This window comes from Rhodospirillaceae bacterium, from assembly GCA_040219235.1.
In the GTDB taxonomy this organism is placed as follows: Bacteria; Pseudomonadota; Alphaproteobacteria; order Rhodospirillales; family Rhodospirillaceae; genus WLXB01.
In genome coordinates, this window is the sequence record JAVJSV010000012.1 from 346,029 (window position 1) to 402,622 (window position 56,594).

At 53.9% G+C, this 56,594-nt stretch carries 55 protein-coding genes, 1 tRNA gene and 1 other RNA gene (2 of these 57 cut by a window edge); 30 read left to right on the forward strand and 27 right to left on the reverse strand.

What is annotated here, in order from left to right:
- From RIC29_11830 to RIC29_11840, 3 genes are all read left to right on the forward strand, one after another.
- A protein-coding gene (locus tag RIC29_11830) for a LytTR family DNA-binding domain-containing protein (GenBank protein MEQ8735606.1) crosses the window boundary here: on the forward strand, positions 1-788 show its 3' portion. Its footprint begins 61 nt before the window's first position; the window shows 788 of its 849 coding nt (coding positions 62-849); the start codon falls outside the window, past its left edge; its stop codon occupies positions 786-788.
- Between the two features lie 293 nt (positions 789-1,081).
- Complete coding sequence (locus RIC29_11835; GenBank protein ID MEQ8735607.1) at positions 1,082-1,882, forward strand: rhomboid family intramembrane serine protease; 801 nt, start codon at positions 1,082-1,084, stop codon at positions 1,880-1,882.
- Positions 1,883-1,919: 37 nt separating this feature from the next.
- Entirely contained in the window at positions 1,920-2,324 is a 405-nt protein-coding gene (locus tag RIC29_11840; protein MEQ8735608.1) for a hypothetical protein, read from the forward strand.
- A 7-nt stretch (positions 2,325-2,331) separates the two neighbouring features.
- On the opposite strand, the gene RIC29_11845 is transcribed toward RIC29_11840, so the two are convergent.
- From RIC29_11845 to fsa, 3 genes are read right to left on the reverse strand one after another with little or no spacing between them, the layout of a single operon-like run.
- Entirely contained in the window at positions 2,332-3,303 is a 972-nt protein-coding gene (locus tag RIC29_11845; GenBank protein MEQ8735609.1) for a tyrosine recombinase XerC, read from the reverse strand.
- Entirely contained in the window at positions 3,285-4,010 is a 726-nt protein-coding gene (locus RIC29_11850) for a DUF484 family protein (GenBank protein MEQ8735610.1), read from the reverse strand. The genes RIC29_11845 and RIC29_11850 overlap by 19 nt, the downstream gene beginning before the upstream one ends.
- A 3-nt stretch (positions 4,011-4,013) precedes the next feature.
- On the reverse strand, positions 4,014-4,673 hold the full coding sequence (gene fsa / locus RIC29_11855; GenBank protein ID MEQ8735611.1) for a fructose-6-phosphate aldolase: 660 nt from the start codon (positions 4,671-4,673) through the stop codon (positions 4,014-4,016).
- 63 nt (positions 4,674-4,736) lie between these two features.
- Here fsa and RIC29_11860 point away from each other — a divergent pair, with 63 nt between their 5' ends.
- The 7 genes from RIC29_11860 to RIC29_11890 all read left to right on the forward strand — a co-directional run bounded on the left by RIC29_11860 (position 4,737) and on the right by RIC29_11890 (position 13,049).
- Positions 4,737-6,992: a primosomal protein N' gene (locus RIC29_11860; protein ID MEQ8735612.1), complete on the forward strand. Its 2,256-nt coding sequence runs from the start codon at positions 4,737-4,739 to the stop codon at positions 6,990-6,992.
- Positions 6,993-7,208: 216 nt separating this feature from the next.
- Positions 7,209-7,769 carry a F0F1 ATP synthase subunit delta gene (locus RIC29_11865; protein ID MEQ8735613.1) on the forward strand — a complete coding sequence of 187 codons (561 nt, stop codon included), beginning with the start codon at positions 7,209-7,211 and terminating at the stop codon, positions 7,767-7,769.
- Entirely contained in the window at positions 7,770-9,302 is a 1,533-nt protein-coding gene (gene atpA / locus RIC29_11870; GenBank protein ID MEQ8735614.1) for a F0F1 ATP synthase subunit alpha, read from the forward strand. It begins immediately after the preceding gene.
- Between the two features lie 38 nt (positions 9,303-9,340).
- Positions 9,341-10,228: a F0F1 ATP synthase subunit gamma gene (locus RIC29_11875; GenBank protein ID MEQ8735615.1), complete on the forward strand. Its 888-nt coding sequence runs from the start codon at positions 9,341-9,343 to the stop codon at positions 10,226-10,228.
- 50 nt (positions 10,229-10,278) lie between these two features.
- Positions 10,279-11,697 carry a F0F1 ATP synthase subunit beta gene (gene atpD, locus RIC29_11880; GenBank protein MEQ8735616.1) on the forward strand — a complete coding sequence of 473 codons (1,419 nt, stop codon included), beginning with the start codon at positions 10,279-10,281 and terminating at the stop codon, positions 11,695-11,697.
- A 30-nt stretch (positions 11,698-11,727) separates the two neighbouring features.
- Positions 11,728-12,144, forward strand: coding sequence for an ATP synthase F1 subunit epsilon (gene atpC / locus RIC29_11885; GenBank protein ID MEQ8735617.1), 417 nt, complete (start codon positions 11,728-11,730; stop codon positions 12,142-12,144).
- Positions 12,145-12,224: 80 nt separating this feature from the next.
- Positions 12,225-13,049: a ferritin-like domain-containing protein gene (locus RIC29_11890; protein MEQ8735618.1), complete on the forward strand. Its 825-nt coding sequence runs from the start codon at positions 12,225-12,227 to the stop codon at positions 13,047-13,049.
- Here RIC29_11890 and RIC29_11895 read toward each other — a convergent pair.
- The 5 genes from RIC29_11895 to gpmI form a co-directional block, all read right to left on the reverse strand.
- Positions 13,046-13,525 (reverse strand): RNA pyrophosphohydrolase, encoded by a 480-nt coding sequence (locus RIC29_11895; protein ID MEQ8735619.1) that lies wholly within the window; start codon positions 13,523-13,525, stop codon positions 13,046-13,048. The genes RIC29_11890 and RIC29_11895 overlap by 4 nt on opposite strands.
- 10 nt (positions 13,526-13,535) lie before the next feature.
- Positions 13,536-15,125, reverse strand: a complete 1,590-nt coding sequence (locus RIC29_11900) for a divergent polysaccharide deacetylase family protein (GenBank protein ID MEQ8735620.1) — start codon at positions 15,123-15,125, stop codon at positions 13,536-13,538.
- Between the two features lie 110 nt (positions 15,126-15,235).
- Complete coding sequence (locus tag RIC29_11905; GenBank protein MEQ8735621.1) at positions 15,236-16,528, reverse strand: S41 family peptidase; 1,293 nt, start codon at positions 16,526-16,528, stop codon at positions 15,236-15,238.
- Positions 16,525-17,856, reverse strand: a complete 1,332-nt coding sequence (locus RIC29_11910; GenBank protein MEQ8735622.1) for a peptidoglycan DD-metalloendopeptidase family protein — start codon at positions 17,854-17,856, stop codon at positions 16,525-16,527. Before RIC29_11910 ends, RIC29_11905 begins: the two co-directional genes overlap by 4 nt.
- The gene (gene gpmI / locus RIC29_11915) at positions 17,843-19,429 is read right to left on the reverse strand and encodes a 2,3-bisphosphoglycerate-independent phosphoglycerate mutase (GenBank protein ID MEQ8735623.1); all 1,587 of its coding nucleotides are present in this window, start codon (positions 19,427-19,429) and stop codon (positions 17,843-17,845) included. Before gpmI ends, RIC29_11910 begins: the two co-directional genes overlap by 14 nt.
- Positions 19,430-19,566: 137 nt before the next feature.
- On the opposite strand from gpmI, the gene ffs reads away from it, so the two are divergent.
- From ffs to RIC29_11940, 5 genes are all read left to right on the forward strand, one after another.
- An RNA gene (gene ffs / locus RIC29_11920) (signal recognition particle sRNA small type) lies at positions 19,567-19,665 on the forward strand.
- Positions 19,666-19,703: 38 nt separating this feature from the next.
- Positions 19,704-21,527 carry a DNA polymerase III subunit gamma/tau gene (locus tag RIC29_11925; protein MEQ8735624.1) on the forward strand — a complete coding sequence of 608 codons (1,824 nt, stop codon included), beginning with the start codon at positions 19,704-19,706 and terminating at the stop codon, positions 21,525-21,527.
- 38 nt (positions 21,528-21,565) lie between these two features.
- Entirely contained in the window at positions 21,566-21,889 is a 324-nt protein-coding gene (locus RIC29_11930; GenBank protein MEQ8735625.1) for a YbaB/EbfC family nucleoid-associated protein, read from the forward strand.
- A gap of 15 nt (positions 21,890-21,904) precedes the next feature.
- Positions 21,905-22,498, forward strand: coding sequence for a recombination mediator RecR (gene recR / locus RIC29_11935; protein MEQ8735626.1), 594 nt, complete (start codon positions 21,905-21,907; stop codon positions 22,496-22,498).
- Positions 22,499-22,706: 208 nt separating this feature from the next.
- On the forward strand, positions 22,707-23,387 hold the full coding sequence (locus tag RIC29_11940; protein ID MEQ8735627.1) for a DUF4136 domain-containing protein: 681 nt from the start codon (positions 22,707-22,709) through the stop codon (positions 23,385-23,387).
- Between the two features lie 37 nt (positions 23,388-23,424).
- On the opposite strand, the gene RIC29_11945 is transcribed toward RIC29_11940, so the two are convergent.
- From RIC29_11945 to rmuC, 3 genes are all read right to left on the reverse strand, one after another.
- Positions 23,425-23,880 (reverse strand): NfeD family protein, encoded by a 456-nt coding sequence (locus RIC29_11945; GenBank protein MEQ8735628.1) that lies wholly within the window; start codon positions 23,878-23,880, stop codon positions 23,425-23,427.
- A 5-nt stretch (positions 23,881-23,885) separates the two neighbouring features.
- The gene (locus RIC29_11950) at positions 23,886-24,854 is read right to left on the reverse strand and encodes an SPFH domain-containing protein (protein ID MEQ8735629.1); all 969 of its coding nucleotides are present in this window, start codon (positions 24,852-24,854) and stop codon (positions 23,886-23,888) included.
- 143 nt (positions 24,855-24,997) lie between these two features.
- Positions 24,998-26,200 carry a DNA recombination protein RmuC gene (gene rmuC, locus RIC29_11955; protein MEQ8735630.1) on the reverse strand — a complete coding sequence of 401 codons (1,203 nt, stop codon included), beginning with the start codon at positions 26,198-26,200 and terminating at the stop codon, positions 24,998-25,000.
- 100 nt (positions 26,201-26,300) lie between these two features.
- Here rmuC and RIC29_11960 point away from each other — a divergent pair, with 100 nt between their 5' ends.
- From RIC29_11960 to truA, 6 genes are all read left to right on the forward strand, one after another.
- On the forward strand, positions 26,301-27,713 hold the full coding sequence (locus tag RIC29_11960) for a DUF4139 domain-containing protein (protein MEQ8735631.1): 1,413 nt from the start codon (positions 26,301-26,303) through the stop codon (positions 27,711-27,713).
- Positions 27,714-27,754: 41 nt separating this feature from the next.
- Positions 27,755-28,147, forward strand: a complete 393-nt coding sequence (locus tag RIC29_11965; protein MEQ8735632.1) for a hypothetical protein — start codon at positions 27,755-27,757, stop codon at positions 28,145-28,147.
- An 80-nt stretch (positions 28,148-28,227) separates the two neighbouring features.
- Positions 28,228-28,752 carry a peptide deformylase gene (gene def, locus RIC29_11970; GenBank protein MEQ8735633.1) on the forward strand — a complete coding sequence of 175 codons (525 nt, stop codon included), beginning with the start codon at positions 28,228-28,230 and terminating at the stop codon, positions 28,750-28,752.
- 3 nt (positions 28,753-28,755) lie between these two features.
- Positions 28,756-29,679 carry a methionyl-tRNA formyltransferase gene (fmt, locus tag RIC29_11975; protein MEQ8735634.1) on the forward strand — a complete coding sequence of 308 codons (924 nt, stop codon included), beginning with the start codon at positions 28,756-28,758 and terminating at the stop codon, positions 29,677-29,679.
- A gap of 42 nt (positions 29,680-29,721) precedes the next feature.
- Complete coding sequence (locus tag RIC29_11980; protein ID MEQ8735635.1) at positions 29,722-30,282, forward strand: GNAT family protein; 561 nt, start codon at positions 29,722-29,724, stop codon at positions 30,280-30,282.
- 1 nt (position 30,283) lies between these two features.
- Positions 30,284-31,027 (forward strand): tRNA pseudouridine(38-40) synthase TruA, encoded by a 744-nt coding sequence (truA, locus tag RIC29_11985; GenBank protein MEQ8735636.1) that lies wholly within the window; start codon positions 30,284-30,286, stop codon positions 31,025-31,027.
- Here the strand turns inward: truA and RIC29_11990 are convergent.
- Genes RIC29_11990 through dapD form a run of 3 tightly spaced genes read right to left on the reverse strand, consistent with a single transcriptional unit; the run spans position 31,020 to position 33,619 of the window.
- Positions 31,020-31,592, reverse strand: coding sequence for a hypothetical protein (locus tag RIC29_11990; GenBank protein MEQ8735637.1), 573 nt, complete (start codon positions 31,590-31,592; stop codon positions 31,020-31,022). The two genes, truA and RIC29_11990, sit on opposite strands and share 8 nt — an antisense overlap.
- A 9-nt stretch (positions 31,593-31,601) precedes the next feature.
- A complete protein-coding gene (gene dapE, locus RIC29_11995) occupies positions 31,602-32,780 on the reverse strand; it encodes a succinyl-diaminopimelate desuccinylase (protein ID MEQ8735638.1) in 1,179 nt (392 codons plus the stop codon).
- Positions 32,777-33,619, reverse strand: coding sequence for a 2,3,4,5-tetrahydropyridine-2,6-dicarboxylate N-succinyltransferase (dapD, locus tag RIC29_12000; GenBank protein MEQ8735639.1), 843 nt, complete (start codon positions 33,617-33,619; stop codon positions 32,777-32,779). The genes dapE and dapD overlap by 4 nt, the downstream gene beginning before the upstream one ends.
- 255 nt (positions 33,620-33,874) lie before the next feature.
- Here dapD and RIC29_12005 point away from each other — a divergent pair, with 255 nt between their 5' ends.
- Both RIC29_12005 and RIC29_12010 read left to right on the forward strand, forming a co-directional pair.
- The gene (locus tag RIC29_12005) at positions 33,875-35,581 is read left to right on the forward strand and encodes a diguanylate cyclase (GenBank protein MEQ8735640.1); all 1,707 of its coding nucleotides are present in this window, start codon (positions 33,875-33,877) and stop codon (positions 35,579-35,581) included.
- On the forward strand, positions 35,578-36,894 hold the full coding sequence (locus RIC29_12010; GenBank protein MEQ8735641.1) for a DUF2336 domain-containing protein: 1,317 nt from the start codon (positions 35,578-35,580) through the stop codon (positions 36,892-36,894). The genes RIC29_12005 and RIC29_12010 overlap by 4 nt, the downstream gene beginning before the upstream one ends.
- Positions 36,895-36,899: 5 nt before the next feature.
- Here the strand turns inward: RIC29_12010 and RIC29_12015 are convergent, their stop codons facing one another.
- Genes RIC29_12015 through rpmH form a run of 7 tightly spaced genes read right to left on the reverse strand, consistent with a single transcriptional unit; the run spans position 36,900 to position 41,760 of the window.
- Positions 36,900-37,589, reverse strand: a complete 690-nt coding sequence (locus RIC29_12015; GenBank protein MEQ8735642.1) for a pyrimidine 5'-nucleotidase — start codon at positions 37,587-37,589, stop codon at positions 36,900-36,902.
- Between the two features lie 7 nt (positions 37,590-37,596).
- Complete coding sequence (gene argB, locus RIC29_12020; GenBank protein MEQ8735643.1) at positions 37,597-38,493, reverse strand: acetylglutamate kinase; 897 nt, start codon at positions 38,491-38,493, stop codon at positions 37,597-37,599.
- 39 nt (positions 38,494-38,532) lie between these two features.
- A complete protein-coding gene (gene yihA / locus RIC29_12025; protein ID MEQ8735644.1) occupies positions 38,533-39,204 on the reverse strand; it encodes a ribosome biogenesis GTP-binding protein YihA/YsxC in 672 nt (223 codons plus the stop codon).
- Between the two features lie 18 nt (positions 39,205-39,222).
- On the reverse strand, positions 39,223-40,944 hold the full coding sequence (yidC, locus tag RIC29_12030) for a membrane protein insertase YidC (protein ID MEQ8735645.1): 1,722 nt from the start codon (positions 40,942-40,944) through the stop codon (positions 39,223-39,225).
- Positions 40,941-41,234, reverse strand: a complete 294-nt coding sequence (gene yidD, locus RIC29_12035; GenBank protein MEQ8735646.1) for a membrane protein insertion efficiency factor YidD — start codon at positions 41,232-41,234, stop codon at positions 40,941-40,943. Before yidD ends, yidC begins: the two co-directional genes overlap by 4 nt.
- A gap of 2 nt (positions 41,235-41,236) precedes the next feature.
- Positions 41,237-41,596 (reverse strand): ribonuclease P protein component, encoded by a 360-nt coding sequence (gene rnpA, locus RIC29_12040; GenBank protein MEQ8735647.1) that lies wholly within the window; start codon positions 41,594-41,596, stop codon positions 41,237-41,239.
- A gap of 29 nt (positions 41,597-41,625) precedes the next feature.
- Entirely contained in the window at positions 41,626-41,760 is a 135-nt protein-coding gene (gene rpmH / locus RIC29_12045) for a 50S ribosomal protein L34 (GenBank protein ID MEQ8735648.1), read from the reverse strand.
- Between the two features lie 315 nt (positions 41,761-42,075).
- Between rpmH and RIC29_12050 the strand changes: the two genes are divergently transcribed.
- The 5 genes from RIC29_12050 (at position 42,076) to panC (ending at position 47,508) form a co-directional block, all read left to right on the forward strand.
- Positions 42,076-42,843, forward strand: coding sequence for a TVP38/TMEM64 family protein (locus RIC29_12050; GenBank protein MEQ8735649.1), 768 nt, complete (start codon positions 42,076-42,078; stop codon positions 42,841-42,843).
- Positions 42,840-44,267 (forward strand): FAD-dependent oxidoreductase, encoded by a 1,428-nt coding sequence (locus RIC29_12055; GenBank protein MEQ8735650.1) that lies wholly within the window; start codon positions 42,840-42,842, stop codon positions 44,265-44,267. Before RIC29_12050 ends, RIC29_12055 begins: the two co-directional genes overlap by 4 nt.
- Before the next feature lie 3 nt (positions 44,268-44,270).
- Entirely contained in the window at positions 44,271-45,674 is a 1,404-nt protein-coding gene (locus RIC29_12060) for a HAMP domain-containing sensor histidine kinase (protein MEQ8735651.1), read from the forward strand.
- 138 nt (positions 45,675-45,812) lie between these two features.
- A complete protein-coding gene (gene panB, locus RIC29_12065) occupies positions 45,813-46,643 on the forward strand; it encodes a 3-methyl-2-oxobutanoate hydroxymethyltransferase (GenBank protein ID MEQ8735652.1) in 831 nt (276 codons plus the stop codon).
- A gap of 7 nt (positions 46,644-46,650) precedes the next feature.
- Positions 46,651-47,508, forward strand: a complete 858-nt coding sequence (gene panC / locus RIC29_12070) for a pantoate--beta-alanine ligase (GenBank protein ID MEQ8735653.1) — start codon at positions 46,651-46,653, stop codon at positions 47,506-47,508.
- A gap of 48 nt (positions 47,509-47,556) precedes the next feature.
- Here panC and RIC29_12075 read toward each other — a convergent pair whose 3' ends face one another.
- Positions 47,557-48,642, reverse strand: coding sequence for a hypothetical protein (locus RIC29_12075; GenBank protein ID MEQ8735654.1), 1,086 nt, complete (start codon positions 48,640-48,642; stop codon positions 47,557-47,559).
- A gap of 331 nt (positions 48,643-48,973) precedes the next feature.
- Between RIC29_12075 and RIC29_12080 the strand changes: the two genes are divergently transcribed.
- Positions 48,974-49,050: transfer RNA gene (locus RIC29_12080), tRNA-Arg, on the forward strand.
- Between the two features lie 259 nt (positions 49,051-49,309).
- Here RIC29_12080 and RIC29_12085 read toward each other — a convergent pair.
- Positions 49,310-50,575, reverse strand: coding sequence for a hypothetical protein (locus RIC29_12085; GenBank protein ID MEQ8735655.1), 1,266 nt, complete (start codon positions 50,573-50,575; stop codon positions 49,310-49,312).
- Between the two features lie 179 nt (positions 50,576-50,754).
- Positions 50,755-54,612 (reverse strand): N-6 DNA methylase, encoded by a 3,858-nt coding sequence (locus RIC29_12090; protein MEQ8735656.1) that lies wholly within the window; start codon positions 54,610-54,612, stop codon positions 50,755-50,757.
- Positions 54,613-54,900: 288 nt separating this feature from the next.
- Between RIC29_12090 and RIC29_12095 the strand changes: the two genes are divergently transcribed.
- Entirely contained in the window at positions 54,901-55,239 is a 339-nt protein-coding gene (locus tag RIC29_12095) for a hypothetical protein (protein ID MEQ8735657.1), read from the forward strand.
- A gap of 44 nt (positions 55,240-55,283) precedes the next feature.
- Here RIC29_12095 and RIC29_12100 read toward each other — a convergent pair whose 3' ends face one another.
- The 3 genes in view from RIC29_12100 to RIC29_12110 are tightly spaced (each overlapping or abutting the next) and all read right to left on the reverse strand, a layout consistent with a single transcriptional unit that may run on beyond the window.
- Positions 55,284-55,628: a hypothetical protein gene (locus RIC29_12100; protein MEQ8735658.1), complete on the reverse strand. Its 345-nt coding sequence runs from the start codon at positions 55,626-55,628 to the stop codon at positions 55,284-55,286.
- Positions 55,625-56,023: a hypothetical protein gene (locus tag RIC29_12105; protein ID MEQ8735659.1), complete on the reverse strand. Its 399-nt coding sequence runs from the start codon at positions 56,021-56,023 to the stop codon at positions 55,625-55,627. Before RIC29_12105 ends, RIC29_12100 begins: the two co-directional genes overlap by 4 nt.
- Positions 55,971-56,594 carry the 3' portion of a helicase RepA family protein gene (locus RIC29_12110; protein MEQ8735660.1) on the reverse strand. Its footprint extends 540 nt past the window's final position, so 624 of the gene's 1,164 nt are visible here — the last part of the coding sequence; the start codon falls outside the window, past its right edge — the gene reads right to left on this strand; the stop codon is at positions 55,971-55,973. The genes RIC29_12105 and RIC29_12110 overlap by 53 nt, the downstream gene beginning before the upstream one ends.

Here is a 56,594-nt window from a genome sequence, read left to right on the forward strand (position 1 = left end):
ACCTGGCTTTAGGCTTTGTGTATTGGCTGATTTTTCTTCTGGCGCTTGAGCCGGGCAACGTCTTGCGTGCAATTGCTATGCAGAGAGATTTGCTGGTGGACCTGGAGATCGTGCGCATTCTTGGAGCCAGCGTGCTCGGCGCATCAGCGACACCGGTGGTGTTTCTCATGGTGCGGTTTTTTCCCGTGGCCGGGAGTTTAAAGCTGCGCAACGCCATCCTTCAAACTTTTGGCCTGGTGGCGATGGCCGTCCTGTTGATTGCCGCCTCCGTTGTCCTGGCGGCCCGTCTGCTGCCCCCTTCTGAATACCCGTTGTCCACCGACCTCCTGTTTCAGCTTAAATCTAATATTCTGATTCTGACGTTTTGCTTAATCGGCTTGTCAGCTATTGCCCACGCAAAGTTCTTTTCTGATCAGTCTATGGGGCCCGCAGACACTCTACCTGACCCTTTCTTGTCTCATGTCATGGTTAAAACCCGAGGCGGACTCATTCGATTGGATTTGGCAGACGTGATTTGGATCGAAAGCCAGGGCAATTATCTTGCGTTGCACGCAGGTGAGGCCGTCCATTTGATCCGAGAACCAATAACGGCATTTTGTGCCAAGCTTGATCCCTCACACTTCATAAGAGTTCATCGTGGTGTCGTCGTAGCCATCGACGCAATTCGAGATATGTCGTCGTTATCCGGCGGTGATGCCTCTCTGACTCTGCAGAACGAGACGCGCCTGCGCGTTAGCCGCACTTACAGCGCCGCAGTGCGCGCTGCACTTATGGCAAGGACGGATTAGATCGATTTCGGTCATGAGAACCGTTCGTAGAATGAGTCTAAAGATGTGTTTTTTACAACGGACTCAAGCCCCTAAATACCGTTCTTCAGGTGTTACTCGTTTGAAACCGACTTAAGGCCCTGAAATTCTTGAAAACCGGTCCAAAAAAGAGGGCGTGTATGGGGTCGTCCCACGGTTTGTCAGCAGACTAAAAAATATGAGGCCTGTTTCTGTCCGCAAAGCCCATCAGAAGTAAGGGTCTCTCGCCGTCGCATTTCCTTGTTCAATCGCGTTCCGCCCCCTAGTCTGCCGCGATGTTTTTTCCCATTCGCGATGACAACCCGCACACCAAAACCCCCATCGTCACCTGGGCGCTGATCGCAACCTGCGTCGCGGTCTTTCTCTGGCAGAAGAGTCTGACCGGCAATGCCGATGATATCGCCGTGTTTTCTTTCGGCCTGATCCCGGCCGACCTGTTTGGCACGGCTGAGATCAGTCCTATCATCTCGCCGCTGCCCGCCTGGATGACCATTTTCACATCTATGTTTCTGCATGGCGGGTGGCTGCATCTCGGCGGCAACATGCTCTACCTGTGGATCTTCGGCGATAACGTCGAAGTGTCTATGGGGCGTGGAAAATTTCTGTTGTTTTATCTGGCGTGCGGTTTGGCTGCAGCGCTCACCCAAAGCCTCGCCGCCCCCATGTCCACAGTGCCCATGGTTGGGGCGTCCGGTGCTGTGGCCGGGGTGCTCGGCGCCTATTTCATGCTGCATCCCTTTGCCAACATCCGCGTGCTGGTGTGGTTGATCATCTTCTTTTTCATGATCAACGTTCCGGCTTGGATTGTGCTGGGCTTCTGGTTCCTGGGGCAGCTGCTGAGCCAGGTGGGCACCAACCCTGGCGAGCCTGGTGTGGCGTTCCTTGCGCACATCGGCGGTTTTATAACCGGCCTCGCGCTCATCTTTAAAATGCGCAAACCCGGTGTGCGGCTGTTTGCGCGGCGGGCCTCGCGTCCCTTTGAGATGAAGTCTGGGCGACCAGTGCGGCGGCGCAGCGGCGGCAGTGTGCCGCCTTCTGGCAGGGCTTCTGGCAACCGCAAAGGGCCCTGGGGGTGATGGGGCTTAGGGCAGGCTGATGAGGTTGAGGTCGTAGATGTCTGATATCCAAACCGTTCCGCCAGACCCCCGCATGGTCAAAATGGTCTACTGGCTCTATCTGCTCAGTCTGTTTTTCGGTCCTCTGATGCTGGCGGGATTGGCCATGGCCCATGATCAGAAACGCAACAACGATCAGTGGATCAACAGCCACTACTGGTTTCAAATCCGCACCGGCTGGCTGAATATGCTGTTCGCCCTGGTCATCGCTTTACCAGCCTTTGCTGTTCTGGGGGCCGCGGCGCTGGGCATGGCAGCGCCCAGCAGTTTGGTCCTGACCCTGTGTGGTGCGGCCATCGGTGCCGTCTTGCTGTGGTGGATTATCCGCTGCGTCCGCGGCTTGATATTGGCGTTTCAAGAAACCCCAATTCGCAATCCCAAAAGCTGGCTGTTCGGCGGTTAGGCCTGATTTACTTTCGCGCCCTTGGGTGGGCGTCGTCATAAACGCTCATGAGCTTTGCTTCGTCGACGGCAGTGTAGCGTTGTGTTGTTGACAGCGACGCATGGCCCAGCAGCTCTTGAATGGTGCGCAAGTCGCCCCCCTTGGCCAGCAGATGTGTCGCGAAGCTGTGCCGAAAGGCATGGGGTGTGGCGCTGTCACTGAGGCCCAGCAGTGCCCGCACTTTGCGCACCTGGCGTTGCACCACACCGGCGTTGAGGCGCCCCCCTCGGCTGCCGACAAACAACGGGTCCTTCGCGGTAATGACATGAGGGCAACTCTCGCGGTACGCCGCAACCGCCTGGGCCACGATCGGCAGCACTGGCACGATGCGCTCTTTGTTGCCTTTGCCGATGACGCGCAAGGTGCCCTCGGTGGATGTCGCAGCGCCCAGATTGCCGCCGAGGTCGCCACCGTTCAGCCCCAGCGCTTCGCCGATGCGCAATCCACAGCCATAGAGCAGCAACATGATCGCCATATCCCGTTTGGCCAGCCAGGGTTCATCTTGCAACTCTGCCGCCATTTTGACCGCCGCCAGGGCATCGTCGGGGGTGAGGGCTTTAGGAATACTGCTCGGCGTTTTGGGGGTGCGCACCGCATCAATCGCCGGGTTATGCACCTTGCTGCTGCGATCCAAAAAGCGGAAGAAGTTGCGCAAGGTGCTCATGGACCGTGCAATTGAGGTGCGCGCCAAGCCCTCCGCCGAGCGCCGGGCGAGATAGCTGCGGAAGTCGGCCGTGCTCAGGCTCTGCAAGTCTTTCAGCGCGGGTTCGCCGCCGAGGTGATCGCGCAGAAATAAAAAGAACGTGGCCAGATCGCGGCGATAGGCATCTGTGGTGTGGGCGCTGGCACGGCGTTCACTTTCCAGCCAACGGCCCCAATCCTCGATGGCATTCGTCACGTCTTGCGCGACGGCAAAGTTGATCAGTCCTGAGCGGGCCACCAGCGTGCCACCGAGTAGCGCACGACTTCAGAGAGGAAGCCGAGCAACTCCGTTCCTTGATCCTCTGAGAAATAGCCTTCGTCACGGCTGCCGACCGCAAACAGAGCCACCGGCATCGTCCCGCGTGGGGCAAGACGCACCAGCGCATCAGACACCACCAGACCTTCCGCTTCGCCATACAACGCCGTGCCGCCGTCTGCTTTGGTGCGCAGGCGTGTGGGGGCATCAGAGCCGATTAGCATGTCGATGGTGCCCGGCGCTAAAATGCGCAAAGCCGTGCTGGCCCCGGCGGGCAACATTGCTGTGTCGTTAGGGTTAACTTCGATGCCGATGGCGGCGGCGTCAACACCCAAAAATAACGGAATATCTTCTGCCAGAAGGCGACTCAGATCGAGAAAATTTTCCGCATTGAGCACCGCCAACGCACAGTCGTGGGTTTTTTCCAGAATCGACATATTGGCACGGGTGGTGGTGATGACGTGCTTGCTCGAGGCTTTCAGCTCGTCCACCTGATTGCGCAGGCGTTGCACCACAAAGCGCTGCATATCGACCACGGTTTCCGAATCGAAACGCCGGTCGGGCACCAATTCGGCCAGCAGTTTAGGATTATCCAACAGTAGCTTCGGATGCGCCCGCAGATAGGCAATGACGTCAGCCTCGCTGAGGCCCGATGTCTTATTTGCTTTGTCCGATGTTTTGTCGGCCATGTCTCAGGTGTCCAGAATCGACTGACCGGTTTTGGCCCAGTCATCCAGAAACGCTTTCAGGCCGATGTCGGTCAGCGGATGCTTGTACAACTGCCGTAAGGTTTTCGGCGGCATGGTCGCCACATGCGCGCCCATCCGAGCGGCCTCTAAAATGTGCATGGGATGACGAATCGAAGCGACCAGGACTTCGGTTTTGAAATCGTAGTTGGCGTAAATATCGCAGATGTCGTCGATCAAACTCATGCCATCGACGGCTATATCGTCCAAGCGACCGACGAAGGGCGAGATGAAGGTGGCTCCGGCTTTTGCGGCCAGCAGCGCCTGATTGGCCGAGAAGCACAAGGTGACGTTGACCATCACGCCGTCGTCGGTCAGGGCTTTGCAACATTTGAGGCCATCGGGGGTCAACGGCACTTTGATCGTGACGTTGGAGGCGATTTTGCGCAGCACCGCCGCTTCTTTCATCATGGTGTCAAAATCTGTGGCGGTCACTTCGGCGCTCACCGGGCCATCAACAACCTCGCAGATTTCGGCAATCAAGCTGAGGAAGGATTTGCCAGATGCGGCCGCCAGTGAAGGGTTGGTGGTGACGCCATCCACCAGGCCGGTTGCGGCAAGGTCTTTAATTTCGTCGGTGTCAGCAGTGTCGATAAAAAATTTCATAACGGTTCCTGAAGCGATCCCTCTGTCCTGATCAGAGGCGGGGTATGATATGACCAGGACACTATGCAGCAATCAAGTACCCCATCTCAGAGTCTTTTTACACCCAACCCGAAGCTGGCCCCTAAATCAGTGACGTTTGGTCCGGGTAATCATGTGGCTGTGCTGCTGCCGTTGCCGGTCGAGGGGGCTTACGATTACCGGGTGCCAGAGGGGCTCACCCTGACGGTGGGCGATCTGGTTGAAGTGCCCTTAGGCCGCCGATTCGACACCGGCGTGGTCTGGGGCCCAGGGGCGGGTGATCTCGATCCCGCCAAAATCAAAGACGTGGTGCACCGGCTCGATCTGCCCCGTCTGCCTCAAGCGCTGATGACGTTCATCGACTGGGTGGCCGATTACACCGTCCAGCCCAAGGGTGTGGTCCTGCGTATGTCTATGCGCGCGGCGCGGGGGTTAAAACCCGTGGCGCTCGAGACCGAGTATCGGTCAGTTCCAACTCTGCCCGAAAAACTGCGTCTCACCGAGGCGCGTCAGAAGGTGCTGGATGTTGTCGCCAACTATCCCGTGCGCGGGGCGGCGTCTTTGGCCAAAAAAGCCGGGGTTAGCGCGTCGGTGGTCAATGGTTTGGCCGACGCTGGGGCGTTGACGGCCAAACAGGTGCCGCCAGCGCATATGTTTAAGGCGCCTGATCCCACACGGCCCGGTTTGGTCTTGGAACTGGATCAGCGCACCGCCGCCACTGAATTGGCGGCCGCTGTGGGTCAGGGGTTTTCCGTGTCGCTGCTCGAAGGGGTGACTGGCTCGGGTAAAACCGAAGTGTACTTCGAACCCATCGCCATGGCGCTCAAAGCCAACACCCAGGTTCTGGTGTTGGTGCCGGAGATTGCGCTCACGACCCAATGGCTGGAGCGGTTTCGGGCGCGGTTTGGCGTTGATCCGGCGGTCTGGCACTCGGATGTTACAGGCAAGGTGCGTCGTGAAACCTGGCGGGCGGCTGGCAATGGCGACGCCCGGGTGGTGGTCGGGGCGCGCTCGGCGCTGTTTTTGCCCTTTGTTGATCTCGGTCTCATCGTTGTTGATGAAGAGCACGACGCCGGGTTTAAACAGGAAGACGGTGTGATTTATCACGCCCGCGATATGGCGGTGGTGCGGGCGCGGGAAGGTAATATTCCCATCGTGCTGGCCTCGGCGACACCGTCGCTGGAAACCCTGCTCAATGCCCAAGCGGGCCGCTACCGGCATGTCAAACTTGAGGCTCGTGTCGGCGGTGCGACACTACCAGAGGTCACACTCATCAATATGATCAAAGACCGGCCTGAAAAGGGCCCCTGGGGCCGCTCCTGGCTGGCGCCGCCGCTGGTGACGGCCATTGATGAAGCGCTGGCCGCGGGCGAGCAGGCGCTGTTGTTCCTCAATCGGCGCGGTTATGCGCCGCTCACTCTCTGCGGCACCTGCGGGCATCGGCTGCATTGTCCCAGTTGCACCGCCTGGTTGGTCGAGCATCGTCTGGCCAAGCGGTTGCAATGTCATCATTGTGGCTTTGTGGCTCCCAAGCCTGAAACTTGTTCCAGTTGTGGCAAGGCCGACAGTTTTGTGCCCTGCGGCCCCGGCATTGAACGCGTCGCCGAAGAAGCTGCCGCGCGCTGGCCGGAGCATCGCGTGGTGGCTGTTGCCAGTGATACTTTGGAGCGTCCCTCTGCGATGGCGGCCCTGGTCGAGGCCGTTGAGCGTGGGCAGATTGATATTATCGTCGGGACCCAAGTGCTGGCCAAAGGGCATCACTTTCCAGGTTTGACTCTGGTGGGTGTGGTCGATGCGGATCTCGGCTTGTCCAGTTGGGATTTGCGTGCCGGCGAGCGCACCCATCAGTTGTTGCATCAGGTCTCCGGCCGGGCGGGCCGGGCGCAAAAACCCGGGCGCGTGTTTCTGCAAACCCACGATCCCAAGCATCCCGTCTTGCAGGCCCTAATCAGCGCGGATTCGGATCAATTCATGGAAACGGAAGCCGATGGCCGGCGGAGCCTGGGTATGCCGCCGTTTGGCCGGCTTGTGGCCCTTATTCTGTCGGGCATGAACGAGGAGGCGGTGCGCCAGGCCGGACGTGATCTGGCCCGCACGGCCCCAAAAGCCTCCGGAGTGGAAATTCTTGGCCCCGCGCCAGCCTTTATGGCTTTGCTGCGGGGCCGCCATCGTCATCGGTTCCTGATCAAAGGGCCGCGCAACCGGCTTTTACAGCCACTGATTCGGGCGTGGCTGGGGTCTGTGAAGCTGCCATCATCGGTGCGGGTTCAGGTCGATGTGGACCCCTATAGTTTCTATTAATCCAGAGTCGCTGCGGGACTCTGTTGCAACGCACATCCCGTTATGATACCACCCCATTCGCGGTGGCCGAGGGGTCCGTTCTGGGTTCCAAGATCGCTAATAAAATCAATCGCTTAGTTCTCATTCAGGATGAGAAAACAGACGAGTCTTGGAGCGCTCTGAGACGCGGCTTAAATATAGGCTTGGGGCGAACTGTCGCCTTGAAGGGAAATTGGGATGGCATCGGACGGAGCAGTGGTTGGCGGTTTAGCCGCTAGATATGCCTCGGCCCTTTATGACCTTGCTGATGAGTCCGGCGCACTGGATCTGGTCGCGTCCGACCTCCAGGGTTTGCAGGCTGTTATTGATGAAAACGGCGATTTCACCCGCTTTATCAAAAGCCCGGTGCTTAGCCGTGAAGACCAAACCAAAGGCATTGCCGCCATTTCAGCCAAAGCGGGCCTGTCTGACATTACCGCGAAATTTCTCGGCTTGATTGCGAACAATCGCCGTCTTTTCGCCCTGCCGGACATGATCCGTGCCTATCAATCTATTCTGGCGGCCCGCCGTGGTCTGGTTACTGCTGAAGTGACCTCTGCGACCGAGTTGTCTGATGGCCAAAGCCAATCTCTGGCGGACGCTCTCAAATCTGCGATCGGTACATCCGTCGCAGTTACCACTAAAGTTGATCCAACCATTCTTGGTGGGCTGATTGTGCGTGTTGGGTCACGCATGGTCGACAGTTCACTCAAGTCCAAGCTGCAACGCCTGAAGCTATCAATGAAAGGGGTCGGATAAATGGAAATCCGCGCCGCAGAAATTTCCGCAATTCTAAAAGAGCAGATCGCCAATTTTGGCACTGAAGCTGAATCCGCCGAAGTCGGTCAGGTTCTCTCCGTCGGTGACGGGATCGCCCGTGTTTACGGCCTCGATAATGTCCAGGCTGGCGAGATGGTCGAGTTCCCAGGCGGCATTAAGGGGATGACCCTGAACCTTGAAACCGACAACGTCGGGATCGTGCTGTTCGGTGATGACAGCGGCATTAAAGAAGGGGACGTTGTTAAGCGGACCGGGGACATTGTTGATGTGCCGGTTGGTCTGGGTCTTCTTGGTCGCGTGGTTGATGCGCTTGGTAATCCCATCGACGGCAAGGGCGATATAGATAGCTCAGAGCGTCGTCTCGCTGAGTTGAAAGCGCCGGGCATTATTCCACGTCAGTCGGTGAATGAGCCAGTTCAAACCGGCCTCAAAGCCATCGATTCCTTGATCCCCGTTGGCCGTGGCCAGCGTGAGTTGATCATTGGTGACCGTCAGACCGGCAAGACCGCTGTTATTCTGGACACCATCATCAACCAGAAAAAAATCAACGACGCGGCTAAAGATGACTCAGAAAAGCTTTACTGTGTCTACGTCGCCGTCGGTCAAAAGCGTTCGACCGTGGCCCAGGTTGTGAAGACACTGGCCGACTATGGCGCGCTTGAATACACCTGTATCGTTGCAGCCACCGCGTCCGATCCTGCGCCCATGCAGTTTCTTGCACCGTACTCCGGGTGCACCATCGGCGAATGGTTCCGCGACAACGGCAAGCATGCGGTGATTTTCTATGATGATTTGACCAAGCAAGCTGTGGCCTATCGTCAGATGTCCCTGTTGCTGCGTCGTCCGCCGGGTCGCGAAGCGTTCCCAGGGGATGTGTTCTACCTTCACTCACGTTTGCTCGAGCGCGCCGCCAAGATGAACGCCGACAACGGCTCTGGCTCACTCACCGCGTTACCGGTTGTGGAAACCCAAGCCAACGACGTGTCCGCGTACATTCCAACCAACGTGATTTCGATCACCGATGGTCAGATCTTCTTGGAAACAGAGTTGTTCTACCAAGGCATCCGCCCGGCTGTGAACGTTGGTCTGTCGGTGTCGCGTGTGGGCTCTGCCGCGCAAACCAAAGCGATGAAGTCCGTCTCGGGCGGTATCAAGCTTGATTTGGCGCAGTATCGTGAAATGGCTGCGTTCGCGCAGTTCGCCTCTGACCTTGATCCAGCGACGCAGAAATTGCTGGCCCGTGGTGTGCGTCTGACCGAACTGTTGAAGCAAGACCAATATGTGCCGATGCCGTTCGAAGAGCAGGTTGTGTCCATTTACTCTGGCACCAAGGGCTATCTTGACGCCATTGAGGTGCGTGACGTGCAGCGTTTTGAGAAGTCTCTTCTGGGGGCTGTGAAAGACAAGGCCCCGGAGATTCTGACCAGCATTCGGACTGAAAAAGCGGTCAGCAAAGACACTGAGGAAAAACTCAAGAGCTTCCTCGATGACTTCGCCAAGGCGTTTAGTTAAGCGCTGGGACTAGGATCGGATAGGGAAAGGCCCGCGTTATGGCAAGCCTGAAGGACCTGAGGTTACGGATCACCTCGGTCCAATCGACCAAGAAGATTACGTCTGCGATGAAGATGGTCGCCGCGTCCAAGTTGCGCCGTGCGCAAGACGCTGCCGAGCAAGCCCGTCCCTATGCACAACGTATGGAGAGCATGCTGGGCAATCTCGCCGGCGGGGCTGTTGGCCAGGCTGGTGCGCCACCCCTTTTGGCGGGTACCGGGAAAGACGACTCACACCTTGTTGTTGTGATGACGGCAAACCGCGGGCTTTGCGGCGGCTTCAACACCAACATTATTCGCAGTGCCCGCGCGCTTATCCGCGATTTGCTGGCGCACGGTAAGGCAGTCAAAATTTACACGGTTGGGACCAAAAGCCGCGACAACCTGAAGCGTGATTACGCCGATCATATGGTCGGTCACTTCGATGAGTTTGGGCGCACGGTTTCATCCTTCTCTGAGGCCATGCATATCGCTCAGGGTGTGACGTCCATGTTTAACGCGGGTGACTTTGATGTCTGCACGTTGGTGTACGCCAACTTTGTCTCTGCGATGACGCAAGAAGTGACACGCCAGCAGGTTATTCCGTTCCCCATTCCTGAACTTGCAGAGGGCGAAGAAAGCGCTGCAGGTGGCGGTGGATACGAGTACGAACCGTCTGATACCGAAATTCTCACTGATCTTTTGCCACGCAATCTGGCGATCCAGATTTTCCGGGCGCTCCTTGAAAACGGAGCTTCTGAGCAAGGTGCGCGGATGTCTGCCATGGACAGCGCGACTCGCAACGCCGGTGATATGATCGACAAGCTGAAGATGAAATACAACCGTACGCGCCAAGCGCAGATTACAACTGAACTGATTGAAATCATTTCTGGAGCTGAAGCCCTTTAGGGCCTCCAGAATTTTAAAACCGAACGAAAGCGTTCGAGAGGAGCGAGCCAATGGCTAACAATAGTGTCGGAACCATCGCCCAGGTTACAGGTGCCGTCGTTGACGTTAAGTTTGACGGGGAATTGCCGAATATCCTGAATGCGCTGCATCTGGAAAACCAGGGCAAGCGCCTGGTGTTGGAAGTCTCACAGCACCTTGGGGAAAGCACCGTGCGGTGTATCGCCATGGATGCCACCGAAGGTCTGGTTCGCGGTCAGAAAGTCGAGGATACAGGCTCTCCTATTCGTATGCCTGTCGGTCCTGGTGTTCTTGGCCGGATCATGAACGTGGTTGGCGAGCCCGTGGATGAGCGTGGCCCCGTCGATGCCAAAGACTACTTCCCGATTCACCGTCCTGCGCCCTCTTTTGTTGAGCAATCAACGGAAACCGAAATTCTGATCACCGGCATTAAGGTGATCGACCTGCTCGCGCCTTACACCAAGGGTGGTAAGGTTGGCCTGTTCGGTGGTGCTGGTGTGGGTAAAACCGTGCTCATTCAAGAACTGATCAACAACGTTGCCAAAGGCCACGGCGGATATTCTGTGTTCGCCGGTGTTGGCGAGCGGACCCGTGAAGGTAACGATCTTTATCATGAAATGATCGAGTCCGGGATTATCAACCTCGACGGTGAAAGCCGCGTGTCGTTGGTGTTCGGTCAGATGAACGAGCCGCCGGGTGCCCGTGCCCGTGTTGCGTTGTCGGCGCTGACTCAAGCCGAATACTTCCGCGACGAAGAAGGCAAAGACGTGCTGCTGTTCGTCGATAACATCTTCCGTTTCACCCAAGCGGGTTCTGAAGTGTCCGCCCTGTTGGGCCGCATCCCCTCTGCTGTGGGCTATCAGCCAACATTGGCCACCGATATGGGCGCGCTGCAGGAACGCATCACCTCCACCAAGAAGGGCTCCATCACCTCTGTGCAAGCCGTTTACGTGCCGGCCGATGACTTGACCGATCCGGCCCCGGCCACATCGTTTGCCCACTTGGATGCCACAACCGTGTTGTCGCGTGCCATTTCCGAGCTTGGTATTTATCCGGCTGTGGATCCGCTGGATTCAACCTCGCGCGCGCTTGATCCGCTGGTCGTTGGGGAAGAGCACTACAAAACCGCGCGTGAAGTGCAACGTGTTCTGCAAACCTACAAAGGTCTGCAAGATATCATTGCCATTCTGGGTATGGATGAACTGTCTGAAGAAGATAAGCTGGTCGTGGCCCGTGCCCGCAAAATTCAGCGTTTCCTGTCACAGCCGTTCTTTGTGGCCGAAGTCTTTACCGGTTCACCAGGCGTGTTCGTTGGCCTGGAAGACACCATTAAAGCCTTCAAAGGCATTGTGGACGGCGAATACGATCACTTGCCAGAGCAAGCGTTCTACATGGTGGGGACCATTGAAGATGCGGTTGCCAAGGGCAAGAAGATGGCTGAAGCGGCTTAAAGCTGGAACTGAGACAGGAAAGCAAACGCCATGGCCGATACTCTTCAACTTGATCTTGTGTCACCAGCCAAGCTGCTGATGTCAGACGCTGTCGGTATGGTGGTTGTGCCGGGTATCGAAGGATACTTCGGCGTGCTGCCAGATCACATGCCGCTGCTGTCGACTCTGCGTCCGGGTGTTGTGACGGTCCATGAAAGTGTAACGGCAGCACCATCCAAGTCGTTCTTTGTTGATGGCGGGTTTGCTGAGGTGAATCCATCGGGCTGCACTTTGTTGGTTGATGAAGCCATCGACGTGTCTGAATTGTCATCCGAGGCAATTGCCGCCCGCCGCGCAATCGCAGAGCAGAAACTGCAAAGCGCTTCAAATGACCAAGAACGCGTCGCGGCAGAAAAAGCAATGTTCGTTGCCGATGAAATGTCCCGCGTTTTAAGTGAAGCTGCTTAAACCTGCGTTTTGCGCGATAAGCTTCGTTGTTCTAATCTGTCCTCTGCACCACTGAACCTGCCGTGGGACTCAAACACCCTATGTCCACCTGGACACTAGACGATATTCCCTGGAGCGACTTTGACCCCACGAAGGTCAATGCGGATGTGCTCAAGGTCATCAAAACGGCAGCGCTGGTCGAGCGCAATGGCGCAGACTACGGCCATTATCTCGCCAATGTTTTTGAGGGTGATGAGGTTTTCCAACAGGCCGCACGTGTCTGGGCCGATGAGGAAGAACAGCACGGCATCGTTTTGGGGCAGTGGGCGGCACTGGCCGACCCAACCTTCGATTTCGACGCCGCGTTTGACACCTTCAAACAGCTCTATCGTATTCCGGTTGAGGCCACCGAGTCCGTTCGTGGGTCCCGTGCGGCTGAACTCTGCGCGCGCTGTGTTGTGGAAACCGGCACCAGCTCGTTTTACTCGGCCATGCGGGATGCGATTGAGGAGCCTGTGTTGCGGGCGATTTGCAAGCACATCGCCGCCGATGAATTCCGGCATTATAAATTGTTCGCCACTCATTTGAGCCGCTATCAGATCCAGGAAAATCTTTCGACCTGGCAGCGCCTCAAAGTGGTTGTCACGCGGTTCCGTGAAACCTCCGACGATGAATTGGCTTCCGCCTATCATGCCGGTAACAGCCTCGAAGGGCCGTATGAGTGCTCTGCCGCAAGCGCCGCGTATACGGAACGCGCGTTGGCTTTTTACCAGCACAAACATGTGCGTCGCGCCGGGCATATGATGTCTCAGGCGGCGGGGTTGGAGCCAACGAGTGTGGCCACCAAACTTCTTTCAAAAATATTGTGGTGGGGTATTTCGCTAAAGGGGCGTGCTTTTCGAAACCGCGTTGGCAGCGTGACTTAATCCGCAGCGACGATATGGTCCTTAAAAGCCGTAACGATTTGGTTGTATAACTCTTTCTTAAAGCCCACAATCATATCGGGCAGGGTTTTGAATTCCGCCCATTTCCACTCCGAAAATTCTGGGTGTTCGGTGTCGATGTTGATGTCGGCATCAGTGCCGGTGAAGCGCATCAGATACCACTTCTGCTCCTGGCCACGGTACTTGCCCTTCCACATTTTGGTTTGCAGGTCTTCCGGCAGGTCATAGCGCAGCCAGTCTTTGGTTTCTGCGATCAGGGCTGCTTTGTTGGTACCGGTTTCTTCTTCCAATTCTCTCAGCGCTGCGGCGTAAGGGTCTTCCCCCTGATCAAGTCCGCCTTGGGGCATCTGCCAGGCTGGCTCTTTGGTGTCGATACGTTGTGCCACAAATACACGGTTCTCGGCGTTCAATAGAACGACTCCAACCCCTTGCCGATATCCGCGCTTAGTCTTTGCCACGCCGCGTAATCTATCGAATCAGAACTTGAGACACCGGTGCCAGCGCGATGCCGCGTTGGCCGACGTTGTCCAGCCACAGCGTAATACGTTCAAAGGTTACAGGCTTTGCAGAGGCCACGGCGACAGAATTGCCTTTGTATTTGGCCAGTTGCTCAATGTAATCGAGACGCGCATCGATGGAGGCGCGGAAGGCCCGTTCATCCAACACAATATCTGCCGTCGCCGTTGGCACCCGGTCGTTGCCAAGACGCAGGCCAGGCCGCCCTTGGACGTAAAACAGATTGCGGGCGTCCAAATTATTCATCAGCAAATTGATGTGCGAGGTCGACTCCCGGAAGCGGCTGCCAGAGTTGTCTAAAATACCCGCTGATCCATCAGCCTCATTTAAGATCGCCGTTAAACGTTCGACGTTCTGAATTTGATCAAGAGAGGTCAGCAATCCCAATGGCCCAGGATCATCCGCTGGGAAACGATTACTCTCAAGCGGCACTTCAACCAGGACTTCATGTCCGGCCTCTGTCGCTCTGCGCAACCAGTCCTGCAAATCTCGCGTATAGGGGCTAAAGGCCAACGTCACTGATGCTGGCAATGATTTAATGGCGGCTTCGGTGGCCTCACGATTAAGCCCTAGACCTTCAACAATAATGGCCACCCGCGCTCTGGCGTTGGGGTCCTGCACAAGTTCTTCCGCATCGGGCAGGGTGGAGAAGTGAGGTGGCGCAGCGCTGATGGAACGGCTATCCGTTGGCGGCGTCACGGGCTCGACCAGACGCGGAGCGTTGCCTTGGGTGCCGTCGGCGGCGGCCGTGTCTGCTGTAAACCGACGTGGTGCTCCGGGCAGGAGCCCAGGTTTCGCAATCGCGAGGGCATCACGCTCTGGGGCTGACTCTGGGTTCGCGATTGGATCAGTAGTTGCTGGATCTGCGGGTGACGGCAGTGCGGCTAGCTGCGTGTCTTCAGTCGGATCTTCAGCCGTGAGTTCGGGTGTGTTTGGCTCTAAAACTTCGGCCTGACGTGCGCTTGGTGGCAGCGCGGCTTGATTTAGCCCAGGCTCACCTTCCTGCGTGCGACGCAGGAGATCGGCCATGGACCCTGTCTGCCGACCCGCACGAGAATCTTGCGGTTCGGTCGTGTCGTCGTTGCCAGCCAGCCAGGGCCTACGGCTTGCCGAGCGATCGGTTTCGACGGTTGAATCCCCGACGATTTCTGATCCGTCTGTGATGGGCGGTAAGGCGATGGGGCCGTCTGCGGCTGTTGTCCCAGGCGCGGTTGACCCAGATGCTGCTGGATCAAGGGGCTCCATGGGAATCAGCGTTTCAAGAACCTCTCCATCCTCAGAGACAACCTGGGCAATTTCTGTCGGAATGCTGCCAGTGACAGGCCCGGCGGACTCGTCGGCGGTCATAACAGCCGTGACAATAAACCCGATCAGCAGAAGACCCATGACCCCGCTCAGGCCAAAGGCTATTTTACGACCAAGGCCGCTCTCATCTGAGTCATCGTCGAAGACATCTTCTTCGTAGAAATCTTCGTCATCATCACCACCAAATGGGTCTTGCGCCTTTTTGTTGCGCTTAAACAGACCTTTGAGTGACGCCATGGAAAAGGCCACAGTTCTACCCCCACCGAATTGGGTTAAACGCAATCCGTCAACCTGACCCTATATCGAGGCCCTTAACAGGGCCTTAAAATTGGACAGCCTAGGGCGCCCTAGTTGGTCAGGTTTTGCCGGTACAAGGCCAAGCCCTGGATCAGATCAAGCGCGCGCGCCAGCTGGTAGTCGTCCACATCCTGGGTGGTGCGTTCTGCCGTGGGCTCCGCTTCCTTGATATCCTCGTCCAGTGTGTCGTTTTCCAAAGATCCGCGTAGGCTGGATTCGCTGCGCTGTCCGCGCGGGGCCAAGCGCTCCACCGTGGCCGGGCGGACAAGAATGTCCGGTTCAATGCCGGTGCCCTGGATCGAGCGCCCTGAGGGGGTGTAATAGCGCGCCGTGGTCAAGCGCATGGCATTGTTGTCTTGCATTGGAATGATCGTTTGGACCGAGCCTTTACCGAAGGACTTGGTGCCCAGAATGATCGCGCGGCCATGATCCTGCAGCGCACCCGCAACAATTTCAGAGGCCGATGCTGAACCATCGTTGATCAGCACAACAATCGGCATGCTATCGGTTAGATCGCCTTTCTTGGCCATTGTACGCTTGGTTTCTTCGCTATAGCGGGTGCGGGTCGAGACGATTTCGCCCCGGTCCAAAAAGGTGTCGGTCACGGATTCAGCCTGATCAAGCAATCCGCCCGGATTGTTGCGTAAGTCCAGCACATACCCTTTCAGGGTTGCGCCCAATTCTTGCTTGATGCTGGCGATGCCTTCTTCAAGCCCGGCCTGGGTTTGCTCGTTAAAGGAAGTGATGCGGATGTATCCGACGTCGCCTTCCGCGCGGTAGCGCACAGACCGCACTTTAATGACGGCACGGGTCAGGGTGACGTCAAAAGGCTCAACCCCCTCTCTGCGCACGCCAATGGTGATGTCGGTGTCCACCAGCCCCCGCATCATGTCTACGGCGTCACTCAAGGTCAGACCCAGAACGCTCTCACCATCAATGGTGGTGATGTAGTCGTTGGGCTGTAATCCAGCCTCAAAAGCCGGCGTGTCATCAATCGGGGTGACCACCTTCACAAAACCATTTTCCATGGTGACCTCAATGCCCAAGCCACCAAACTCACCCTTGGTTTGCTCCTGCATGTCTTCGAAGCTCTTGGCAGTCAGAAAACTGGAATGCGGGTCCAAAGAGGTCAGCATGCCGTTAATAGCGGCTTCAATCAGGTCTTGGTCTGAAATGTCTTCCACATAATCCTTGCGGACGCGCTCGAACACATTGCCGAACAGCTCAAGCTGGCGATAGGTGTCGTCAGAAAATTTGTCATCTGACCATGCAGGCGACGACATCGGGGCGCTCAGGGCACCAAAGGCTAATAAACTAAGGGAAGCAAAAAAAGTTCGGGTCATCCACGGTTCTCATTGGTTCGAGCTGCCAGCCACGGCAAAGGATTAATAGGTTGGCCGTTCCGGCGCAACTCAACATACAGTGAGGGATCACCGTCCGGTGACATTACACCTACTGGTTCTCCGGCCAAAACACGTTGTCCAACGTCACTGTCCAGTCGGGTCATGCCAGCGAGAAGCGTATGGTATCCCTCGCTATGTTCCAGGATCAAGAGTTGGCCGTATCCCCGGAAAGGACCGGAAAACGCGACAACGCCATCAAAGGGGGCGATCACCTGGGCCGCCGCGCGGGTGTTGATGGTTATGCCTTTGGCGCGGCCCTCATTTCCGGTTTCTTCTCCATAGCGGTTTGACAGCCGTCCGGCGGCTGGAAAAGGCAGTGTTCCGCGGGCTTTGGTAAAGGATCTGGAGGCTGGCGGAGCAGATTGAGGCGGCAACGGACGTCTTGCCGTAATTATTTCGGGTGAGGGTGCTGCGCCTGAGGGTGGCGTCAGAACAGGCGCTTCTTTTGCGGCCCGCTCGGCCTCTTCGGCTTGTTGTCGCAGACGTTCCGCCATGACCTTGTCGAGCAATTCACGCAGGTCATTTGCTTCTTTGGCTAAATTAGCGATTCGGCGTTCGGCGTCGGTGGCCTTGCGTTCAAATCCCTTTTGCAACTCCGTTTTTTCTGCATAAAGGCGTTCCAGCCGGTCCTGGTCGTTGACCAAGTCGAGTGTCGTGCGGGCCACTTCACTGCGACGGTCAATGATGGCGGCATGGGTTTGGTACAGCGCATCCAGGTCGATTTGGAGTTGCGCCGCGTTTTCGGTCAGGGCGGGAATGGCTGCAGACAATACAAGTCCAGACCGCACCGCGTCGGCTGGACGCAAGGGTTGTAGCAACAGCGCATCCGTTGGCCTTACAGCCAAGCGCTCTAAGGCGAGCAGGACATCCCGCATTTGCGCATCTTTCTCCATGAGTTCCGCCGCCAGCGTTTCACGTTGTTGTTCCAATCCGGCCAATTGGGTTTCTAAATCGGTCAGAGTTTGTTCGCGCTCTTGGATGCGTTTTGCAGCGGCAATCATGTTGGTTTGTAAGGTGGCGGCATCGGCGGCAGCTTGAGTGGCCCGTTGCTCAGCTTCTGCGCGTGCGGCTTGCTCGCGTTTTAGGTCTTGCTGAACGGCCTGTAGATCTGAGGTGCTTGGGAGGCTGTCATCCTGCTGTGCGTGTGCTGAAATGGGGAATGAGAAGGTTGTCGCCACCACCACAAGACACGCGCAAAGACAGGCGCAAAGGTCGATGACGACACCGCGGCGTGTTTTCGTGGTGCTGTGGTGTTTACTCAGCAGCACGGCGTGGGGCAGTGGCAGACCGGTTCAGCAACGAATGTCCGGTCATTTCTGTAGGTTGATCCAGGCCCATAAGGTCCAGAACGGTGGGTGCCAGATCCGAGAGCCGCCCGTCATGCAGTTGGCCGACGGAGTCAGCGCCAACAAGAACCACTGGGACTTTGCCGATGGTATGCGCCGTATGTGGCGCCTTGGTGTCAGGATCGACCATCAGTTCACAGTTGCCATGATCCGCGGTGACCAGCAGGGCTCCGCCCGCTTTATGAACGGCGGCGGCCAATCTGTTGAGACAGGCATCAAGGGTTTCAGCGGCCTTGATGGCTGCAGATAAAACACCCGTATGTCCCACCATGTCACCGTTGGCATAGTTGACGACAATCAGGTCAAAGACGCCGGAGTCGATGGCGTTGACTAAGTGGTCGGTGACCTCTGCCGCAGACATCTCTGGCTTGAGATCATAAGTGGCCACATCTGGGCTTGGCACCAGGATGCGTTCTTCTCCCGTAAACTCCGTCTCTTGCCCTCCGTTTAAGAAGAAGGTGACGTGAGCGTACTTTTCAGTTTCGGCGATGCGTAATTGTGTCAGTCCGTGATCGGCGACAACTTGACCGAGGCTATTTTCTGGAATCGCAGATGGAAACAAGACAGACATCTGCTCCGTTAGTTTTGTGGAGTACTCCGCCATACCAAGGGCGCAGTCGATATGTTTGAGTGTGCCACGGTCAAACTCCTCAAAGTCAGGGTCCAGCAGGGCGCTCAGAATCTCTCGTGCGCGGTCTGCCCGGAAGTTCGCCATCAGAATGCCGTCACCCTGCGCAATTCCCGGGTACCCATTAAGAACGACGGGTTCAACAAATTCATCTGTGGTCCCCTCCGCATAAGCCGAGTCAATGGCCTCTAATGGGTTTTGGGCCGATGCGCCTTGGCCATTGGCAATGGCGGCATAAGCGCGGGCCACCCGGTCCCAGCGATTGTCGCGGTCCATGCTGAAATAGCGCCCGCTGAGCGTTACGATGGACACTTTAGCTAGGCCCGTGATGTCGCTCAAAAACTTTGCCATGAAACCATGCGCTGACTTTGGCGGCGTATCCCGCCCATCCAGAAAAGCGTGAATCTGCACCGGCACGCCTTCCGCCGAAACGGCCTTGGCAAGGGCGACCATGTGGTCTTGGTGAGAATGGACTCCGCCGGGGGATAGCAGCCCCATGAGGTGACAGGTTCCACCGCTCTTTTTGAGTGTCTCAATGAAGGCCAATAAATCTGGCCGGTTCGCCAGCGAGCCATCGACCACGGCGGCGTCAATTTGTGGCAGGTCCTGAAGCACAACACGGCCAGCGCCGATGTTCATATGCCCCACTTCAGAATTGCCCATCTGCCCGGTTGGCAGTCCAACATCTAACCCGCTGGTCTCGACCAAAGCATGCGGGTGTCCTGATGCGGCCATCCAGCTGTCCCAGGTTGGGGTATTTGCCAGCGCTATAGCGTTGTTCTCCCGCTCCGTGCGGTGGCCCCAACCGTCCAGAATGCAAAGAACGACGGGCCGTGGGATCTGAGTCGTATTTTTTTCGTCAGTCATGTCGTTTGTTATGGCCTGTGGATAACTTAATGAAAGTCCAGGTTTAGCCCTGTTATTGAAGGGTTCGGACCAGTTTGGCAAGTCTGTACAGCAGAACCCCTTGCGTCTGAGGGCTGGACGTTTGATATAGTGCAGTTGAGGGACTGGCGGTGGACGGGCGCCTCGCCAACCCGGTCAGGTCCGGAAGGAAGCAGCCGTAACGAGTTTCCGCCTGGGTCGCCGTCAGGACCTCACCTTTTTTGTTTAACCTTTCCCGCTTACGGATGGATGCCTCATGACCGACAAGCCGAACACGGAAGGCGATGTCGGCGCGGAAAGCTCAGCGGATAACTCTGGGGGGCTTGATCTGGATGGCCAAAATGCGGTTGCAAAACCCAAGCCAGCTTACCAGGTGTTGGCTCGCAAATACCGTCCAACCACTTTCGGTGATTTGGTCGGGCAAGACACCGTGGTTCGCACGCTCACCAACGCGATTGCCTCTGGCCGTCTAGCCCAGGCGTATATGCTGACCGGCGTACGCGGGACTGGCAAAACCACAGCCGCTCGTCTGATTGCCCGCGCGCTGAACTGCATTGGACCCGAGGGTGCTGGCGGCCCCACTGCGTCGCCCTGTGGTGTATGTGAACATTGCCGCTCCATTGCTGAAGACCGCCATGTTGATGTGTTGGAAATGGATGCGGCCAGCCGCACCGGCGTAGATGATATTCGGGAATTGCTTGATGGGGTGCGCTACCGGCCAACCTCAGCCCGCACCAAGATTTACATCATTGATGAAGTCCACATGCTGTCGAATCAGGCGTTCAATGCGTTGTTGAAGACGCTTGAAGAACCGCCGGAGCATGTGAAGTTTATTTTCGCGACAACTGAAATCCGTAAAGTTCCGGTCACCGTCTTGTCGCGCTGTCAGCGATTTGATTTGCGGCGCATCAGTGCAGAGCACCTCAGTGGTTTGTTTGAGTCCATTGCCGAGAAAGAAGGCGCGCAGGTGGCGCCCGAGGCGTTGGCTTTGATCGCGCGCGCCGCCGATGGCTCTGCGCGGGATGGCTTATCGATTCTTGATCAGGCGATTTCACAATCGGCTTCTGGCGATGGCCCGCCGCTTGTTGATGAAGCCCAAGTCCGCGACATGCTGGGTTTGGCCGACCGCATTCAGGTGTTTGATTTATTAGATGCGGTGTTGCGGGGTGATGTCAAAACAGGACTGGATCTTCTGGCCAGCCAATACGCCTCTGGCGCTGATCCAATCGTCGTTTTACAAGACCTCCTTGAACTCACACACTGGCTAACCCGTCTCAAAGTTGCGCCGGATGGGGCTGATGAAGCTTTGGTCGCGGAAGCCGAGCGCACACGCGGTAAGGATATGGCGGCCGCTTTGTCTATGCCGGTGATCACACGCACCTGGCAAATGCTGCTTAAGGGTTTGGGTGAGGCGCGGACCGCGCCAATGCCGTTGCAGGCGGCTGAGATGACCCTGGTGCGATTGGCGTATACAGCAGATTTACCGACCCCCGACGATGCGCTTAAGGCGCTTGAGCAGCAAGGTGGGGCAGCAGCTAAGTCTCCATCTGGTGCGGCTCCTGGAGCCAAATCTTCTGGCGCAAGTCATGGACAAGCCCCCAGTGTTGGCAGTGGCATGTCCGCTCAGACTGGTGGCGCTTCAAACGGTTCAAACGCCGCCGCAGTTTCCGTCGCGCCAGAATTGGCGCCGGAAAACGTTGTGCACGCAAGTGAAGATGAGGCTGTTGCACACAAACTGGAGTCACTCTCGGATGTTGTTGCGCTGTGTGAAGCCAATCGTCAGGCTAAGCTGGCGGGCCAGTTGATCCATACCGTCCATCTGGTTCGGTTTGAACATGGGCGTATCGAAATCCGGCCAAAGAAAGGAACGCCGCAAGACGTTGCAGGTAATTTGGGGGCGTTTCTCAAAGCGCAAACCGGCGAACGATGGGTCGTGAGCATTTCTAATGATGCCGGCGAACCAACGCTGCACGAGCAGACTATTTCCAAGGCTTCAGAAGATCCTTTCGTAAAATCGATTCTGGACTCTTTTCCTGGGGCTGTGATTGAACGCGTACGCACGGTGGAAGATGATGCGTAACGCACGTTCCAAGATATCTTAACGATGGATAGATCATTATGAAAAACCTCGGCGCGCTGATGAAACAAGCGCAAGAGATGCAACAAAAGATGGGTGAGATGCAGGAGCGTCTGGCCGATATAGAAGTTGAAGGCTCCTCCGGCGCTGGCATGGTTAAAGTGACGCTGAACGGTAAGTCAGACATGCGTCGTATTAAAATAGACCCGACGCTGCTGAAGGCTGATGAAGCGGAAGTGCTTGAAGACCTGATTGTCGCCGCCACAAATGATGCGAGGTCACGTCTTGAAGCGCGAACTCAAGAAGAAATGAGCGCGTTGACCGGTGGTCTGAGTTTGCCGCCAGGCTTTAAGCTGCCGTTCTAAGGGTAGGCCGCGCACATGGCTGGTCCTGATATTGAAGCGCTGATTCGGCAATTGTCTAAACTGCCGGGCCTTGGTCCGCGTTCTGCACGACGCGCGGTCTTGGATTTGATTAAGAAAAAAGAATCTCTGATGATCCCACTCATCCAGTCGATGGACCGTGCGGCGCAAAGCGTGAAAATCTGTGGCACCTGCGGTAATTTTGACAGTCAGGACCCCTGCGCGCTGTGTCTGGACCCCAAGCGCGACACATCGGTGATCTGTGTTGTTGAAGATGTTGCTGATCTGTGGGCGCTGGAACGCAGCGCCGCCTTTCGCGGCCTTTATCATGTCATGGGCGGGCTGCTGTCGCCGTTGGATGGCGTTGGACCTGATGACCTCAATATCGCTGGTTTAGTTGCGCGGGCAGGTGCCGCTCAGGTCAAAGAGGTGATCTTGGCCCTGAGTGCGACGGTCGATGGTCAAAGCACGGCCCATTATCTGGCCGACCGCCTTGATGGGACTGATGTGGACATCTCGGGTCTTGCTCATGGTGTTCCCGTTGGCGGAGAGCTTGACTATCTCGACGACGGCACCTTGTCTGCGGCCCTAAAAGCACGCCGCCCGGTTTAAAGTTATAACCCTGACCATAAACCTTGCCGTCACGATGGCTTCTCGCCTGACTTTTCACGCCAGCCGCCGCCATGCCCTTGCCACATTCTCAGCGTAATGAATTATTTATAAAATGTGACGTGACTGTGAAGTGGCAAAACTATGTGTCGATGTAGTATGATTGTACTGCACGCACACTAGACGCTTTTAATTTAAGGGCACTAAAGACATGAGGCAGCAAATGGTAAGGCACATCTTAGCAGCAACAGTGATGACTCTCGGGTTGGCGGCATGCGCCAGTCCTAAGTATGTCGTGTCTGATGTTACGCGTCACCACAGTCTGCCAGCGTCTCCGTCGGGTCAAACATTTGCGCTTGTTCCGCTTGATGATGAGCAACGTGAGAGCCTTGCCTTTGATGATTACTCAACGCTGATTGTGCAACGCATGTCGTCTTTAGGTTTGCGCGCGTTTGATGGTGGTCGGGCGTCACCGGACTTGGTTGTGACGCTGAAGTGGTCTGTCGAAGGGCCAAGCCCAGACATTAAATCCCGCGATAGCGGATTCGGTTATGGCTTTGGCTTTGGTAATCGCCATAGCCATTTCGGTTATGGTTTTGGAGCACCGTATGACAACCGCACGACAACCAAGCAGATGTACGTGCGCCGTGTTGATATGGTGATTTACGAAGGCGGAACTTATGGCACTGAAGCACCCAAGCGTTTGTTCGAGGGGTCTGCAGTGAGTACAGGCACCAATGGACAGATTGATCCGGTGATGCCGTATATTATTCAGGCTCTGTTTGAGCAGTTCCCTGGCGCATCGGGTGAAACCAAAACGGTGCGTATCGAAGTGCCACCGGAGTCCGAAGCGGTTTCAACGGGGCAGTACAGTTCCAGGTCTTCCAAGTAATTTCGGTCAAATAAAAGCCTACTAGAGAGATCAGGCTTTACAGGCTTTGAACGTGCTCGACTTTAAGCACTGAACCGTCCACGGAGACCACCTTTACATGAGCGCCAGCAGGCAGGTCCGGCCCTTCCGCCAGCCAAGAGCCATCACCAACGTGCAGTCTGCCACGGCCATTTTCCATGGCTGTGTCTAGCGTAAACGTGCGCCCGATGTATTGATCGGCACGCTTATTCAGTTTTGAGTCATCCGATGGTGTATTGCCTGGCGTCCAAACTTTGCGCCCGATGTAAATCGCGATCACGCTGAGTATGGCGAAGATAATGAAACTCATCTGCCATCCCACGGACGGGATAAGCAAAACCAAAAAACCAGTCAGCGCCGCAGCGATAGCAAGCCAGAGGAAAATGACTCCGGGCATGGCCAGTTCGACAACAAATAGAAGCAGGGCCAGAATCCACCAATTCCAATGATCAAGGGTCGCCAGGAAACCTTCCATCGGTTCTATTCTCCACTGTTCGGAATGCGGGCCGCGCGGGTTTCTGCAACAGCCGCTTTTGAGTCCGCGAGCGCTGATTTTGCTAACTCCGCAATGCCGCCAATGGCCCCAATCACACCCGAAGCCTCCAGTGGCATCAGCACCAGTTTCTCGTTGGGCGAGGCAGCAAAGCTACTGATCGCTTCAATGTATTTCTGTGCGACAAAATAGTTGATGGCCTGGACGTCACCTTTCGCGATGGCCTCTGACACCATTGTTGTGGCCTTCGCTTCCGCTTCAGCTAAACGCTCACGCGCTTCAGCTTCCCGAAACGCGGCTTCCCGCTCGCCTTCTGCTTTCAGGATTTGGGATTGTTTATCTCCCTCTGCGCGTAGAATTGAAGACTGCCGGTCTCCTTCGGCTTCCAGAATTTCGGCCCGCTTTAGGCGCTCGGCCTTCATCTGGCGTCCCATGGCTTCCACCAAATCGCGTGGGGGGGAGATGTCTTTAATTTCTATGCGGGTGACTTTAATGCCCCAGGGGTTGGTGGCTTCATCAACAACCGTGAGCAGTCGCGCATTGATGGCATCGCGCTGTGACAGTAATTCGTCCAGGTCCATGCTGCCCATTACCGTTCTGATGTTGGTCATGGTCAGGTTTAAAATGGCGAGTTCCAGTCCGCGCACTTCATAGGCGGCTTTGCCAGCATCCAGCACTTGATAAAACACGACCCCGTCAACCGTGACCATGGCGTTGTCTTTGGTGATGATTTCCTGAGATGGCACATCCAACACCTGTTCCATCATGTTCATCTTTGTGCCGACGTTCTCGATGAACGGGGTGATGAGTTGCAAGCCGGGTGAGAAGGTTCGGGTAAAGCGGCCAAAGCGTTCAATGGTGAAGTTCCAGCCCTGTGGAACCACAACAACGGCTTTAAAAACGATAACAATGCCAAGGACGAGAAAGGCGATTGCAAAAATTGAAGATAATTCCATAAGGGTGTCCGTCCTCTCAGCGCGGCCAAACAGTTTGCCGGATGATGTGAGTCAATGACTAAGCTTTTAAGCTGCTAGTCTGATATGCGGCTCGCAATAAGGTATGTCAAGTTACAGTGATACATCTTAAAATTGAAATGGCTCTATGAGCGATGACTTTCAATATTGGTGACAGAAGCGAGTCCCTCTTCCAACAGCGGGTCATCCGCTTTTGGTCCATCACCTTGCAGATCAACCTGTTTGATTCGCAAGCCATGCCGCATAATGCCGGTGGTTGATTTTTGAATGAGATCAATGTCTTTGCCGGTTTGCTCGAAGTGTTTGGACAGCGATCCGACGCGTTTGTCTAAACGGGTCACATCTTCCATGAGCAGCCCGACTTCTTTTTGAATTGTGCCCGCGTGCTCGCGCATCTTGGTGTCACGAATCAGCGCCCGCACGGAATGCAAAATCGCCCAGAAGGAAGACGGCGAGGCAATAATGATTTTGCGCCGGTAGCCTTCTTGAATGACGTTCTGAAAGTTAGTGTGGAGTTCCATGTAAATCGATTCAGCGGGCACAAACATCAGCGCCCAGTCTGAGGTTTCACCTGGAATAATGTATTTCTCCGCAATGGCCTGAACGTGTTTAATCACATCGCGCGTAAACGCCTGGCTGGCAATTTTACGCTCCTCGTCGGATTGTGCCTCCATCAGGCGCACAAAGCCTTCGTGGGGATACTTGGAATCGACCCCGATGTCGCCCTGGTCGCCGGGCAGTGTGATCAGGCAATCGACCCGCTTGTTATTAGAAAGCACAGCCTCAAACTTGAAGTAATTGGCCGGGAGCATGTCGCGCACAATGTCTTCCATCTGCGCTTGACCAAAGGCCCCACGGGCTTGTTTGTTTGACAAAATGTCTTGCAGTCCGACGATGTCGGTGGAGAGGTCTGTGATATTTTTCTGCGCGGCATCAATCACGGCCAATCGCTTCTGCAGGTCGGTCAGAGATGTGGCGGTTCGTTCGTTGGTTTTTTGCAAGGTCTCGCCAACGCGCTGGCTGACAGTGTCTAATCGTTCGGTCAGGGCTTTACTGATTTCCCGTTCCTGTTTTTGCAATTGTTCGGCAACCTGCCTGCGGCTGGTCTCCTGACCTTCGGTCATCAGTTTGATTTGACCGCGCAGTTCTGCTTGATCGCTTGCCAACCGGCTCAAGGCTTCCGTTAACCCGCTCATGTGTACGGCGGCAGTTGGGCCCGTTTTTTGGCTGTGGATGATCAGAACAAGCAGCAGTATCAATACCCCCAACGCGGCCAGAATGAGGCCAAATTCGGTGCCGCTGAGCCCTAAGTGTGTTAGAAAATTCATAGGCTTGCGCCCTGCCTTACCCGTGCCATGATGATCACCCTAACTTACACCGCACTTTGAAACCACGGCTGAGAGGCCATTGTCTATGAGGCCCATGTTTATGTCGATGCATAGAAGTTCGATTTTGAGTTTTCTTATCGCCATCTTCTTTATCTCGCCAGTTTCGGCAGAAGAACTCAGTGTTCCTCCATCCGCTCGCACAGATCTCGCGGTCACGGTTTATAACGGTGATCTGGCCCTGGTGCGTGATACCCGCAAAGTGGATTTGCCGAAGGGCGATAGCGAGCTTGCCTTTGCGGATGTCAGCACGAGACTTCAACCGAACACGGCGTTGCTCCAATCTGGCAGCGGCGCCTTCACGGTGAAGGAACAGGTGTTCGACTTCGATGTGGTCAATCAATCCGGGTTGCTACAGGCTTCGGTTGGAAAGGAAGTCAGCATTTTCAGCGTGAATCCGGCGACCGGGAAGGAAACTGAGGTCAGAGCCATCGTTTTATCTGTTGCCAATGGCGTGGTGCTGGATATTGATGGTCGCATCACCACAGAAATTCCAGGACGATTGGTGTTTGATGCGCTACCGCCTGGGGTTCGGGCCGAACCCACGCTTGTGGCGTCTATTGCCACCGAGGCCGCTGCGACAGTTGATGCTGGCTTGAGTTACCTCACCAACGGCCTAACATGGCGCGCAGACTATGTGGCGGAGCTCAGTGTAGACAGTAAAACCATCGATCTCTCGGCCTGGGCAACCATTTCAAATACAACAGGAACAGATTTTCCAGAGGCCACGCTTAAGCTTGTGGCGGGCGACATCAATCGTGTTGCTCCCGAACCAAAGATGATGCGAGCCATGGAAATGTCCGCGCGCAGCGGTCCAGTCGCAGATCAGATGCAGCAAGAAAGCCTGGCCGCGTTTCATCTCTACGCGATTGACCGCCCGGTCTCCCTGGCTGATCGGCAGACCAAGCAGTTGGCGCTGCTCTCAGCAAATCAAATCGGTGTAGAAACCGAACTTGTCAGCCGTGGGGAAGAGTATGCAACCCGCAATCCAATGAATGGCCAAGTAAGGACATCCCAAGCAACGCGCTCTTTGGTGTTTGATAATTCAATAGAGGAAGGCGTAGGCACGCCGCTGCCATCGGGCACCGTGCGTGTTTACGGACAGGATTCTACCGGCGCACTCCAATTGCTTGGCGAAGACAATGTTATGCATACGCCTATCGGACAGGAGGTTCGCTTTGCCCTCGGGCGAGATTTCGACATCACCGTTGCCCGTGAGCAAAGAGAGTTCCTAAGAGCGTCTGATCGCATCACGATCTCTGCCCATGGCATCACTGTGAGTAATGCAAAAGACACGGCACAGATTGTGCGGGTGGTTGAGCCGATGCAGGGGGACTGGGAAATCATTGAAGAAAGTATGTCTCATAAAGAATCTCAAGGTGAAGCAGAATGGGTTGTTGAGGTGCCTGCCGGTGGTGAGGTCGTGATTGACTACCGCGCGCGCGTGAGATTCTAAGGTGAGGTGCTATTTAAAGGGCTAGGTGTTATCTAAGGGAAATGACTGAGCCCTTTATTTTTATTGCCTCCATCCTCCTTGCTGTTGCTGGATTAAGTCAGCTGTATGCGCCGCATCTGTGGCAAGCGTATTACGTGTGGTTGGCCTCCCGAGGTACCGCTGGTGTGCGGTTGAACGGGCTGATCAGCTTGAGTGTTGGTGGAGTTATTGTCTTTTTCCACAATGTTTGGTCTGGTCCGCCGCTGCTGTTGACCGTGATCGGCTGGCTCCTGCTGCTGGAAAGCGCTCTATGTTTGTTTGCGCCGGGTGCTGGCTTAGCAAGTTTGTCAGAGGTTGAAGGCGGCTCACGTGTGTCGATTCTCAAAGGCACGGGCGTTGTATTAATCGTCATCAGCGGTGTTTTGGGTGTTCATGCCATCACGACCGCAGGTTGATCTGACACGGCCACAGGTTGACCCGACAGAGTGTCAGGACTATGTCACCAGGATAAATGCTGATCTGAGACTGATACGCTATGGCAAAACGCGACATCATCATTGCTCCCGACCCACGGCTGAAGAAGACGTGTGTCCCGGTCGATACGGTTGACGCTGAGACAGCTCTCTTGATGCGCGATATGCTGGAAACCATGTATGCCGCGCCGGGTGTTGGATTGGCAGCCCCACAGGTTGGCGTTCACAAGCGCATTATTGTGGTTGATGCGGCCCGGGGCGATGACCCTCCAGCTCCATACCTTATTGCTAATCCAGAGATCATCTGGTCTTCCGAGCAAACCAAAGTGCACGAGGAAGGGTGTTTGTCTTTGCCGCAATACTACGAAGATGTTGTGCGACCTGATCAGATTCGTCTGCGGTACACGGATGAAAATAATACGACACAAGAACTTAACGCAGATGGACTACTTTCGGTCGTGATCCAGCATGAAATGGATCATCTCAATGGCGTTTTGTTTGTGGATCATATCTCTGGCCTGAAGCGTGGCATGATTTTGCGTAAGCTCAAGAAGACCAAAAAACAAGTGGAAGCGGAGACAGATTAGGATATGCGCCTAATCTTTATGGGAACACCCGACTTCTCCGTACCGATTTTGGAAGCGTTGGCTGCTGCCCATGAAGTCATCGCTGTTTATGCACAACCGCCCAGCGTTTCTGGTCGGGGTCAAAAGCAACGCATCAGTCCTGTGCATGCGCGCGCCGACGAACTTGGTATTCCAGTCTTCACGCCAAAAAGTCTTAAGTCAGAAAAGGCTCAAACGGAATTTGCGAGTCATAAAGCTGATGCTGCTGTTGTGGCGGCGTATGGTTTGATTTTACCGCAGGCCATTCTCGATGTGCCCCGTTTAGGCTGTCTAAATGTTCATGCGTCCTTGTTGCCAAGGTGGCGCGGCGCGGCTCCGATTCAACGCGCGATCATGGCCGGTGATACCGAGAGCGGTGTGACGATCATGCAGATGGAAGCCGGGCTTGATACAGGGCCGGTGTTGTTGCGTGAGTCTGTGGCTATTACTGACGCGACAACGGCGGGCAGTTTACATGATGCACTGTCAGAGCTGGGCGCACAGCTCATCGGTCCAGCTTTAAAGGGCTGTGAAAACAACACTCTTAAAGCGCAGCTTCAGCCCGATGTGGGTGTAACGTACGCCCCTAAAATTGATAAAGCGGAAGCCGCTATAGCTTTCGATAAGGCTGCAGCGGATGTCGTCAGGCATATTCATGGCTTATCGCCTTTTCCAGGTGGGTTTGTTGAAATCAATGGCCAGCGGATTAAGATTTTGCTGGCTGAAGCGGTCCCAATACCTGATTCACAGAGCGCAGAATCTGGAACGTTGTTAACTGAAGATTTTTTGATTGCGTGTGCCTCCGGAGGGATTCGCCCCCTAAGAGTGCAACGCGCGGGTAAAGGGCCAGTGGAGACCGAGGCTTTCCTGCGGGGCTTTAAGTTGCCACTGGGGACCCGGGTCGGGTAGACACTCCCTGAACCTTGAACAAGCCAAACCGGATTCCCACCCATGTTCGGACGTCGCCGCAAAGACATTGCCCGTGGAGACCGCGTTCATCTCTTTGCGCCCAGCCGCGAAGCAGGTGGGGATTACCTGGCGATGACCCGGTCAAATGTAAAGTATCACCAGCCGTGGGTTTTTCCGGCAACCGACGCGGGTCGTTATAAAATGTATCTGGAGCGTGTGAACAATGGTCGCACGCATGGCTTTTTTGTCGGGCAAAATGATGACGACAGGTTGATCGGTGTCATTAATATCAACGATGTCGTTATGGGCGGTTTTCAATCCGGGTCGCTAGGCTACTACGCAGATCTCGATGTGGCCGGAACGGGACTCATGATGGAAGGCTTAGCTCTTGTGTTGGATCATGCCTTTACAGCCCTTGGCATGCATCGTCTTGAGGCCAATGTGCAACCCGCCAATGCTGCATCTATTGGCTTGATTCGAAAGCTCGGTTTTAGAAAAGAGGGCTTCTCGCCAAAGTTTCTGCAAATCGACGGGATTTGGCGCGACCACGAACGCTGGGCGATGCTCAGTGAAGATTGGCTGGCAGCGGCGGGGCAGTATTAGAGTGCCAAGATTCAAGCTCACCATTGAATACGACGGAACCAATTATTGCGGATGGCAACGGCAGTTGAACGGCTTGTCCGTGCAACAGGTTCTGGAAGAGGCTGCCTCAGCCTACTGTCAGACAAAAATCATTGTTCACGGCGCAGGCCGCACGGATGCAGGTGTTCATGCCCTGGCGCAAGTTGCGCATGTGGATCTTTCCCGCAATGACTCGGGCCGTAAAGTACAAGACGCACTCAATGCTTTAGCGCGACCTCATCCGATTGCTGTGGTCAAGGCAGAAGAGGTGGCTGATGGTTTTCATGCCCGCTTTGATGCCTGCGAACGGAGATACGTTTATCGCATTCTCACCCGCCGCGCGCCGGCTGCACTCGACAAAGACCGGGTGTGGTGGTTATCCCGTGACCTTGATGTTGATGCCATGCATAAGGCCGCCCAGCGCCTGGTTGGGGAGCATGATTTTTCGTCTTTCCGCGCAACCGAGTGCCAAGCCAAAACGCCGGTTAAAACCCTCTATGCGCTAGATGTCAGCCGTCAGGGTGAGACTATTGAAGTGTATGCTAAAGCCCCCTCCTTTCTGCATCACCAAGTGCGCAACATGGTAGGGACCTTGAGTTTGGTCGGTGAAGGCAAATGGACCGCAGCTGATGTCAGTGCGGCCCTGGCAGCAAAAAACCGTGCAGCAGGTGGCCCGACTGCTCCTCCGGGCGGCTTGTATCTTACAGAAGTCCGCTACCCTAGCTAGACAGCATTCTAAGCGTGACCTGACCAACCAGCAGGGTCAGCAGGATGTCGAGCACCACAATGCCGATTCCAGTACCCAGCGTGACCCTTAATCCCTCGCGGGCAATAAAGGCCGCGTACGTCACATAAGCGACAAAGATCATGCTGTCGAAAAAGCCGGAGATCGCCAGTGGCAGCAACTCAAGTTGCGATAAGATAATGATTGGCATGGCGATAAGGCCAACCGCCAACTGAAACCAGTTGTAGGCGACCACGTAACGGAAAAACTCTGCGTTACGGTCTAATAGCTTGACCACAGACAGCATGGCAACCGGATAGAGGAGCCAAAGCGTAATGTACTCAAGTCCTTCAACAAAAAACATGCGCAGTGCAGCCGGGGGTTGCTCGGCTGTCATGTACACGCTGATCTGGTAGATCGCCTGCAATGGGGCAACAAATGCTGCAGCAATAAACGAGCGCCAGAAGCCTTGCTCTGTCGCATTAAAAAAATCGAAGGCTTTGTCGTCCCAGCGGGCAATACGCCACAGGCCGTAGAGCGCACTGGCAGCTTCTTTGGTGCTAATCATGGAGCGTGATCATGATGAAAAGAAGCTCTGAAGAATACGTTTGTAGATTTCTGTCAGATCGTTCAAGTCGTTCAACGCCACCCGCTCATCAGACTTATGCATGGTCAGGCCAACAAGGCCAAACTCGCAGACAGGACATGCAGCGCGAATAAACCGTGCATCAGATGTGCCGCCGCTGGTCGAGAGTTCAGGTGTTTTTTGTGTTACGGCCTTTACGGCCTCCGCAATCAATGTGCTGAGTGCGCCCGGTGGTGTGACGAAAGACTCGCCGCTGATTTGAATGTCCAGGTCATACACTGCGCCGTTGCTTACGGCATCCAAAGTCGTGCGAAGCCATTCGGAGAGGCTTGCGCCGGTATGACTGTCGTTAAACCGAATATTGAATGCCAATCGCGCATTTGCCGGGATGACGTTGGTTGCGTCATTGCCAACATCGATCGACGTTAGGGTCAAGGTTGAGGGTTGGAATGTTTCTGTTCCCTCGTCCAGCGGTTGGGCTGTCAACGCGTTGGCATATCTCAACAGCGCCGTGATGGGGTTGTCTGCCAAATGTGGGTAGGCAGCGTGACCCTGTGTGCCGAAGGCGGTCAGCTTTCCATTCAGGCTGCCGCGCCGCCCGATCTTGATCATTTCACCGAGATGGGTGGGGTTTGTTGGCTCACCCACCAGGCAGGCATCCAGAACTTCACCACGCGCCTTTAACCAGTCCAACACCTTCTTGGTACCGTTGATGGCGGGGCCTTCCTCATCACCGGTGACAAGGAAACTGATGGAGCCAGGCGGCTGGTCGTTTTCATCGAGATAGCGTGTTGTCGCTGCTACGAAGCTGGCAATGGCCCCTTTCATGTCAGCCGCACCGCGCCCGTATAGATGCTCGTTTATCACATCCCCTGCAAAAGGGTCTGTGGTCCATCCATTGCCGACGGGCACCACATCTGTATGTCCGGCAAAGCAAAAGTTTGGAGCTGCCGTGCCGAGACGTGCATACAAATTATCGACGGGCGCTGTGCCGTTTTCTTCAAAAGGCAAGCGATGACACGTAAAGCCCAATGCTTTAAGCGCTGCTTCGAGCACATCTAATGCTCCAGCGTCCTCAGGCGTGACGCTGGCGCAGCGAATCAGCGCTTGGGCCAGGGGCAGTGGCTCTTTAAGGGTGACGCGCTCGAAGTGCGCCGGGACATCAGTCATTCGCGTAATAACTCATTGATAGAAACTTTGGAGCGCGTTTTCGCATCGACGCGTTTGACGATCACGGCGCAATATAGACTCGGGCCTGGTGACCCATCTGGCAGAGGCTTGCCGGGCAGGGCGCCGGGCACAACCACAGAATAAGCTGGCACGCGGCCCATAAATATCTCGCCGGTGTTGCGGTCGATAATTTTCGTTGACGAGCCAATGAATACGCCCATGGACAGAACGGCCCCTTCTTCCACCACGACTCCTTCAACCACTTCAGAGCGAGCGCCGATAAAGCAATTGTCTTCAATGATGACCGGGCTGGCTTGTAAGGGTTCAAGGACACCCCCAATTCCAGCGCCACCTGATAAGTGGACATTTTTGCCAATCTGCGCGCAGCTTCCCACAGTGGCCCAGGTGTCGACCATAGTACCTTCGCCGACATAAGCGCCTAAATTTACAAAACTAGGCATAAGAACCACACCGGGGGCGATGTAAGCCGAATGTCGCACAACCGCGCTCGGGACAGCGCGAAAACCGGCTTTAGAGAATTCAGCTTCGGTCCAGTCCTTAAATTTCGAAGGGACTTTATCCCACCACATGCCATCATCTGGTCCGCCATTTTGCAGCCGCATGGCGTTCAAACTAAAGGAGAGCAGAACTGCCTTTTTGCACCATTCGTTGACGATCCATTTCCCGCCACTCTTTTCGGCAACCCGCACAGCGCCACTGTCCAGGAGGCTTAGGGTTTCGACGACGGCCTCTCTTTGGTCGCCGGTGGTCGTGGTGGAAATGCTCTCGCGGGCATCCCAGGCGCTTTCAACGCGGTCTTGTAAGGCTTTGATGTTCATAGTTTTTATTGCTCCCATGGGCGGTGGCGCTGATCGCTGAAACGCACGTCACAAAGTTGGCAGACCATAGCCACAGCCCCGATCAAGTCAACGGCCTCCATCGCGTCTTATTTGAGTCATACGGTGATCATTGCGCGAAATGATTGCGGGGGAAAACCGTTTCACAAATTGCGCCAGTCTCGGTATAAAAAGATCATATTTTTCAAACTGTTGCACGATTAGAATGATTGGCTCGGTTTGAAACGGGGGGCAGTGATGGGTAAGACGGTCGATACAGATGCCACAGACCCTGGCGGGGGATATGTTCTGGCGAGTGCTAGTTTTGACCTCTATCAAGAACCACTCTTCCAGCTTTCCGGGGCTGGTTCTTTGTCAGCCCTTAATCCGCCGGCCGAAGTTTTTCTGGCGGCCATTGATGAGCAGACGAAGGACCTCATTTCTCAAAGCGCAGCGCCAGCGATCAATGGGCGTCCTCTGGTCGAGCAAATCGAGATTGCTGGAGCGAACGGACCGCAAACGCTTCACCTCACAGTTATGCCTTTAGAGGGGGGGGGTGCGTCTATTTTGATGCGGGATGCTACTTTAGAAACATCACTGCGTTTGGCCCTAGTTGATTCTCGCCAGCGCTACAAAGATTTCGTCGATATATCTACAGATTTTGCCTGGGAAACCAATACAGATCATCGGTTTGCGTTTGTCTCGCCGCGCGGTGGCCTTGGATACGCAGCGTCTGATTTGCTTGAGATTGACCCAGAAAAACTGGCGATGGAGTTTTCCAGCGGTGGCCACTCTCCATTCTTTACGCACCGGCGGTTGGAAAATAATGAGGTGTGGCTGAAGCGAGCTGATGGTCGGTCGGCTTGTGTGGTGATTTCCGCAATGCCGTTGGAAACGGCTGATGGCACGTGGCGTGGTGCGCGCGGTGTCTGCCGCGACGTAACAGAATCACGCGAAAGAGAAGCAACGTTAGCCCGTGTCCGAAATCGCGAGCGGGTGTTGACGCGCATCGTTCGATCATTCCGCGATGAGGTGAATCCTGAGAACATGCTTGCGTCAGCGGCGGAGACTCTTGCGCGGGGTCTGGGCGCGGAGTGCTGTCAGATTTTTCGCCTAACGTCTCAGGACCCATCTGATGACGGCGGTTATACATTTAAGAACTTCACAGTGGCCGGAACCTATGGTCACGTCGAAGGGGATTCTCATCGGCCGATATTGGACTCCCTCGCTGCCGGAGCAGGTGCTGCTGAAATAAGTAAAGAAAACTGGCAAATACTGGCAGCGCCTGCCCGCTATCAAGGGGTTCTAAATGGTGCCGTAATACTCTGGCGACGGGTCGAGCGCGGCCCGTGGAACGATGATGACCGCTTGCTGATTGGCGATATTGCCAATCAGATTGGCATTACAATTGAGCAACTGGTTCATCATGAGCGTATCCTCAAGATTTCTCGAACCGATGCGATGACGGGCCTTTTGAATCGCGGTGCATTTTTAGAAGCATTGACGCGACAATTACACCGTCTGGGCCGTGCGCCAGATGATGCGGCCTTGATGTATGTTGACCTTGATAACTTCAAGGCCGTGAATGACACCAAAGGCCATCAGGCAGGCGATGAAGCTCTAATGAAATTGCGTGATATTCTGGTAACTCAAACGCGACCAACAGATTTAGTGTGTAGACTTGGGGGGGACGAGTTTGCAGTCTTCCTGAATGGCGCGAACAGAGAGATCGCTGAAAACCGCGCCAGAAAATTTCTAGAGGTCGCGCAGGAACTTCGGGAGTATTCTGCGTCACCAGATAAACCCCTTGGTATGTCTATTGGGATTGCAGTTCTGGTGCGCAATCACCCTGAACCCTTAGATGAGTTACTGGCGCGCGCGGACAGTGCCATGTATGACGCTAAAAAATCAGGCAAGGGGCAATTTTCCATTGCAGCGCCTCCGAAAGAAGCGTCAGCATCATGACCATGGCGAAGGACCAACTGGTGCGCTTGCTGGGCAGTCATGACCATGCTCTGAACTATGAGCAAGCAAGAGATCTACTCGATCATCCAGACAGTGACGTGCGCTTAGCGCTCGCCAACCGGTCGGACCTTGAACCTGAAATTTTATACTTTCTGGCCCGCGACCCAGATATGATTGTGCGGCGCGCGGTTACTGTTAATCCGAATACGCCAGAAAAAGCACACCTGCTCTTGGCCGAGGATTCAGCCAGTGAAGTCCGTAGTGATCTGGCAGATCGTCTCGGTCAGCTTTTACCCAATCTGACTGAAGATGAAAAAGACAAAGCATGGCGCACAACTCATCAGGCGTTAACGCTGCTGGCTCGCGATCAGTTGCCTTTAGTGCGGAGGATGTTGTCCGAAACACTTAAGCTGCTACCTACCGCGCCGCATGACATCATTCTGACTTTAGCCCATGATAAAGATAGTGATGTTGCCGCACCCGTCCTGCAGTTCTCGCCGGTGCTCACTGATGAGGACCTGTTGTCGGTTATAGCCAGCAGTCCTTTAAGTGCGTCTCTGAGCGCAATTTCTAAACGCTATGGAGTCAGCTTTGCTGTCTCGGATGCTATCTATCACACTGGAGACACCAGTGCGGTCACGGCTCTGCTTGGCAATGAAAGTGCTCAGATTCGCGAGGAAACTCTGGATGCGATTGTCTCTGCAGCACCGGGCCATACATCGTGGCATGAACCTCTGGTGCGCCGACGAGATATTGCCCCAGAGACAGCGTTGCATATAGCTGGGTTTGTTGCGGACTCGCTTATTGAAAGCCTCGCCGCGCGTGATGATTTTCCGAAAGAGACGATCAGCCACCTAAAAGATATTGTGCGCAATAAATTGCGTGACGATCAAAAGAACGAACGTTTGCTGCCGCCCAACCCAAGCGAGGGCATGGGAGATAATGAGTCTTTAGCTTTGGCCGAGCAGCAAGTGGAAACTCTTGCTGGCCAAGGTCAACTGACAGCCGAGCAAGTGCTATCTGCTTTAGATGACGAGAATATATCTTTTGCGATTGTCGCAGTTGCGCAACTGGCGGGTATATCTATGCAGGCTGTCACGGCGGCTGTAAATTCAAACAGTGCCAAAGCGATACAAGCCTTGAGTTGGAAAGCTGGTTTTAGCGCGCAAGATGCGGTGCATCTTCAGATGGCCTTGGGCCGCGTGCCACCCAATGAGATTATTACCCCGCGGTCCGACGGAAGTTATGATGCCACGACGTCAGAGATGATGTGGCAGGTTGAGCTCTTCATGGAAGAGGCGCGCGACGGCTAAGTCTATTAACTTACTTCCGTCGCATACCGCAGCCATGCGGTAAGATCTTCCGTCACGTAATGGCAGTGCTCGTCTGGGCTTATCGATGCAGCATTGCTCTCGTGCTGTACCAAGACAGTCACCATACCCAGCTCGGCAGCAGGCTTTAGATTTTTTACTGAATCCTCAAACATAATAGCTGTGCTGGGTTCAAAAACATGACTGGTCAAGAACCTCTGATAGGAGTCTGGATCGGGCTTGGGAATAAAATTTCCTGCTTGTATGTCAAAAATAGCTTCGAAACAGTCTTTAATGCCCAACGCAGTCAGGACGCCAATGGCATGCTGTTTTGATCCATTCGTATGGATCAGTCTGCGTCCGGGTAGGGCGTCGATGATGTCTTTCAGGTGGGGGTCAGGGTGCAAAACAGAATGGTCTATGTCGTGGACATAATCCATGAAGGCAATGGGGTCGACCTGATGGTGAATCATCAGTCCGCGCATGGTGGTGCCATACTCATGGTAGTACTGTTTCTGAATTGTAAAGGCGGCGTCCGCATCAATATCAAGCAGTGTTGAAATAAAGGCTTTCATCCGAGCGTCAATTTGAGGAAACAAATTGGCTGAAGCCGGGTAGAGGGTGTTGTCTAAATCGAACACCCAGGTGTCGATATGCGACAGGTCGAGATGTGACAGGTCAGATTTTGAAACCATCATGCAGGGTCTAGCGAATTAATGTGCCGACGCCGTGCGGCGTGAACAATTCTAGTAACACCGAGTGGGCCACACGCCCGTCCAATATCACAGCAGCATCGACACCCTGTTCAACAGCCTTCAAGCAGGTTTCAACCTTGGGGATCATTCCACCAGAGATGGTGCCGGCCTGGATAAGTGTGCGTGCGCGCTCGACTGTGATCTCGGGCATCAACTGCTTGGTGTCACTTAAGACACCCGGAACATCTGTCAGCATCAGCAGGCGGGCCGCGCCGAGCGCGGCTGCAATCGCGCCAGCCGAGGTGTCGGCGTTGATGTTATAGGTCTCGCCATTGCTGCCGACGCCGATGGGCGCAATCACAGGAATAATATCGGATTCTTCAAAGGTCTGCAGAATGTGGGGGTTTATCTCGTCCGGTTCTCCAACAAAACCTAGGTCTAAAATCTTCTCGATGTTCGAGCCTGGATCTTTCTTAGACCGACGCAGCTTACGCGCTTTAATGAGGTTGCCGTCTTTACCAGACAACCCAACGGCAAACCCGCCGGCCCCATTGATGGCCGTCACGATTTGTTTGTTGATAGAACCGCACAGCACCATTTCTACGATATCGACTGTGGCAGCATCGGTCACCCTTAGCCCATCGACAAAGGTGCTTTGAATCTTAAGCCGCTCCAGCATTTCGCCAATTTGCGGTCCGCCGCCATGCACAATCACGGGGTTCAGGCCCACTTGTTTCAGCAGGACAATATCACGAGCGAAGTCTGCAGCGAGCGAATCGTCTCCCATGGCATGGCCACCGTATTTGACCACCACTGTTTCTCCGGCGAATTCCCGCATATACGGCAGGGCATCGGCAAGGATTCCGGCTTTTTCTAACCATTCGGCGTGATTGTCTTGTGTTGACATGAATCCTCTGAGGGCGCTGTTTGATCTATATTATTAGGTTTATGAGCTTGCGATGGGCAGAGCCAATTGTGACAGGCTGGCCCGAAGTTCTGCAAGACCTGTTCCAGTGTGAGAGCTTGTGACCGCAATTTCTGGGAAGGCGGCTGCATGCGTTGCCGCCTCTGCGGTGACAGCCGCAACGGTGCGTTCCAAAGCGTCCGGCTTCACTTTATCAGACTTTGTCATCACGATCTGATAGTTGACTGCCGCTTCATCCAAGTCCTTCATGACTTCGCGGTCATTGGTTTTGAGGCCATGGCGGCTATCCACCAGCATACACACGCGACGGAGTTGCTGCCGTCCCATCAGGTAAGTTTTAACCAGTCTGGTCCAGGCATCCACTTCGCTTTTGGGCGCACGCGCGTAGCCATATCCAGGCAGGTCAGCGAGCAATAGCCGGTCACCAATGCTGAAAAAGTTCAGTTGTTGAGTGCGCCCTGGTGTGACGGAGATCCGCGCCAATGTCTTGCGACCGGTCAGGCTGTTAACCAGGCTCGATTTTCCAACATTTGAGCGACCGGCAAACGCAATTTCCGGCAAGTCGCTGTCGGGCACTTGAGTCAAAGCCGCCGCCCCCAGGATGAACGTGCAGTCTCCCGCAAACAGTTTGCGTCCTTCTTCACGAAAGCGCGCTTCATCCGCCGCAAAGTCCGGGGTTGCGATTTCAGGCATGCAGCCGCTCCAATTGTGTCAGGCTTTTACGCCAGCCTGGCGCATGATGATCCACTGCTGAAGAATACCCAGCGCATTGCTCCACGCCCAGTAAATCACCAGACCAGCGGGGAACGTCGCCAGCAGGAATGTGAAAATGAACGGCAAAAAGCTCATAATTTTTGCCTGCATGGGGTCTGTCGGAGCTGGATTTAGCCTCTGTTGTAGATACATCGTAATCCCCATGATGATGGGCCAAGCGCCAATCATCAGGAAAGATGGGAGGTCAATCGGGATTAATCCAAACAGGTTGAAGATACTTGTCGGATCAGGAGCCGATAGATCGTTGATCCAACCGTAAAACGGTTCATGACGCATTTCGATGGTGACAAACAGTACCTTGTAAAGCGCAAAGAAAATTGGAATTTGAACAAGAATGGGCAAACACCCGGCCGCCGGGTTTGCTTTCTCGCGCTTGTAAAGCTCCATCAATTCCTGGTTCATGCGGGTGCGGTCGTCAGCATAGCGCTCTTGCAGTTTTTTCATCTCTGGCTGCAGCTTCTTCAGCTTTGTCATCGCGCGGAACTGTTTGTCGGCGAGGGGATACAAAAGCAGGCGCAGGCCGATGGTCAGACCGAGAATGGCTAGTCCAAAATTACCAAGAACCCCCTTCAGCCATATCAAGGAGTAGAAGAACGGTTTGGTCAGGAAGTAGAACCAACCAAAATCAATGGCCAAATCAAACCGATCTATGCCCAAATCTTCCGCATAACCGTCAAGCAGTTGAACTTCTTTGGCGCCTGCAAAAAGATAAGTTTTGGTGCTGGCGGTTGTCCCTGGAACTACGACAAGTGCATCTTTCGCCCTGAAGTCGGTTTGGTAACGGTCACGCCCGTCCGGAGAACTGTAGCGAAAAGCTGCTTCGATGGCTTGGTCTTGATCATGGGCAAGGGCGGTAAGCCAATATTTGTCGGTGAAGCCGATCCAACCCCCATTTGAACTGATTGTTTCCAGAGGGGTTTCTTGCAGGTCGTCGTAGTCGAGTTCTTTCAATGTTTCATCAAAAACACCTAAGGGTCCTTCGTGTAGAATGAAGAAGCCTTGAATGTCTGGCGTATTGGTGCGAGCGACGAGACCATAGGGAAATAATGAAACGGCCGCCGAAGTTGTATTTTCGACTTCGTCATAGACTGTGAACATATAGTTCCGGTCCAGTGTGATCGTCCGGCGAAAGGTTAGGCCAGCGCCGTTGTTCCAGGTCAGAATTAGAGGTCGATCAGTTGTTAACTCTGGGGTCTCAATGCCTGTCGTCCAATTTGTGTCAGCCCCTGGTAAAGCGAGTGAGCTATCCGCACTGAGCCAGCCAATCTCAGCGTAGTAAGGCGACGGCGCGCCGGCCGGTGACAACAGTTTAATTTCCGGACTCGTTGGATCGGTGGTTTCACGATACTTCACCAAGGTCAGGTCATCGAAGCGCAGGCCGCTCAGTGGCACGGATCCATGCAGGCTTTCTGTATTAATGCGGGCCCGCGCAGTGGCTTTAATCGCCGAGTCCCGATCAACGGCTGTGACCATGCCCGGCGCGGAGCCGAGACCTTGGGCGAGTGGCAGTGCAGCGTCAGATCCTCCAGAGGCGGTGGCCTGAGCCGTCTCGGCCACATTTTCCGGAGGCAGGGGGTCAGTTGAAAAGAAGTAATCCCAGCCAAACAAGATGGCCATGGAAATCACGATCGCTAGAAACATATTGCGTTGGTCGGTCATGACTCCGCTTTCGCTCTGGTGAGAGAAGAGGGTTGATCTTGCGGCGCGGCATGCGCGCGCGCGCAGGAGGGAAGTGGGCAAGGGATAGGGTCGTGGCCACCCTCTGCCCACGGATGGCAGCGAGCGAGACGTTTTATGCCAAGCCAGGCACCGTGCAAGGCACCGTGCTGCTCAATGGCCTGGCTCATATAATCTGAACAGGTTGGATGATATCGGCATCGTGGCCCGAGCAGGGGAGAGATGATCGCTTGATAGGCTGCAATAAGTGTTTTCAGGAGCTGTTGTGCCATCGTCATCTGCGTTTGCTCTTCGAGTCGAGGACTTTGGTTACAGCATGTCGCAGATCGTTCTCTAGGACGTCAAAAGGCATCGTTGCCGTATCTCGTCGCCCAATAATGACATAGTCAGTCCCTGGTTTTCCTAGCTCAGGAAGCACAGTCGCTGCGGCTGCCCGCAAGCGCCGTTTGGTTTTGTTGCGCTCAACCGCACCACCAACCTTACGGCTGGCTGTGAAACCAACGCGCATATCGGCACCAGCGTCGGGATGAGGACAGGCTTGCAAAACGAAACCTGTCGCAACCCGCTTTTTTCGGGCGGCAGCGACTCGTAGAAAATCTTCCCGGCGCTTCAGGCGGCCCAGGGGATGTCCCATGGTCCGGTTCCTCCGCTAGGACTCAGGGATCAGGCAGAAAGGCGCTTACGGCCTTTGGCACGGCGGCTCGCAAGGACCTTACGGCCACCTTTGGTAGCCATGCGAGCGCGGAACCCGTGGCGACGCTTGCGTACCAGTCTGCTCGGTTGAAACGTCTGTTTCACGAGGGTGTCTCCGCTTTAGAACTAAAAAAAGATAACAACCATCCGAAAATGGCAGGTTTCGGCCAAAGCCGGAGGGGTGTATAGCCGTGGTGCGGCGGGGTGTCAATGAGTCCTTGGTCATCCAGAAGGATACAGAACTGATAAAAACCTTATTGGTTTCAGCTGGTTCTGTCCTTCTGCTCACGTAAACCTGAATGGTCAGGCTGAGCCATGAGTGCTATGCGAGTAGCAACATAGTCAGTTTTTGCCTGATTCGCCTGCATTTCTGGCACTTTGTGCCCAAGAAGCTAGATAAAATAAGGTCACAGAGACATTATGACAGACGCCTCTCCCGCCGGGGACCAGCCTTCAGAGTCTAAGCCAGTTCGGAATCCAATCATTAAGCGCTTGGTCGTTTTGGCGGTTTTTTCGGGATTGATCGCGGTTGTGTTGTCTACGGGTGTGCAAGACATGCTGTCTTTGGAGGGGCTGCGTCAGAATCGAGAAACGCTTCTTCAATTTGTCGCAGAGAATTATCTGGGGGCTGTCGCTGTCTTTATCGCTGTTTATATCCTGGCCGTGACGTTTTCCATTCCTGGCGCTGTCTGGCTTTCCATTTCTGGTGGGTTCGTTTTTTCTGCCGGTCCAGCGACTGTTTACATTGTGCTTGCGGCAACGATCGGTGCAACTCTGGTTTTTCTCCTGGCGCGCTATGTTATCGGCGATACGCTGCGCAGTAAGGCTGGGGGAGCCATTGAGCGCATGAGGTCTGGATTTCAAGAAGACGCGTTTAGTTACATGCTGGTGCTTCGTCTGGTGCCGCTGTTTCCGTTTTTCATTGTGAACTTAGTGCCTGCTTTTTTAAGTGTGCCGGTGCGGGTGTATGTGGCCGGCACGGCTCTTGGTATTATTCCCGGCGCCTTTGTGTATGCGCTGGTTGGGGATGGATTGGGTGCGGTTTTTGATGCTGGCGGCGATGTTGATCCCGGTGCTGTTTTGCTCCGTCCTGAGGTTGTTGGCTCCTTGCTTGGGTTGGCTGTCCTGGCTCTTATCCCAGTGATCTACAAGCGCGTCCGGAGTAAAACGCCGGAGGAAGGCCAATGACGAACCCCCTGAAGCCTGACTTGTGCATAATCGGCGCGGGATCCGGAGGTTTGTCTGTTGCGGCTGGCGCCGTGCAGATGGGGGCCTCAGTGGTATTGATTGAAAAGGGTAAGATGGGCGGTGACTGCCTCAATTATGGCTGCGTGCCCTCCAAGGCCTTACTGGCCGCGGGCCATGCTGCTCAGGCGCATCGGTCATCCGGCCCCTTCGGGATTGCTGAACACGCGCCTGAGATCAACTATGAAGCTGTCCATACCCATGTGCATGATGTGATTGGGGGGATTGCGCCCCACGACTCGGTGGAGCGTTTTGAGGGTTTAGGCGTCAATGTCATTCAAGGTGTGGCAAAGTTCACATCACCAAAAGAAGTTGAGGTGAATGGCCAGGTCGTTCGTGCGCGCCGGTTTGTGGTGGCAACTGGGTCATCGGCTTTTGTGCCCCCAATCGATGGCCTGGATACAACACCCTATCTCACCAACGAGACTATTTTTGATCTTACGACGGCACCTGAGCATCTCATCATCATAGGTGGTGGCCCTATCGGGTGTGAAATGGCGCAGGCGCATCGTCTGCTTGGCTGCAAAGTCACGGTAATTGAAGCGACCAAAATCCTACCTAAAGACGATCCGGACCTGGCGGATGTCGTGCGAGCCACGCTGCGTGGAGAAAAGATAGACCTCGTTGAAGGCGCAACGGTAACACGCACTGCCAAATCAGACGACGGTGTATCTGTCACCTTTGAGCGCAACGGAAAACCTGAAACGGTCTCTGGCTCTCACCTGCTGATTGCGGTGGGTCGAAAGGCCGCCATAGATAGTTTAAATCTCGAGGCGGCAGGCGTTGAGACAACCAAGTCCGGCATTGACGTCGATGATGGCCTGCGTACATCCAACCGCAAGATCTATGCCATCGGAGATTGCACCGGCGGGCTGCAGTTTACACATGTCGCGGGCTATCATGCCGGTATTGTGATTCGCAGTGCATTGTTCCGGTTGCCTGCTAAAGCAGATCATGCGGCCGTGCCATGGGTGACCTATACCGATCCTGAACTGGCGCAGGTCGGTTTGACCGAAGCGCAGGCGCGTGAAGAGCATGGTGATGGTATTCGTGTTCTCACATGGCCCTACCAGGAAAATGATCGCGCCCGGGCAGAACTTAAAACCAACGGGCTGATCAAAGCTGTGATTGCAAAGAATGGGCGCATCCTGGGCTGTGGCATTGCTGGAGCCCAAGCGGGAGATCTGATTCAGGTGTGGGTGCTGGCTTTGTCACAAGGCATGAAAATTGGCGCAATGGCGGGGATGATTGCCCCTTATCCAACGCTTGGTGAACTCTCCAAGCGGGTGGCTGGTGCGTATTATACACCGTCGCTGTACAGCACAAAAACACGCTGGGTGGTCAAGTTTTTGTCATTGTTTGGATGAGCGATGGCTGCCTCTCAGCATCACGCCACACCTCAACTGCCAGAACGGACGACGGGTTTGTTTTTTGGACTGTCAGCCAGACTTCTCTGGTTGACCATCGCCTTTGTGATGCTCTGTGAAGTTTTTATTTTTGCACCGTCGATTGCACGATTCCGTGTCCAATATCTCGAGACCAAGTTGGACGCAGCCCATCTCACCTTAACAGCTCTTGAGGCGGCAGAGATGGTTGATCCTGAACTGCAACGCCGCTTGCTCAACCAAGCCGGTGTTCTGGGTATGACGGTTATTCGCCCTGGCATGCCTGCCCGTACGCTCGGGCCAGATATGCCTGCTCGAATTCCGTTGTTGTTTGATATTCGCGACGCCTCATTTGTCACACTGATCACAGATGCGATGAGTTGTCTCATTCAGTCCAAAGATATGGTCATCGGCGCTACCGGTTGGTCGCCGTCAGATCCGTCTGTCTTGGTGGAAGTCATCTTGCCTGAGAAGCCGTTGCGGCAGGCATTGATCAACTACGGCGTTAGAATTTTTTTACTCAGCCTTCTCATATCAATGGTAACGGCTGCTTTGGTGTTTCTCAGTATTCAGTGGCTGGCTGTGCGACCAATAAAACGCCTTACTGCAAACATGGTTGCGTTCCAAAAGGCACCGCAAGACCTAACAAAAATTATGCGACCTGGGGACCGTACGGATGAAGTGGGGATTGCTGAGCGTGCCCTTACGGAGATGCAAGGCCAGCTTCGCACGGCACTAGCGCAACAAGAGCGGTTGGCAGATGTCGGGACGGCCGTGACCAAGGTATCTCATGATCTAAAAAACATTTTGGCGACAGCTATGTTGGAATCAGATCGCCTTGAAAAATCGCAAGATCCGGAAGTGAGACGCATTACGTCTGGATTGGTGAAAGCCATTGATCGCGCCATTCGCCTGTGCACCAAAACACTCAGGTTTGCCAAAGAAGGTCCGCCCCGTGTTGATCGCTCAGAGATCCATTTGCAGCCTTATCTCGCCGAAATTAAATCAGCACTTGAGCCTGTTTTGGACGGTTGCGATGTCATTTTTACCTCCAATGACATCAATACAATCAACGCAGACCCCGATTTACTGCGGCGTGCCGTCGAAAATCTAGTTCGAAATGCGGCAGAGTCAGGGGCAACTCAAATCTCAGTTGATGTTAAGACCTCTGCTGGCGATGTGGTGTTCACGGTTTCTGACAACGGTCCTGGTTTGCCAGCCAAGGCGTGCGAAAATTTATTTGTGCCATTTTCGGGCTCCGCTAAGTCTGGTGGCTCAGGGTTGGGCTTGCCCATTTCCCGTGAAGCGATTCGCGCACAAGGAGGGGATTTGGTGTTACGCGAATCGTCGTCTGACGGTGCTGTCTTTGAGATTCGCCTTCCGGCATAAGGGTCGGCATAAGGCTCGGCATAAGGGCCAGTCATTATTGCGATGGCTCATGATTATGCAGGCCCTACCACGCAAACCGTGAATAGGGTAAACCCCGCTGCCAGAGATAAGCGCTAGCGCAAACCCGGAGTGTGATCCATGAGTACAACCTCTCCAGCACTACAAAAACGCACCACAGTGCGTGAATTGTCCGCCCGCAAAGGCGAAGAGCCGATCGTTTGTATAACGGCTTACTCAGCGCCGATGGCAGTATTAATGGACGCCCATGTTGATGTGCTTCTGGTTGGCGATTCAATTGGTATGGTTTTGTATGGCTTGCCGTCCACGTTGCAAGTCACGCTTGATATGATGGCCAATCACGGGGCAGCGGTCGTGCGCGGCTCGCGCTCTTCAGCGGTGATCGTTGATCTTCCTTTCGGTTCTTATCAAAGCTCACCGGAAGCTGCGTTTGATGCAGCGGCATATATCATGGCTGAAACTGGCTGTGCTGGCGTTAAGTTGGAGGGTGGGTTGGTGATGGCGGAGACCATCTCCTTTTTGGTTGATCGCGGTATCCCGGTTATGGGGCATGTGGGAATGACACCGCAGTCCGTAAATGTGTTTGGTGGTTATAAGGCTCAAGGTCGCACAGATGAAGCTGCAGCTGCTGTCATGGCCGATGCAAAAGCTGTGGCAGAAGCTGGGGCCTTTGCCATGGTGATCGAAAGTACGGTCGAGCCCGTGGCCCGCGCTATCACAGAGGCTGTCGCCATACCGACCATTGGTATTGGGGCGTCGCCAGCCTGTGATGGGCAGATTATCGTTGCAGAAGATGTGCTTGGTATCTTTCAGGATTTCACTCCCAAGTTCGTCAAGCGCTATGCGGATATCGGATCTGAGATATCCCAAGCCGTTGGTCGTTATGCTGACGATGTGCGCAGCCGCAAATTTCCGGCTGCCGAGCATTGCTACGGTGTTAAGAAGAAGTAACGCGATTATGTCTGATTCTGAAACGTCGCTGACCATTGTTCGTGATGTCGATAGCTTGCGCCGCCGCGTAAAAGCCTGGCGCGCGGCCCAGCATTCAGTCGCGTTGGTGCCGACTATGGGGGCCTTGCATGCGGGCCATTTGGCCCTTGTTGAGCGTGCGAAAGCGCTCGCCGACGAGGTGGTCGTGTCTATCTTTGTCAATCCAACGCAATTTGGACCAGATGAAGACCTGGCGGCCTATCCGCGCCGCGAGGCTGAAGATTGGGGTTTATTAAACGCTGCTGGGGTAAGTCTTTTGTACATGCCCGATACGGTCGTCATGTATCCCGAGCATTTTCAAACCGAAGTCCGCGTTGTTAACGTCAGCCAGGGACTTTGCGGTGACCATCGGCCCGGTCATTTTGATGGCGTTGCCACGGTTGTCGCCAAGCTATTGCTACAGGCTCTGCCTGACTATGCCGTGTTTGGGGAAAAAGATTTTCAGCAACTTGCTGTCATACGGCGGGTGGTGACGGATTTGGATATTCCTGTTGATATCGTTGGGTTGCCGACGATCCGCGCAGAAGATGGTCTCGCACTGTCATCGCGCAACGCCTATCTGACTGAGGCTGAGCGTGCTCAAGCCCCAGCTTTGCATCGTGAATTAACGGCTGCGGCGACTGATATCGCTGCAGGGGCGGATGTTCAAGCCAGGTGCGTTGCTGCGGTTACAGCTTTGCTCGATGCTGGCTTTTCATCGGTTGATTATATTGAAGCTCGTGAAGCAGAGACACTCGCGCCGCTCTTAAGCGTTGGCCCCGCAGGGCGCGTATTAGGCGCAGCATACCTGGGAAAAGCACGTCTGATCGACAACGTGCCTATCTAAGTTGATACGGTTGTTCTGCCGTAAAGCTCTAAAAAAAGAGGTGGGTGCTCAGCGGACGTAAATGTGGACTTCCGAAGACTGCGCCGCTGGGCTTGCCATAGCAGACAGCATCACCCGGTCAGACGGCAGTCCCATACCAGCTAAGGATCCCATGACCTTTTCCGCATTGCTGCGTGCGGACCCGGAAGACAGGCTTTGGGTGCCGGATCCTGGGCTGACGGCCACCAAATCAAACACCGCATCGGGGCGACGTTCGAGCGCGCGACTGACGGCTTGGTACAGAGCCGGCTCGTAAGCTACGTCTTGGCGGTCAAAGCGAATCACAACCAGTGGCCGCCGCTGCGAAAAATCACCCGGCGTGGCCGACGCCATTTGCATGCCAGAAGACGATGCGCGTTGCGAGCCGTACAATTGACCCGAGTTGATGTCTCCGGCCAGTGCCATAAGGTTTTCACGCTCAGTGGCGACAAACTTCTGCTGACGACCAATGTCGGTCTTCAGTTCTGTTAATAAACGCTCGATGGTGACGGTGGTTTGGTTGACCTCATCCTCCAGGCCGCGCAGGCGGCGATGATCATCATCGACCGCTCCCGTCAGGCTGTAGGCGGCGCGGACACTATCTAACAAGTAAGACGACATGGCGGAGTCTGCCGCTACCTGGGCCGCAAGCTGGTTCATGCTGGCGATGTCGCCTTCAATACGATTCAACTGCTCTTGCGAGGAACGCCACTGGCTCATCAATTGCGGGTTGCCCGGTGTCGTACCCACTTGCAGGCGGCTTTTTATGTTGCCGACCATGCCGTGGTAGGTTGAAGCGTTGCCAACGGTTTGTGACCGAATCGCTTCAAGCTGATTGTTGCGCACCGAGAGAGTGCTGCGCAATTGGTTCAGCTCTGAATTAAACTGACTGACCTTCTGATTAACAAAAGTGCCAGTGTCCATCGTGGACATGCCGAATTGCCCAACCTGGCCGCTTGAGGCAACAGGTGCTGGGCGAAATTCGCCAGAGCTCGCGACTGGTGCAGCGTTTGGTGGCTCTTCCCCAAAGGGAAATAAGGCATCAGTGGCGAAAGAACACCCGCCCAAGTTCAACAGCGCGCTCATTGAAATAATATGACGTGCGGACAGCCCCATTACATTCATCCTTTGTCTGTCCCCTGTCTCACTGTAACTAGACCAGACTATTTGCCGTATTGGTCGATTATTGCAACAGCGAAAAGAGCGCTCGCCGATTTTAAGCGATTGCCCTCAACGCATTGAGGCAGAACCAGAATTCGGTTTTTCCCCTGCCAGATAGGAGTGTACGCAAAGTGCGGCAAGGGAACAAGCCGGATTTGGTTGCCTTTTCAAACTGGTTAATTTCTCAAAAAAGTCGTGTCTAGGCGCTAGATATGGAAATTATCCGCAATTTCCCTGGACAGAGCGGGGTCGGTTGAGTAGGACATCCGCTCCCGTCAGCGATGGGGCGCCCGTAGCTCAACTGGATAGAGCACCTGACTACGGATCAGGAGGTTAGGAGTTCGAATCTTCTCGGGCGCGCCAATTCGCTTAAAATTATCAAATGGTTACGTAATTGCCCCCATTCGACATCGATGCGGGTTTTTCTTTGGGTACCAAATGGGTACCACGAACCGTATGCGACCGTCTACGCCGGTCTTCCAAAACGGGAATCGGACCAAGTCGAGCTTGGACACCCCCCCACACGCTCTCACCGTCTGCATCTGGCGGCTCGAGATAAAAACTGCCCGTCAGTTTGATTACATACATACCAGTGCGCTGGGCCCTAAAGACTCAACTGAGATTATTTAAACGCTTCATCTATTACTGGGCTACAGGCTGTCCATATATCTACAATGAGGTCTATACACTTGTTGGAACGAGTAACGTTGACCTTGTCGTATGGGGCTAGTGCACCAATTTGGACTTGGTAGTTACTCTCTCGTTTCTCGGTAAGCGCTCCAAAAGCCGCATCTAACCACCACGGTTGATACTTTACGGGTATCTTCTTTTTATCGGCCTTAAGATTTACTTTGATCGCCGTTCTCAAGTCGAATTGGATCGCAGCATCAATTGTAGGTGGTGATCTTTGAGATTTATAATGCCGTTGCTGGCCATTGAACCAAGGCTGAATATTTTCGTCCCAGGTACTCATGCTTTCCATATTTGCGACGACACGTGCTAGCAGGTGTTCGAATCCATCTTTATTCAGGCTACACAAATTCCTTCGAATATTGGGAGCTACGCTATTTGGAATAGTGAACATCACGGATAATGTGTCCGCGTGTAATCCTAGTGTTAGATGCGGGGATTTGGTGAATGCCTTCCTGGACGCGGGTGAATTAAAACTCAAATAATCCCAAACACGTTGTTCGTTTGTACCTGTAATTGCTGTTCTGCCGGGTGCATTGGAATCGACGTTAAGGTTTTGTGTTAAAGCTTTGCTGGCGCGAAGCTCGGCCATTATCAGTTTTAATAATCTTTTGCCTTCGCCATAGGAGTATTGCTGATCGGCACTAAACGGTATGCCTGTAAACTCGGTAAGTGTCGATTGCTTCAATTGCCCGCCCTCACTCATTTTTACCTCGGCTACTTCAAAATACGAGGCGACCTGGCTAGCCCAATAACTTTTCTGCGAACTTGCTTTGAGCCACGCGTATATCTGTTTCCACGACAGAATTTTATCTAGTTCAATTGTGTTCTTGGGGTCAGTGAAGCCTGTTATGCCCACCAGAAATATTTGAGTAAATCCGCAGCGTGCCGCTGTCGCCCGATGCCTCTGGAGTTGGGATCGAGAGAAATCTGACTCAACCTTGCTCTCGATTAAAATGCACCAATCGTCTTCTGAATATATCCATCCATCCGGTAATCCGCGCTTTTCGTTTTCACTAGGCTCGAGTTGGCCAGGAACTGATTGCTCTGTGATTTGCAATGATCGTTTAGGCGCAACTTTTCCTGTTACGAGTTGAACAAAGCGAATGAGAAGTGCTTTGTCTTCTTTAAGCGCGGTGAGTAGCGCGTGACTTAGGCGGTTCTCAGGCTGTTGGTACTGATCAAAAATATTTCTCATCAGTATGTGTTTCTCGTTTCTTGTCCCATTTTATCTATTTTGAATTTCCCTGACGCCTAGCGCGTTAGTGCAGTTCTCTCGCTATAAGTTCGTGAGCTGTTTTGCGAAAATCTTTCAAGGCATGCCCAAATTGTTGGGCCCGCTTAGATGAACTATTAATGGCGGCTGAATACCCATGTTTATCCGATGATCTCTCGCTCTTCTTCTGAAAGGTTGTAAAGCTCGAAAATAACTTCGTTAAGGTCACATTCAGCTTTCTCGATTTCGACATCCAAAGCTGTGAGATCTTTCGTAAGACTCTGTAACTGTTTTGAAGCGTCGATGTTATCGGTCATTGGCGTGGCCAAGAGCTTGCCTATCAGAGTCATGGCCTTGAATTTCTCCGTTACCGAGATCGTCTGAGCGAGGTGCTGCCAGTAGGTCAGGATATGCTGACCGTCGTTGTCATTGACGAACACCTTGTCTATGACAGCCACGCCGCCGATGGTAAACGACAACTCGCCATCCATGAAACCGGCTGCGAGCTGAGCTGCCGGGGTCAGCCGGGCGTCGATGGCCTCAAGCTGCTCTTCGATTTTTAGGGTGCGCTGCTCCTTTGCCCATTTGGTCTTATCGCGTGCGGACAGGTCGCCAGGCGCTTTGGCCTTCCAGTGATCCGTGGAGCCAATCTGCGGGAACAGCCAGTCCTCATTGTGCTTCTTCACCGGACAGGTAGAGAAGCGCTTTTCCAAGGCCTTCAGCTTGTCACGGCGCTTGGTATGAAGCTCTTGCAGTGCCTTAGCCCGACCACCTACGTCCTTTTTCTGTTCCTTTGTTGCCTTCGGCACTGGTAGCGGCGCGATGAACTGTTTGTTGGCGGACCTGTAATCGTTCTGGAATGGCTTAGATGTTCGCCGCCAGACAAAGTTAGTGACAGGGCAATTCATAATGGCGGCAAGGAAATAGAGGTCTCCCTTTTCGGAGGGCATGATGCCGCCAACATCGACATTATCCAGACAGAAACTGCCGTCACGGTCGATAGATACAAAAAGCTTGTGGATCAAGCGCGGGGCCATCAATTTGACCCCGTCCTGTTTGTCGATATTTTTGGGATAGACCCAGCCCCACCATCCATCTTTGTTCATTTTTCCACCTTCGCGTCCACGCAACGTATCCTCGTAGCTCTGCAAATAATTCCAAGCATCAGGATATGTTGACCTCAGTTCCTGTTCAGATATTACAGAAACCTGATCGTTACTGACTTTATATGGGAAGAGAATATAAGTGTCGGTATGGGGCGTGGCGTAGCGCTTGACTTCCGGACCAGAAACTAGCGGACGCATGATTGTGTCTTCAACTGTCATTTCGTATGGGTCACCGGATTTTGGACTGTGTAGATACGTATTCGGTCCAAGCTTTTGCAGGTGGTATATGTAGTCGGCGCTAGTCTGCACGCCGACGAAGATCGCCTTTGTGACTTTCTTATCACCGAGCTTCAAACAATCTTTCTGGAGTCTCCGAATAACCGCCCTCTCTTTGCCGGGAACAAAATCCCATGGCTCAGATTGCGGCAGTTCCTTGTAATTCATAGACCAGTTTGGGTCTTCCCAGTCCGGAGCATCAGAGACGGCACCATCATGGGCAAATACAAAGTGCAGGTCCTTCTTCTGCGTCTTGGAGTAAAATTGTAAAGCAGTGTAGGTAATAGCTTCGTCAAAGACCTGATAGCTTCCGAAGTCTATCCACCTGTCAAGATATGTGCCGTTGTACAGAAACTGTCGGAGGCCCTCGCCGTATTCGTTGTATCGCCAAAGACTTGGTGCGATGAAACCTAACTGACCTTTCTCATTAAGCAGGTGGATGGCTTTCTCGATAAATGGCAGAAACAGGTCGAAGTTGCCTTTCTGAGTACTTTGGTAAACGGCGCTACCGTCTGCGTTCTTCCCGTTACGCAAAAAGTCGGCAACTTCGGCATATTTTTTTCGAAAGTTCTGGAGCTTCACATATGGTGGATTGCCAACAATGCAATCAAATCCCGCGCCGTCCGGGTTGCTTTGATCAAACACCTTTGGAAATGCAGCTTCCCAGTCGAAGACGTTAATTTCATCCTGTTTATCGGCATCCAGTATTGATAGCTGTTTGAAATTGCCAAACTCCGGCCCAACCAGACTGTTGCCGTCGCGAATGTTTTCATCCAGATCACACAGGGCTTGGTTGGGTTTGGCGGTATGTAACCAGAGCGCCAGTTTCGTGATTTCGATGGATGATGGGTTGATGTCCACGCCGTAGATATTGCGGGACAGGATTTCACGGATTTCCAGTTCGGTGTTCACCTCAAACAGACTTTCGCCCTGCCGGGTGATCCGCGCATATTCCTGAGAAACTTTGAGGCGCTCTTTCAACAGGTATTCCAGCACATGGATCAGGAATGCGCCTGAACCACAGGCAGGATCGCAGACCTTGAAATTGTTTAAGCGCTCTTTGTAGTTTTTTACTGCTTCGACATGATCGGTGAATTTCTGGCTCCTACCAGACGGCGGCATTTCCTTTTGTTTCCGGACATACTCATCGTCGCCTTCAATCTCGATGCTCCAACCGAGTTCATCACGGATTTCCTGTAGTCTGGTACCGATAGCTTCTTCAACAATGTGTTGAACGACCCATTCTGGTGTGTAGTAAACACCATCACGTTTGCGCTTGGTTTCCTTAGTCAGCGAGACGTGACCGTCTGCTTCGGCCTCCAACGCCTCTAGTTCGGTGATAGACTGCTCAAAAATACGGCCAAGTGTGTAGAGCGTAATGGCGTTTTCACCGCTCCCAGAGGTTCCGAAATTGTAAACTGCGGACAGATAAAGCAGCGTTCTAGGGTGCTTCTTAATCGTTGGTCCGTCTTCGCCTTGGAGCTTCTCACAAAAGACATGGTTGGGGATAAACAGATCATCCAATTCCGGATCGGACTCAAATAATCCACCGTTGAATCTGTTGATGCGCTGGCCAAGAAATTTCTCGCCCTTGTCCATTGCATGAAAAAGCTCTTTCAGTTTGTTCCATACATCTTGCGCGTTGGGGTCGTAATAGCTGGCCTTGCTGAAATCTTTTAGGAAGTCGCGCAAAGCATTCGGAGGAAAGCTCAGCGCTTCGCCCATGTCTTCGCAGAACAATACGAATATGCAGCGGTCGATGAGTTTTTGCGCCAGCCGGACGAGTGTTCCACGTGTCCCAGTCTTGAGGAAGTCCTGATTGTGAGTGACAAGTTCATTGTAGATTCGAAGTCGGTATTCTTTGTATTCCTTGTAGAAATCGTTCTCGATCTCCTTTTCCAAAATCCATTGTTGGTGCAGGAGTTTCACAAGCTCGCCATCGCCGCCAGTGGTCAGGAGTGCTTCGGCATGAAAGAGCTTCGTGAACAGAAAGCGCTGAAATGATGCATCGTCCGTCTTGGCCAGCAAAGAGACTGTATCGTCCATTGTAGTCGTCGTAATAATGAAGCGTTGATACTGGGCTGGCATCCGGTTCCGCCAGTACAGACGAAACTCGTTCATGTCAGTGACGATGCCCCATGTCGGCTGGATCGCTTCATTTCCATACAGCTCTTTGCCAGCCTCGCGCAGATAGTCAGCGCACTGCTTTACAGGAGACCGTGTATTGCCCTTACGGTTCTGTTTGGCGTCGAGGTTGGAGCGTATGTCCTTAAACTCACAGAGCACCTGTGGAGTTGGTGGAACGTCTTCACGCTCGAACCAACCCAGAGCAAGATCAGCCTCGCCAGTGCCGCCTGATTGCCCCGCACCGGCCACCTTATATTTTGGAAAACGGGAGAAGCCATCAGCGGCCTTGGTCTCTCCGTTTGCGTAATATCCCCATAACTGTTTGAAGAACGCATCCATGAAGGAACCTTCTTCCTGTGTCTCGGTTAGCTTTTTGGATCGTTCTTGCCAGTTATCAAGCGTTTCTATCAACGCCTGCTCAGCCTCTGATCCTTGAAATTGTGCATACTCTTCGGCGAACGCGGCGCGTAGGTATGCGTCAGAAAACAGAGGTTGATAAGTTTTTGTCATTCAATGGATTCCTTAATGACCTTTTCAAACGCAAAAATCTCAATCGAGGCAAACACAGCTTTGCCAGATCATCAATTGTGTGAGCTGGTGATCATCAATTAGAGCAATGTGTGTGCAAAGGTCTTTTTGCTATTCGTTGGCTCATAGCTAACTCGTTGATGGTCCCGATCAGCTATCTTTACGTTGGTCTCGCCTTGTCCTCACCCTACTGCCTACACGAGAAGCTTGTAAATATCTGCAATCGGAGTTTGAGTAATCAATTAGCGCAGCTATCAGAGGGAGTCTGACATGTTCGACATCTTTAAGCCGCCGAGGCATCACATTAAAAAGCGTGTACCAAAAGCCAAGATTGAGACGCTCACAGAAATTGAACACTTTGTCGATGATGAGCTTTTTGAACTCAGTCATCAAAAACGAGAATATGGAATCGCGTTTATTTTATCTGTCTACGTGTGCCAGATGACAGACAGGCATATATTTTCAGTCTCGCTTGGAGATTACGAATTCATTCAACGCTCGGGCATGGTTTGTGCACAAAAGCTGTCCGGAATTGATTTCGATTGTGTTGAGAGCGTTCTGCAAGATCTCATAGCTCACGATTGGGAGATAGATTTAGAAGAGGAGTGATCAACCTTCTACATACGGGCGGGAACACACGGAACGGCAGGAAATTAAATAAAATCCAATGGATTGCGCGGTTCTTTGTTTGGGCCGCGCACATTTGGGCGAGTGGGAACATCACCGGGATCAATGTCGCGGTGCCCAAAACTTAAATCATCGTGCTGGATGCGTCTCGGCAATGCGCTTCTTTTGACAACCCAAAGCTCAAACGAATTGCGTTCAATGAAACTCAAGTCGTCAAACGATGTGTCACTTTCTTTACGAGCTCTGTCGCGTGCTTGATAGAGCCTTCTTCTGACTCGCCGAAGTGTTTTAGCATCAGGAACATCAATTATAATTCCATGTGCTTTAGTCAATGCGATGCAAAGGGCGCTTATATAATCTTCTGGTTTCACTTATCGAATTCACTGACAGCAGTTAGTAAGAAAGATTTGGGGAGACGAAGATTAGAGCCGATAGCTAAGTGGCCAACCTTTTTCTGTTTCATCAACTGCTTGAGTGCGCTTACCTTCAAGCCAGAGTGCTCCGCAAAAAATTTAATTGAGAATGTATTTTCACGAAGTGAACTCAACCACCGGGTTATGTTTTTGTTTATTAGGTCTGCACATATTTCTGCAGCGATCTCGTCTGGCCAACTTGGCGGTGCCTTTACTAGTACAACCTTACCTTTGGCATTCACCTTCAAGCTGCCACATTGCAAAATGATTGCGACTAACGTTTCAAATTGATCCCACTCTTCAACTGGCTTTCCCCCGTGAGAGGGTTTCAATTTTACTACTACCTGATCCATTATCAGTCTCCGTTTTGCCGACTTCGATTTTTGTATTTGTGTCATTTGTATCGGTATCGGCCCCAAGGGGTGGGGCCGAACTGACACCGGTTGCTGGTATCGTGATACTGCCGTGACACCCCGGTGACACCGACACTGCTTTTTCGGATACGGCGGTATACGTAGCCCCTTGGCCCGAGCCGTATTGTTTGATTTGTTTTGCTTGTTTTAACTGTCGAACTGAACGGTCAAAGGTTGCCTTAGATTGGCCCGTGTCCTTTTCAAACGCCTCGCGCCATTGACCGTTTGTCGCTCCTGATTCCCCAAACGAATCTTGCAGAATCTCAAGCGCACGGGCACACGCCCTGTTACCCCCGCCTTTTTTGGTTAGAGCCAGGGGGCCGGTTGCGCGTTGTATGACAAGGGATGATTTGCCTGCGCCCAACTCCACGCGTTTTAGCTCTAAGGGCATGTCTTCAAATGGCTCTGCGTCTTTCATTTTGTCGCAGGAAAGAGCAACGATATTAAAATTCTCCGTACCACCTGAGCAGGAGATCATTGCATCTGCAGCCCCTCTAAGTGCGCTGCTGCC

Bases quoted from the DNA above. Each gene is read 5' to 3' on its own strand.
- RIC29_11835 (MEQ8735607.1), top strand. From the start codon at position 1,082: ATGTTTTTTCCCATTCGCGATGACAACCCGCACACCAAAACCCCCATC.
- RIC29_11840 (MEQ8735608.1), top strand. From the start codon at position 1,920: ATGTCTGATATCCAAACCGTTCCGCCAGACCCCCGCATGGTCAAAATG.
- RIC29_11850 (MEQ8735610.1), bottom strand. From the start codon at position 4,010: ATGGCCGACAAAACATCGGACAAAGCAAATAAGACATCGGGCCTCAGC.
- fsa (MEQ8735611.1), bottom strand. From the start codon at position 4,673: ATGAAATTTTTTATCGACACTGCTGACACCGACGAAATTAAAGACCTT.
- RIC29_11860 (MEQ8735612.1), top strand. From the start codon at position 4,737: ATGCAGCAATCAAGTACCCCATCTCAGAGTCTTTTTACACCCAACCCG.
- RIC29_11865 (MEQ8735613.1), top strand. From the start codon at position 7,209: ATGGCATCGGACGGAGCAGTGGTTGGCGGTTTAGCCGCTAGATATGCC.
- atpA (MEQ8735614.1), top strand. From the start codon at position 7,770: ATGGAAATCCGCGCCGCAGAAATTTCCGCAATTCTAAAAGAGCAGATC.
- RIC29_11875 (MEQ8735615.1), top strand. From the start codon at position 9,341: ATGGCAAGCCTGAAGGACCTGAGGTTACGGATCACCTCGGTCCAATCG.
- atpD (MEQ8735616.1), top strand. From the start codon at position 10,279: ATGGCTAACAATAGTGTCGGAACCATCGCCCAGGTTACAGGTGCCGTC.
- atpC (MEQ8735617.1), top strand. From the start codon at position 11,728: ATGGCCGATACTCTTCAACTTGATCTTGTGTCACCAGCCAAGCTGCTG.
- RIC29_11890 (MEQ8735618.1), top strand. From the start codon at position 12,225: ATGTCCACCTGGACACTAGACGATATTCCCTGGAGCGACTTTGACCCC.
- RIC29_11900 (MEQ8735620.1), bottom strand. From the start codon at position 15,125: ATGGCGTCACTCAAAGGTCTGTTTAAGCGCAACAAAAAGGCGCAAGAC.
- RIC29_11905 (MEQ8735621.1), bottom strand. From the start codon at position 16,528: ATGACCCGAACTTTTTTTGCTTCCCTTAGTTTATTAGCCTTTGGTGCC.
- gpmI (MEQ8735623.1), bottom strand. From the start codon at position 19,429: ATGACTGACGAAAAAAATACGACTCAGATCCCACGGCCCGTCGTTCTT.
- RIC29_11925 (MEQ8735624.1), top strand. From the start codon at position 19,704: ATGACCGACAAGCCGAACACGGAAGGCGATGTCGGCGCGGAAAGCTCA.
- RIC29_11930 (MEQ8735625.1), top strand. From the start codon at position 21,566: ATGAAAAACCTCGGCGCGCTGATGAAACAAGCGCAAGAGATGCAACAA.
- recR (MEQ8735626.1), top strand. From the start codon at position 21,905: ATGGCTGGTCCTGATATTGAAGCGCTGATTCGGCAATTGTCTAAACTG.
- RIC29_11940 (MEQ8735627.1), top strand. From the start codon at position 22,707: ATGAGGCAGCAAATGGTAAGGCACATCTTAGCAGCAACAGTGATGACT.
- RIC29_11945 (MEQ8735628.1), bottom strand. From the start codon at position 23,880: ATGGAAGGTTTCCTGGCGACCCTTGATCATTGGAATTGGTGGATTCTG.
- RIC29_11950 (MEQ8735629.1), bottom strand. From the start codon at position 24,854: ATGGAATTATCTTCAATTTTTGCAATCGCCTTTCTCGTCCTTGGCATT.
- rmuC (MEQ8735630.1), bottom strand. From the start codon at position 26,200: ATGAATTTTCTAACACACTTAGGGCTCAGCGGCACCGAATTTGGCCTC.
- RIC29_11960 (MEQ8735631.1), top strand. From the start codon at position 26,301: ATGTCGATGCATAGAAGTTCGATTTTGAGTTTTCTTATCGCCATCTTC.
- RIC29_11965 (MEQ8735632.1), top strand. From the start codon at position 27,755: ATGACTGAGCCCTTTATTTTTATTGCCTCCATCCTCCTTGCTGTTGCT.
- def (MEQ8735633.1), top strand. From the start codon at position 28,228: ATGGCAAAACGCGACATCATCATTGCTCCCGACCCACGGCTGAAGAAG.
- fmt (MEQ8735634.1), top strand. From the start codon at position 28,756: ATGCGCCTAATCTTTATGGGAACACCCGACTTCTCCGTACCGATTTTG.
- RIC29_11980 (MEQ8735635.1), top strand. From the start codon at position 29,722: ATGTTCGGACGTCGCCGCAAAGACATTGCCCGTGGAGACCGCGTTCAT.
- RIC29_11990 (MEQ8735637.1), bottom strand. From the start codon at position 31,592: ATGATTAGCACCAAAGAAGCTGCCAGTGCGCTCTACGGCCTGTGGCGT.
- dapE (MEQ8735638.1), bottom strand. From the start codon at position 32,780: ATGACTGATGTCCCGGCGCACTTCGAGCGCGTCACCCTTAAAGAGCCA.
- dapD (MEQ8735639.1), bottom strand. From the start codon at position 33,619: ATGAACATCAAAGCCTTACAAGACCGCGTTGAAAGCGCCTGGGATGCC.
- RIC29_12005 (MEQ8735640.1), top strand. From the start codon at position 33,875: ATGGGTAAGACGGTCGATACAGATGCCACAGACCCTGGCGGGGGATAT.
- RIC29_12010 (MEQ8735641.1), top strand. From the start codon at position 35,578: ATGACCATGGCGAAGGACCAACTGGTGCGCTTGCTGGGCAGTCATGAC.
- RIC29_12015 (MEQ8735642.1), bottom strand. From the start codon at position 37,589: ATGATGGTTTCAAAATCTGACCTGTCACATCTCGACCTGTCGCATATC.
- argB (MEQ8735643.1), bottom strand. From the start codon at position 38,493: ATGTCAACACAAGACAATCACGCCGAATGGTTAGAAAAAGCCGGAATC.
- yihA (MEQ8735644.1), bottom strand. From the start codon at position 39,204: ATGCCTGAAATCGCAACCCCGGACTTTGCGGCGGATGAAGCGCGCTTT.
- yidC (MEQ8735645.1), bottom strand. From the start codon at position 40,944: ATGACCGACCAACGCAATATGTTTCTAGCGATCGTGATTTCCATGGCC.
- yidD (MEQ8735646.1), bottom strand. From the start codon at position 41,234: ATGGCACAACAGCTCCTGAAAACACTTATTGCAGCCTATCAAGCGATC.
- rnpA (MEQ8735647.1), bottom strand. From the start codon at position 41,596: ATGGGACATCCCCTGGGCCGCCTGAAGCGCCGGGAAGATTTTCTACGA.
- RIC29_12050 (MEQ8735649.1), top strand. From the start codon at position 42,076: ATGACAGACGCCTCTCCCGCCGGGGACCAGCCTTCAGAGTCTAAGCCA.
- RIC29_12055 (MEQ8735650.1), top strand. From the start codon at position 42,840: ATGACGAACCCCCTGAAGCCTGACTTGTGCATAATCGGCGCGGGATCC.
- RIC29_12060 (MEQ8735651.1), top strand. From the start codon at position 44,271: ATGGCTGCCTCTCAGCATCACGCCACACCTCAACTGCCAGAACGGACG.
- panB (MEQ8735652.1), top strand. From the start codon at position 45,813: ATGAGTACAACCTCTCCAGCACTACAAAAACGCACCACAGTGCGTGAA.
- panC (MEQ8735653.1), top strand. From the start codon at position 46,651: ATGTCTGATTCTGAAACGTCGCTGACCATTGTTCGTGATGTCGATAGC.
- RIC29_12075 (MEQ8735654.1), bottom strand. From the start codon at position 48,642: ATGGGGCTGTCCGCACGTCATATTATTTCAATGAGCGCGCTGTTGAAC.
- RIC29_12085 (MEQ8735655.1), bottom strand. From the start codon at position 50,575: ATGAGAAATATTTTTGATCAGTACCAACAGCCTGAGAACCGCCTAAGT.
- RIC29_12090 (MEQ8735656.1), bottom strand. From the start codon at position 54,612: ATGACAAAAACTTATCAACCTCTGTTTTCTGACGCATACCTACGCGCC.
- RIC29_12095 (MEQ8735657.1), top strand. From the start codon at position 54,901: ATGTTCGACATCTTTAAGCCGCCGAGGCATCACATTAAAAAGCGTGTA.
- RIC29_12105 (MEQ8735659.1), bottom strand. From the start codon at position 56,023: ATGGATCAGGTAGTAGTAAAATTGAAACCCTCTCACGGGGGAAAGCCA.